The sequence below is a fragment of the Microcoleus sp. AT9b-C3 genome (genome assembly GCF_036705485.1).
Taxonomy (GTDB): Bacteria; Cyanobacteriota; Cyanobacteriia; order Cyanobacteriales; family Microcoleaceae; genus Microcoleus.
In genome coordinates, this window is sequence record NZ_JAUBUR010000005.1 from 192,091 (window position 1) to 249,761 (window position 57,671).

Here is a 57,671-nt window from a genome sequence, read left to right on the forward strand (position 1 = left end):
GGCGTCGGTGTAACAGTTGTTGGCGTCGGAGTCGGCGTCGGCGTCGGTGTAACAGTTGTTGGCGTCGGAGTCGGCGTCGGCGTCGGTGTAACAGTTGTTGGCGTCGGAGTCGGCGTATCAATTGTTGGCGTATCAATTGTTGGCGTCGGAGTCGGCGTCGGCGTATCAATTGTTGGCGTCGGAGTCGGTGTCGGCGTATCAATTGTTGGCGTCGGAGTTGGTGTCGGCGTCGGCGTATCAATTGTTGGCGTCGGAGTCGGCGTCGGCGTCGGTGTAACAGTTGTTGGCGTCGGAGTTGGTGTCGGCGTCGGCGGCGGTGGTGGCGCTACATCGTTATCTGTAATCGCCACTGTCACCCCCGGAATCGGGATCGCACTATACTTAGTATCAGCACTCTGGGCCGTATGAGAAATACTGCCTGTATGATTTCCTTCAACAACCGCATCGTCTGTAGCCGTTACAGTCACTGCTTTCGCGACATTCCAGTTAGTATAGTCGAAGGTAACATCAGCGATCGCATTAATTTCATCGCCATTGGCGAAACTAATGGTAACAGGGGCCGTGGGCACAGAAGTTAGTTGAACGCTGTAAGTGCCTGTTGCACCGCCTTCGGTAGCAGTTGTACTCGTTGGTGAAATACTCACACCTGCGGTATCGTTGTCAGCAATCGTGGCAGTCACAGGAGAAATCGTCAGCGCATTATACTTAGTATCTGTGCTGGCAGAAGTGTGAGTAATCGTGCCGCTGCGGGTTCCTTGGGCTATGCTGTCCTCGATCGCACTCACAGTGACAGTCTGATCCACATTCCAGTTAGTGCTGTCAAAAGTAATTGCGGCGATCGCATTTATTTGATCCCCTGTAGCGAAACTAACCGTCACAGGCGCGATCGGCTCGGATTTTAACTTAACGCTGTACGTGCTCGCCAATCCTTCGGTAGCAGTTGTACTCGTAGCTGAAATAGTCACGCCTGCGGTATCGTTGTCAGCAATCGTGGCAGTCACAGGAGAAATCGTCAGCCCATTATACAAAGTATCGTCACTGACAGAAGTGTGAGCAATCGTGCCGCTGTGGGTTCCTTCGGCTATGCTGTTCTCGATCGCACTAACGGTCACATTTTGAGCAACATTCCAATTACTGGGGGTGAAAGTCAGAGGTGCGATCGCACTAATTTGACTGCCCGTCTCAAAATTAATGGTAACGTTGGCAGCAGGTGCGGTAGTCAAAACCACGCCGTAGGTAGCCGTTGCACCGCCTTCACCAATATTTGTACTGCCTGCCGATTGCACGATGGAAACACCGGGACTATCGTTATCAGTAATCGATGCCGTCACATCGGCCATCGCTTTGGCGTTATAACTGGCATCGGTACTGGTAACTGTGTGAGCGATCGTGCCGCTGTGGGTTCCTTGTGCTACATTGTCGTCGATCGCACTAACAGTCACAGTTTGATCGACATTCCAGTTAGTGCTGTCAAAAGTAATCGGTGTGGCGATCGGGCTAATTGCATTGCCAGTATTAAAGCTAATGTTAACCGATGCAGAAGGTTCCGAAGTTAGCTTGACTTTGTAACTGCCAGTTGCGCCACCTTCTGTAGCAGTGATGTTTGTAGGTGCAATGCTGAAACCGGCAGCGTCCTCATTTGCGATCGTAGTTGTAGCAGTTGCCGTCGGAATTGTCGGCGCGCCACCCGGTGAAACAGGATTAGATAGCGTAATTGCGATCGTTTCGTCAGGTTCAATTAATCCGTCTGCCAACACATCCAAAGTAATAGTTTTGGATGTTTCGCCCTCGGCAAAACTAATTTTGCCAGTAGCAGCAGTTGCCCCAGAAGTACCGCCGATATTGTTGTAATCAGTGCCGTTGGCAGCAGTTCCGGCGATCGTATAATCTACCGTGCTCCAAAGTTCCGTGCTGCCATTACGAGTAATAGTAAATGTGGCCGGAGTAGCGCCAGAATTCCCTTCGGTAACGGTGGGATTGTCGGCGACAATAGTATAAGAACTATTTCTGTCCAATATTGCCACTTTTCCTTGACTCGTATCGGCAACACCGCCTGTAATTGTGCCAAAATTGAGAACTAATTGTTCGTTACTGTCAACGATATTGTCAGCTTTAATAGTTACTGCAATATTCTGGGTGAGGGTAGTAGTGCCTGCAGAGAAAGTAAGGGATGTAGTTGAAAGAGTGTAGTCTGCACCTTGAGTAGCAGTGCTGCTGGGATCGATAACAATTGGTACAATTACATCACTTAAAGGAGTGCCACCGCTGATAGTAACCGGGACATTAATTACTGTGTCTGTCGTGCCTTCATTAACGTTGTAAGTGTTACCTACATTAGGAGGAACGAAGGATACCGTAGTGGGTGTATTCAGGATGACAGAAACGTTATCTGAACCGTTGTTCGTTACTGCCAAATCCGGGAGAGTATCAGCATTAAAGTTGCCTGCAATAATGGAAGTTGGACTTGTCCCCACAGCAAAGTTAATGGGTGTACTAAAACTGCCATTGCCGTTGCCTACTAAAATTGCAGCGCCGCTGGTTCCTGTTACTGCTAAGTCAAGTTGGCCGTCTCCGCTAAAGTCTTTCGCCACAATGCCGGAAAGCCCTGCCCCCCCGCTAACATTAGTGGCCTCCCCAAAGCCGCCCGTGCCATTTCCCAGTAGAATTGAGACACTGTTAGAGCTGCCATTAGCTGTGGCCAAGTCGAGGTAAGTGTCTCCGTTAAAGTCCCCAGTGGCGATCGAATTTGGAGTTGGCACATCCCCAAAATTAGTAGCTACACCAAATCCGCCCGTACCATTTCCTAACAGAATTGAGACATTATTAGAGAAGCTGTTGCCAACCGCTAAGTCGGGGAAACTGTCAGCGTTAAAGTTGCCTACAACAACGGAACCAGGAATGGCACCAACATTGAAATTAGTGGCAGCCCCAAAGCTGCCAGCACCATTTCCCAACAAAATTGAGACGCTACCAGAAGCACCTTGAGGGTTAGCGTTTACCACTGCTAAATCGAGGAAAGTGTCAGCGTTAAAGTTCCCGACAGCTATTGAAAGGGGAGTATTACCCACATTGAAATCATTACCTAAATAGAAGCCGCCCGTATCATTTGCTAACAGAATTGAGATATTACTACTATTTACTACTGCTAAGTCGGGAAAATTGTCATTGTTAAACAGTCCCGATGTGACATAAAGCGGACTTAAACCTACGGCAAAGTTGGTAGCTGTGCCAAAACCCCCGGTGCCATCCCCTAACACAATTGAAACGTTGTCATCATTCTGGTTTGTTACTACTAAGTCGGGGAAAGTATCAGCGTTGAAATCCCCTACATTAATACCTCTGGGACCTGACCCTGCGCCAAAATTTGTAGCTGCATCAAAACTATTTAAAACGTACTCGTAACCGGCTAACACATCGGCTTCAAATACCAGCGGTGTTTCAATTTTCCCGGTTCTGACTTCCAGTTCCCAGTCGCCGCCTTTGGCTACACTTCCCGTGAGGTTTTGGGAAGCCGCAACATTGGCATTTGTGAGTTGGGCGATGCGGTGGATGAAGGCTACACCATCTATATCTAAATCTACATCTAAATCTCTCGCTTGTTCGCCGATACCGCCGGGGAATGAATTCCCCGTCTCATAGTGCAAGTCCTCTGAAGAGGACTGTTTATTGAGGTTGTTTTCAGTCGGTTTCAACCGACTTTCGCTTTGAGCCAGGGAATTCATTCCCTGGCGGACTTTCGGACAAGCGCGAGTTGCTGATGCGACATTACAACCATAAATCAGAATGTCCGCATCAACAGTTAAAGAACTCCGCCACTCCTGCAATTTCTCGGAATAAGCTTCCACATTATCTGCACTCAAGCAGCCATTACCCAGTTGCAAGCTACCCGGAGCACCGTGAGAAACTATGTGAATGCTGTCAATATTGGTACGAAGAGCTAAAATTTGAGTAATTTGGTTGATCGCATCCCGGTTCTCATCCAAAACGACTACTTCCGTACCCGGTTTTACCCCAGCGATCAAACTTTGATAATTTTCTACTTTAGTGTCGATAAAGGCGATCGAGCTTACTGAAACTGGAATATTTAAATTTGGCATACTGCACCTACTAATAGCTAAAAAAAGACAATAATTCCCCTGTTTCGCGACTTGCATCGGAAACTCTTTCTCAAGGTTGTAGTAACCATAACTGTTTTTTCAGAAAATCTATATAAATTTTTCTTTATAAACCACTATTTAATTAAAGTTTTGATAAAGTTGGGAAATTTTATTAAGTAATATTGCGTATGAGCGATCGCGAAGTCGCTCACATAACACAAAAAAAATTCCATCACAAGTGTAATGAGACTGAAATATTAAGAGCGGGATTTTTGATACATATCTGCGATGCGGTTCCGGCGTTCGTTTCAACCCCACGCGGACTTTCGCGCAAGGGTGGGGGCGGGTTTACGATTAGGCAATTATTTTTGGTAAAACCCGTCCCTATGAGTTATCCGTGACCCTTTTTAAGGGTGATTCCCTACGAGATAGCTTCGCACGCGCGGACTTACTTCAAACCCGAATCTATCTCTGCCAAAATCCCCTCAGCTTCCCTGCAAATAGCCCCGTGACAGCAACCATTACTCGCCAACAATCCCCCCCACTGACTCACATCTCCCCGGTTATATTGCAAAGTAGAACCGTCAAAACGAGTAAATCGGCCGCCCGCTTCCGTCAAAATTAATTCCGGTGCCGCTAAATCCCAATCTTTCGGTGCAGACTTTCCCGAAAGCGCAATATAAACATCAGCCTTTTGTTCGACAATTGTCGCAATTTTACAGCCGATACTGCCGACAGCTACTTGATTTTGACAAGGAAGTTTTTGTAACAATTGATTAAAGCGATCGCCCCGGTGACTGCGGCTGGTTACTATAGATAAATCTGCCACTATATTGCGCGCCGAAACTTGCAATTTTACCGCAGAACCGTCCCGATTTTCCATAAAAGCGCCAGCATTTTGCACCGCGTAATAAATCTTTTGCTGTTCGGGCCAAGCCACAACTGCCAATACTGGTCTTCCCTGGTATGCTAAAGCAATGTGAACGGCAAATTCACCTGTCCTGTCAATAAAATCTCGCGTTCCGTCCAACGGGTCAATAATCCAAACCCAACTTTGAGGTAAGGGAACTTTGCCATAAGTTTCTAAATAAGATTTGTAAGTTTCTTCGCTGAGATAGCCAAATTCTGCATTCCCTAAAGCCGACTGCAATTCGTCGAGAATGTAAGAATTGACTGCGACATCGGCGGCGGTGACGGGGCCATCTTTTTTCTCTTGGATGTCGAGGTTAGGAGTGCTGGAATCCTGGCGATAATAGGATTGTAGGATATCTGATGCACTCCAGGCGATCGATCGCGAAATTGCGCTTAATTCTTCGAGAGTTTTCATTTTTTATTTAACCACATATGAACGCTGATTAACGCAGATTGAGTGGGTAACGAGTGTAGGTATCAGTAAGGTGCGCACTGCGCACCCTACTGATAGAGATTCAAGTGATTCCTGATTACCAATTAGTAAGGTGCGCACTGCGCACCCTACAGATAGAGATTCAAGTGATTCCTGATTACCAATTAATATGAGGATATTTCCATTCATAATAATTAGGAAACACAAAATTAGTAAACGAAACCGAAATACTAACTTCCAATGATTTTACATGATGCCACCAACCGACCGGAATAAAGATAGCTTCTCCCGGTTCCAAAATCACTTCAATAATTTTCGCATCTCTGTAAAGCGGGTATTTGTCATAATCGGGGTTTTCGCCGTCAACTTTGCTGAAAACTCCGACGTGATTGTAAAGCAGAGGTGTTTGTTGGGGAGAAATCAACTTAATTAGTTTGCGACCCGACACTTGAGCTAAAATTAAATTAACTGGGTCATGGTGCAGCGGTGTAATCGTGCCTTTCGGGCCGAACCAAAAGAAAACTCTGCCTTTTGTGTCCGTTGGATTTAGGTATTCTGGGAAAATTTCAATGTCGTTGAATAGCGGTTTAAATTCCTCTCTTTCCAGAGTTTTGTTGTTAGCAACCATGTAGTAGTCGTTGCTAGGCCCGCCCTTGACCACCATCTCTACATATTTGCGGAACAAAACAATTTTTTTGTGATTTTCTATTTTGATTTCGTAATTCGGGTCTGAGTTGCGGTTGGCTTGAATTTGTACCTCTGCATCGCCATATTTTTGCTGCAAATACTCCGGCGTCCACAACTGCAAAGCTTTCCAGTTGTGCATAATATTGGTAATAATTACTGGAGTATTTTTGGCGTAGTAATTTTCGAGAAAATACTCTCTAGAAAGGCTGCTTTTGCGGTCTATTGTGCCAAACTTGGAAGACAAAGCAGCTAATTGATTGCTAATCCTGAGATGCGATTCTAATTTCTGCAATAACTGCACGTACTGACTGCCTGCTTGAAAGTAGGGATGAGATGAAATTTCCCTAACTTCTGCGGTGGCTGTTTCCGCGTCTATGCCGGTATTTATTAAGGCTTGAATTATTTCGGCGTCGGGTTGATTTAATAATTTGTTAGCCGCCACCCACTGTTTCATATTATCGGGGACTTCTGGTTTGCTTGGCGCTGCGAGTAGATTGGGCAAGTTTTGCGTCAGCCATTCTAGATTAACCTGTTGTTGCTCGCTTAGGGTAATCCGTAAAGGGGGAAGGGTGATACTTAGAGGTTGGGTGTCAGGCATGATTCGGATATGTTGTTTTGGGAGTGTTTTGTGTGACTTTAACTTGTCTTACTAATATAGCAATTTTGCTAACGAACCGCGAAGGCGCTAAGGGCGCGAAGGAAGAGAAGAGGGAAGTTCACAAATTTTGTCGAGGTTGCTGTCAGGATTTTAACTCAACAAGTGTTGCCTGTTCAACTTTTCTAGCTTTGAGCGGTTTTAACCGGATAGTTTGGTTAATTTAAATTTTAAATGAACCCTTATTCATCCAGGCGCGGGTTCCGAAGTTTTTGCAGGAATGGGCAGCGATTTTAGCTGCTGCGGTGAGAGTATCGGTAAAGTTAGTTTGCAAAATGTAGTGACAGAAAGCCCCGTGAAAGATGTCGCCAGCGCCTAAAGTATCTGTGGCTTGAATTTGAGGTATTTCTACAGTGCCGTAACTGCCCTTGCTGAAGTATAAAATCGATTTTTCGCCGCGAGTGATGGCAATATGGGAAATTCCGGCTGCTGACAGGTAAGCAAAGACTTGTTCGGAATTTTTGCACTCTGGTGGATGAAAATTTTCGGAACATACCGCCCATTCCACGAAAGGCAATATTTCTTCTAATCCGGGTTTCCAACTGCCGCCGTCGAGGACAATGGGAATGTTTTTTGACTTGGCAAGTTGAGCAATTTCTTTGCTGGCTGCGATTTGATGTCCGTCAACCAGTACAATATTAACGGAGGTTAAAATATCCGGGTTAATTGTTTGACTGTCAACTTGCGATTTCGTAGCATTGATCGAAATTACCGATCGATCGCCCGTTGCTTCAGTTACAATAATCGAGGAAACTGGCGGCGAGTGCGATCGCCCGGGCTCCAAATCAATTATTCTGACATTATACTCCGCTAAGTCTGCACGAATTAATTGGGCGATCGCGTGAGTGCCCAAAACCCCAGCCCATACCGCCGCATTCCCCAAATAGCTAAAAGTGACCGCAGCATTGGCCGCCGGCCCGCCCGCAGCAATGGTACAATCAGAAGCAACAACTTTCTGATTTTCACCCGGCGGCTTCTGGGCCAAATAAACTAAATCTAAAGTCGCCAATCCCAAAAACAATCCCGTTTTCATATCTGCGTTAATCCGCGTTCATCTGCGGTTAAAAAATCCCACTCTTAAAATGCAAGCGAATCCCAATACAGGAACACTTTACATCGTAGGAACCCCGATCGGCAACCTCGAAGACATGACCTTTCGGGCCATCCGAATCTTGCAAACAGCAGACTTCATCGCCGCCGAAGATACCCGCCATACAGGCAAACTTTTGCAACATTTCCAAATAAAAACGCCCCAAATCAGCTATCACGAACACAACCAACACCAGCGACTTCCCGAACTCATCGACAAACTCCATTTAGGCAAAGATATCGCCCTCGTCACGGATGCCGGAATGCCGGGAATTTCTGACCCCGGGTACGAGTTAGTCAAAGCCTGCGCCGATGCTAATATTAACATCATTCCGATTCCCGGCCCGACCGCCTGCATTGTTGGCATAACTGCATCAGGATTACCCACAGAAAGATTTGTATTTGAAGGTTTTTTGCCCGTGAAAGGTCAAGAACGCCAACAAAGTTTAGAAGCTTTGCAAATAGAATCCCGCACTATAATATTATACGAATCTCCCCACCGATTGCGGCAAACTTTACAAGATTTAGCAAATACTTTGGGAAGCGACAGACAGATTGTGCTGGCGAGAGAGCTAACTAAAATGCACGAAGAGTTTGGGCGTGGTAGTATAGAAAGTGCGATCGAGCTTTACACCAATCGCGAACCCCAGGGAGAATTTACCCTCGTAATAGCCGGCATCCAAACAGCAGCCCCAATATTTTCCGAAGACGCCATCAAAGCAGAATTGCAAACATTAATTGCAGAAGGCATAAGTCGTTCCCAAGCCAGCCGCCAGCTAGCGCAACAAACATCCCTCCCCCGCCGCCAAATCTACCAACTCGCCCTCACAATTGGCGACAATGAATCACTAGAACAACCCTTAGATGAATTGTGAATATCTCTCTTCTTCTCTGCGCCCTCTGCGCCCTCTGCGGTTAAATAAAAAAAGCTAGATACTCACACTCATAATTATATGGTACGCGGAAACTACGATCGACAAAAACCATATTTACGCAACCCCCACATCAACAAACCAATCGCCGAAATTTATGCAGACTTAGACGCCTTTACCTGGGAGATATTTGAAGACCAACCCCACCGCTTCGATACCGTCAGTTTCTACGTCTTGCTTCCCCCACTGTTTTACGAAGGGCGTTTCATCAAAGGAATTTACTTCAGCGAAGGAGTCGAACTCATAAACAAACTATTTCCCCAACTTTCCTCAGTATTTTTATCCTTCGCCTATTCCCCCGGAATCTCCTACTCCTGGGCCCCCATAGCTGACGCCTACTCTAGTTTATACAAAAACCCGCAGCGAGAAAAGTGGTTTCGCGAAACTTATGTCGATCGCGCCCACAAACCAATCATACCACTGCAAGACACCGACTTCATCAACGAATACTTAATTTCGCCGCGCAACGTCCCCGCCAAAGACATCGACCTCCTCGCCGTCGCCCGACTCTCGGAAGAAAAAAATTTGCCAATCATAGCCAAAGCCTTAAAAGTTTACCGCCAAAAATATCCGCAAAAACCGATTAAATTAACAGTAGTCACCGGCCACGAATTTAATGCAAGCGACCTGAAAACTCTCGACCAGTACGCCTTAAAAGAATGGCAACAAGTCGAGGAAATTTTAACCCATCCCTCCGACTACATAAACTTAGTGCCGAGAGTAGACTACTACAGCAAAATCCCCACATATTATTCGCGGGCGCAAGCATTCGTCCTTGGTTCCCTCCTCGAAGGAAAAAACCGGGGCATTACCGAAGCCATGAGTTGCAACGTACCAGTAATTTGTTTTGAAGAATTCAACCAATACGCCAGAGGAAACTCGCCAGTTTTCCCCGAAGGTGCGGGTCTTTACGCCAAATTCGACCCAGAATCTCTCGCAGATACTATATATACAGTATTGGAAAATCAAACAGAATTCAAACCGCGATATCAGTATTTAAAGCATTGCGGCCGCAAGAACTTTTTCAATACTTGTATAGACAGTTTTCCTTACTATCAGCACAACATTCCAGACTACAAGCCCGGAGATGCGATTAACAATTTGTGGCTGGACTTAGCAGTTCAACAAAATTATCAAGTTAGTTTGAATAGCTTTTTGTACGGAGGTTCCCCGCTGTCTCATATTCGCGGAATAAATGCGATTCAGCAAAACCTTGGCGAGTTAACCAAGTTTCAATGACAGATAATTCGGAATGATGAAACCACAGAGGACACAGAGGAAGAGTAGAGAGAGATGAATAATTCTGATGTCAACGGGATTTGAGATTAGTCCTCATAGCGAAAACTTTCGCAAGCCCCGTGGAATTCATTCCCTGGCGGACTGGCAAGTGGTCGGCTTAAGTTGACACCAATGACTATGCCCTATGCCCTAAGACAATATCCTCAAAAATCTTACTTGCCAAAACTCTTGCTAAATTTACAGGAACAGCATTGCCGACCATTTTGTATCCATCAGCAATATACTTGTACTTAAAAATAAACTCATCCGGGAAAGTCTGAACTCTCGCGCACTCTCGCACAGAAAGCCGACGGTAAGGCTGAGGCGAATTGGGGTCAAAAATGCGTTTATCTTTGCCAACCAGAATCATTTTACTAGCTTGAGGATGGAGAGGCGCGTGTCTGCCGCTTGCCTGAATAGTAAACGAAGGTTCCGACCAACTTCGCACTCGATTGCGCGACATATAAAGGCTGGAAAACCCCAAATCCGCACATTCGTGATTTGGGACAGAATCGTGATAATTATCTAATTTAGCCTTAACTGACATTGGCGCGATCGCCTGCAAATCAAAAATCGCATCTTTCAGCGTCAAAACCTCGGTTTCCGGTTCGGGAAACTCAAAACCAAAACCCAGAGTTTCCCGATAGCCAACAACAATCACCCTTTGCCTATCTTGGGGAACACCAAAATTTCTAGCATTCACCAACTTGTACGAAACCCGATATCCGATCGCCTCAAACTGCGATAATATATAAGTGAAAGCTTCTTTGTTTCTGGGAGCCAAAATACCGCTAACATTCTCAGCTAAAAAAAACAAAGGCTGCTTGTCTCGCACAATTCTGATATACTCCCAGAAAAGTTGACCCCGACTGTCATCAATCCCCCGTTTAGCCCCCGCTTCACTCCAACTTTGACAAGGCGGGCCGCCGATAATCCCAATACAGTGGGGAATTTCATCAGAATTAATTTTTCTGATATCTCTGCGATCTAAAATAGTTTCAGGATGATTGAAATTATATGTATCCCAAATAGACTTATCATATTCATTCGCCCAAACCGGATTAAACCCAGCTAAGCGAAAACCCAAATCCAACCCGCCACAACCAGAAAACAGAGAAATAATATCCAAAGCCACCTTTTTTTACCCGCAATAAATACAATGAATCAATTATAAACCTCTCTTTTCTTAGATATCTCTCTCTTTCTTCTCTCACTCTGCGCCCTCTGCGCCCTCTGCGGTTAATAAAAAAAATCTAATTCACACACAAACAGAATTTATCATCCTCAATGAATGCAGAATCCCTCCTCCAATCCTACCAACACTTCGGCGTCCACCTCGGCCTAGAAAGAATCAAACAACTTCTAGAAAAACTAGACAACCCCCACCAAAAAGTACCCATTATCCACATTGCAGGCACCAATGGCAAAGGTTCCGTTTGCGCTTATCTCTCTTCCGTACTAACAGAAGCAGGCTATCGAGTTGGACGCTACACATCCCCGCACCTAATCGATTGGACAGAAAGAATTTGCATCAACCAAAAACCGATTTCCCCAACAGAATTGCAAGAGTGTCTAGAACGAGTTGTCGCCGCCACCGAAAACAACACCGAAACTCCCACTCAATTTGAAATAATCACCGCCGCAGCTTGGCTGTATTTCGCCGAACAAAAAGCAGATATTGCAGTCATAGAAACTGGATTAGGCGGTAGATTAGACGCGACCAACGTTTGCGAAACACCTCTCGCTAGCGTCATTACTTCTATCAGTCTCGAACACTGGCAAATACTCGGCCCCACCGTCGCTGATATTGCTGGGGAAAAAGCGGGAATTCTTAAATCCAAATGTCCGGCAGTTATCGGAGAATTGCCAGAATGTGCTAGAATAATAGTAGAAAAACGTATTCAAGAATTAGATTGTCCGGCAACTTGGGTAAAACCAGCAATAGATTTAGGACAAGGATTCGCAGAATATCAGTTAAATCAAGATGCGCTTAAAATAAAATATCAATTGCCGCTGCTGGGAAAAATTCAACTAATGAATTCAGCAATTGCGATCGCAACTTTGCAAACTCTCCAAAACCAAGGATGGCAAATTTCCCCAACAGCCATCGAAAACGGTATCGCCAAAACCCAATGGCCCGGAAGACTCCAGCAGACAACTTGGAAAAGTCGCAATATATTAATTGACGGCGCGCACAACCCCGCCGCAGCGATCGCCCTGCGTGAATATGTCGATCGCCCGAACGATCGCCCGTCACCGATTAACTGGGTAATCGGCATTCTGGCGACTAAAGACTGCGAAGATATTTTGAAAGCATTACTCAAAAAGGGCGATCGGCTTTACTTAGTACCCGTACCCGATCAAAACTCATCATCCCCTGCAGAATTAGCCGCCCTAGCTCAAATTATCTGTCCCGAATTAACTCTCTGTCAAGCCTTCCCCGACTTAACAACAGCTTTAGATGCTGCTGTTACAGGCGACAACCTAACAATCCTTTGCGGTTCGCTTTATCTCGTCGGCTATTTTCTGCAACAACAACAATCCCAAGCTTAAACGCATCAGAATTGTGTTTCTTCCTCAGTAAAGATAGGAGGCCACAATTCCGAAACGGGCAATTCCCAACCGGGAAAAAGTTCTGCTACTGTTAAGATATCGCCATTTCCTAAAACAGTAGGTTCACCTGTAGAGCGATAAATAGTCACTGTTTCTTCATCAGGATCGATCAGAATTCCGACAATCGCACCCAGTTCTATAAACTTCAAAACCTTGGTTTCTATAAGCTTAATGCGATCGCTCTGAGATTTAATCTCAACCACCAAATCGGGGACAAGTTCTCCAAAATAACGCGGACTTTGGCGCAAGCGGGCGGCGCGCACAAAAGAAACATCCGGTGCTTTGACATTCGTATCCGGCATGATGAAACCGCCTGCGGAGTCAAAGACTCTCCCCAAGCGGCGGGGATAAACCCAGTTACCCAGCAAGCGAATCAAAATACTGCTGATTTCACTGGATACGATGTCTGATGGCCCCACAATTGAAAGTCTCCCGTCTTCTAGTTCAATTTTGTAATCTAAACCCGCTTCGGAAAAAAGGGTTTGAACTTGGTTTAAATCTTTGAGTGTCATCGCTGGCATAAGAATTTTCTCCTATTCCGATCTGAGCTTTGATTTTAACACGAGTCAAATTTCTGAATAGTTGATGAATTCAGGCTATCTTCCTACAAATCATCAATCAATCTGCATTGACAAAGGCGATCGCACGGGATAAATAAACTCGGTTTCTGGGATGAGCGATCATTCTGATAGACAAACATTTACCTCTAAAATAGTCGAGATTGACTTATCCAGAGTTCTCCTCCAACTCCGCGTTGTGAAGAGGCGGTAATTTCATCATTCGATAATAACTTAAAAGCTTATATAGCAATCCTCAATCATTTGTGAATTTCTTACTCCCTCCCCTTGATAAGGGGAGGGTTGGGGTGGGGTAAAAAAATTACGAATCCTGCAAGGATTGCTATATATGCTTATATATATGGCGGCCCAGATTCCCATTATTTAATAATACGTCAAGTGGCAAAAAAAAGCAAGGGGCGAACTCAAAAAAGATTAATGTCTAATGCCCAATGCCCAATCCCAACTTTTGTTACAATACAAGTGAGTTTAGAAAAATTTAGAGATAGAAGTTTATGAGCAGCCTTATATCGGTGCAAACGCTAATTGAATATATAGAAGCTTTGCCAGCCCCAGAGCAAACTTTACTATTTGACGAGCTTTTAAAGCGAAACATAATCAAGCAGCGTCAGGAAAACATCGATTCTACAGTCAAGCTAGATGTTGTCTCGGCGAACTGGCAAGCACTAGAAAACTTCCTCCAGCAAGGCAACGAGATACTAAACAGGGCCGAATCTATTAACGCGGTTCGCAAAGCAGACCCGCTTATGATTGGAGAAAGAGAAAAGCCGCGCCAGGAAAACACCAAGCAGACAGCCAAGACAAAAACACTCTTAACCGGTAACGCTACCTGCGACATTCGCGCAGCCGATCGCACTAACTTTGGGGGCGACTTCGACAGCTCAACTTATCACATAATCATTAAAAACGAATCAGACAGAACAGTCAGTGCAGCGTTGCTGGGATGGCCCGAATGTAAAGCTTTTGGCGAGACGCGATCGCAAGCACTGCAAAACCTTCACGATTTAGTAAATGCCCAGCTAGCCGAAGCAGAAATCGTCTCTGTCAAACTCACGAATAGTCGATCGAACAATCCTTGGGTGAGGTTAGCTGGTAAGGATGAAAACGATCCGCAATACGATGAGGTATTGGCACACATAGAAGAATATCGCCGCGAACTCGATGCAGAAACCGAAGCTTATTACAGTCAAATTGACGCTGCAGTTGAGACAAAATGAGCCAATACATACTTGATACGGATTGTTTCTCCCTTTGGCGAAAGAATCATCCAATGATGGTGCAGCGGACCGAGGTTAACGCAGAAAACCTTGCTGTAACTATCGTAACAGTAGAGGAAGTAATTCGCGGCAGGTTCAAGGTTATCAGACAGGCTTCTGAACCTTCGCAAGCGGACAAATTAGTATTGGCTTACACCAGGTTATGGGATACATTAGATGTTTTCAAAAATCTCAACATTCTGAAATTTGACCAGAATGCTTCCACTATTTACACTGAGTTCTTTCGTCAAAGAATACGCATCGGCACGCAAGATTTGCGGATTGCTGCTATTGTACTTGCTAATAATGCTATCCTCGTTACGCGCAACTACCGAGATTTTTCGCAAGTGCCTGATTTAGTGCAGGAAGACTGGACAATTCAACCTTAAAAGTAAGGGGCGAGATCAAAAAAAATCCCGCCCCAGCTTCAATTAAAAACTACCTTTGATCCCAAGCCTTAGCCGCATCAGCCACAGCTTGATCTACCGATTTCTCCCCCAACATTGCCGCCTGTAAATTGTCATAAATCGCCTTTTGCAACTTCTTAACATCTTTCAAAGGCGGAATCAATAGCTCGGCGGAACTCAACCCAGAAGCACTAACAATCCGAGCTCGATCGGCAGCAGGAGCATCAGCCGGAACATTCTTAAAATAATCGTCCTTTAAAGCCTCAACCGTAGAAGGCAAAACATTAGCAGCCTTAGCAAAAGCCAACTGATTTTGAGAATTAGTCACGTACAAAGCAAACTTGACAGCATCATCAGGGCGCTTGCTGTCGCGGGGCACAACCAAATTCATCACCGCCACAGTCTTCTTGCCTGTTTCCCCCGTAATTTGAGGCGCAGCAGCCGAAACAGCACCAATACTCGGAGCATTCTCAGCAATCGCCTTCAAAAACTGAGGCCCGGAAGCTAACAAAGAAGTCTCCCCAGCTTGATAAAGCTCGATCGCTCTGCGATGTCCCTGCACCAAAACATCCTGCGGCAAAAGTCCGTCTTTGTACAAATCTACCCAATACTGAAAAACAGCTTTGCCCTTAGCAGTATTAAAAGCCGCCTTGCCTTTAGCGTCAACCAAAGGCACACCCATCTGCACGAAAGATTGCAAAACTTCTGCCGAATCTTCCGGCACAAAAGTCACAAAAAAAGCAAACTTACCAGTCTTTTCCTTCACCTGCTTCGCCACCTGTGCCAACTCGGCATAAGTAGCAGGAGGCTTAGCAATTCCAGCCTTCTTCAACAACTCCGTATTGTAAATTGTCACCCCAGTCGTGAGATACCAAGGAATGCCAAAACTCTTGCCGTCGAGTACGCCAGCTTTCCAGATATTTGGCAGATAGGTCGATCGAACTTGCTGCGGAATCCGAGAGTCCAAATCCAGCCAAGCATTGCGTCCAGCCAACAGCGAAGCAAAATCGGGATTGAGGTTAACCACATCCGGCGCAGTTTTCGCCGAAACAGCCCCCAAAATCTTGCTTTCCATCGCCGACCAAGGAACGTCTACCCAGCGCACCTTCACCCCCGGATTTTGGGCTTCAAAACCGGCGATCGTCTTGTTGAAATACTCAGTAAACTGAGGTTGAAGCTGCATAGTCCAGAACTCGATTTCCTGCGTATTATTTGCCTGGGAATTAACAGCAGGCTTGCCACAACTCACCACCGCAGCCAGCAGCAGCCCCACTAGCCCAAAAACAGCAAACAGTTGCCAAGATTTACGTTTCATAGAATAAAATTTGAGAGTTATGGGAACCGTTAGACAAAAAAGCGCTCGCCCGAATCAAGCGCGATGAGTCAGTAACAGAGTTTGTACCTGGGCCTAGGAGCGAGATACTCTGTTTTTGTCCAGAATCGGCAGGTTTTCGGTCGATCGAGCTGGAATTTATTGACATTGGCAGCAGAATAGCTATTGTCAAGTAAATTGGATAGCATAAAATCGGAACTAGCGATCGCGCAACACAGACAAAGCTGCGTAGCTACGGCGGGATACCGAGATTACAGCACTCTCTCGGCCGTTGGAAACCAACCCTCCAACACCGGACTCGCTGAATCAGGCTGGCCAACAACAAAAGAAAAAAATAGTAATTACCGGCGACCGAATCACATGGTTAACTTTTTCAAAGGTCTACTTTCCCAACGCCAGCCAGGAATCGGGATCGAAATAGCCCCAGACCGCATCAACATCATTCAGCTCGAAAAGAAAGCTCAGGCATTAAAATTAGGCATCCTAGCCTCCATAGAAGTTCCAGAAGACTATGTACAAGAAGGACAAATAGTCGATACGCCGGGAATGGCAGAACTAATACGCACCGTCCTTGCCGACAACAAAATCAAAGCCAAGCGAGTAGCCACAGCCATTCCCGGCCGCGAAGCCGTCATCCGCCTCATCCCAGTTCCCGCAGAGCTCAACGAAGAAGAACTGCGGGATTACATGAACGCAGAAGCAGGACTGTACTTGCCGTTTCCCAGAGAAGACGCCGACGTAGACTATCAAAAAATAGGCCTTTTTGTAGATGACGACGGCGTAGAAAAAGTGCAAGTAGTGTTAGTAGCAACCCGCAGAGAAGTTACCGACACATACATCGAAACCTTCAAAGAAGCCGGACTGATTATAGACGTACTAGAAGTAACCAGTTTTGCCCTAATCCGCACCCTCAAAGACCAACTGCAACAATTTTCGTCCCAAGAAGCCGCAGTTCTCACCGCCATAGAATTTGACAGCACCGAGTTAGCTATAGTAGTGGACGGCATACCTCAGTTCAACCGTACCATCCCGATCGGCACCTACCAAATCCAGACCGCCCTCAACCAAGCCATGAACCTGCCGCCAACCAGAGACACCAGCGAACTGCAAGGCATGACCCTGCCAGTCACAGATACAATGGGGGCATCGGGAGACGCCAATCCGGGAACCAATGCGATGATAAAAGTATTGGGAGAACTAGCAGACGAACTGCGCCGCTCAGTAGACTTTTACCTCAACCAGAGCGAAGAACTCGAAGTAGCGCAACTGCTGCTAGCAGGCCCGGGAGCTGCGATCGGCAAACTAGACGAATTTTTTATGCAAAGATTAAGCTTGCCCGCATCTCAAGTCGATCCCATCGAAACCCTAGGACTCGAAATCAGCCAAGAAATTACCCCAGAACAGCGAGCAGGTTTAGGAGTCGCCCTAGGTTTAGGACTAAGGGAGGTTATGTGACCTAACAGTTTTAGATGAGAGAAAAACCCATTTGAGAATTTTAGGTAAAAACCCCTTCCAAAAGAAGAAGGCAAAAAGCAGAAGGTAGAATATGGGAGGTAGAAGGTAGAAGGTAAAAGGTAGAATATATCTGAGGTAGAAGCAGCCCCTTCCTTCAGTAGAAGGCAAAAAGTTGTTTCTTTCTTCCCTAAATAAATCCTTCACTTGTACCAGCAATCTTGGGTTCTGTCTAAAATCTCAAATTTCAAATTTAAATCTATAGCAACAGCCAAGACTGTTAGGACATTCTTAATTGCTCAAACATAAGCGGTAGAGCACTTTTTCCTTCTACCTTCTGCCTTCTTCCTTCTTCCTTTTATCTTGTGCCTTCTGCCTTCTTCCTTCTTCCTTGTGCCTTCTTCCTTCTGCTATAAAAACGAGTGAAGCCATGTACAGCCTAGATATTAATTTTCTCAACGACCGTCCGGACTACAAACCCGTTGCAGCAGCCAAAAGCTCAACTAAAAAAAGTTCCGGTGGAGCCAAAGACCAACTGCCCATATATGGGGCGACGCTGTTTGCCTTTGGCATCATCGCCGCAGTCATGGGAGCCTGGTGGTGGGCGACTAACGAAAATACCAACTTAGCCACACAACAAGCAGCCATCGACCAAGAACTGGCAACGTTAAATACTCAAGCCAACACCATCAAAGCCATCAACGCCGAAACACAACAAGTTACCGCCGAATACCAAGCATTAGCCGGAGTATTCGACCAAATTAAACCTTGGTCGGCGATGCTGCAAGACCTCAGTGCTCGTACTCCCGCCGGAGTGCAAATTGGCAAAATCGAGCAAATCGATCCGAGTCCCTCCCCCGTTGCAGCAGCACCCCCACCCCCTGCAGCAACTCCCGCCGCCTCCCCAGGGGCGAGTCCGTCTCCAGCCAGCCCCGCCCCGGCTGCTGCTCCCGTCCCCGTCGTCCCGCAGCAGCCAGCAAAAGTACAAATTTCAGGGATAGCCAGTACCTTTGCTCAAGTTAACGACTTTATGTTGCTAGTCCAGCGCTCTCCTTTCTTCCTGAACACCGATACCAAACTGATAGCGGCCACATTAAAAAACAACCCCGCACAATTACAAGTGCGTAACCAAAACGCAGCACCCACAGAACTTCCCAAACTGCGACCGGTGGTGGAATATAAAATTGAAACGACGCTCAGCCCGACGGGGGCCTCCGAGTTGCTCCCCGAGCTCCGCAGCAAGCAGGCAGACGGGCTAGCAATACGGATAGAAACACTTCAAGAAAAAGGAGTGCTAGAACCACAAAAACCAGAGGTGAAAAAACAATGACAGCAGCAAATGAGTTTATTCCCAGCGGCGGAAAAGCAGAAGATACAGGGACTCAGGAAATATTCGGCATTAAGCTGACACCCCAAGTCCAAGCAATCGGCATCGCCGTTCTCGGCCTCGTCATTGCCGGCGGCCTTGGCTACCAGTTCGTACTTCCCGAATTCCAAAAAAAGGACGCATTAAACCAAAAACGTGCCGAAAGCGAGCAAACAAAAGTGCAATTGCAAACTCAAATTCAAAAAAAGGCAGAAGCAGAAGCCAAGCAAGAAGAAGCAAAACAGCGCCGGGCCAACGTGACGGCAATGTTTGCCAGCGACGCCAGCGCCAACACGATTTTGCTTGACATGACCCAACTGGTTAATAGAATCAACGCCGGCGTGCAAGGAGATGACCTCAAGGCTAAAATTACCAAATTTGAGCCGGATATGCCCCCAGCGGCAGCCACCGCCGCGCCAGGAGCTCCAGACCCTGATATTCTGGCCGATACCTCCTTCGGGCCGGCCTTGGCTGGCAAGCTCAGACGCAAAAAATTTAAGGTAGAGTTTGAAGGCACTTTCGCTCAAACCCGCAATTTTATGCGGAACTTGGAGTTGATGCAGTCGCTGTTGGTAGTTAGGAATTTGAAATCTGAATTGCTAGCATCAAATCAGCCAATTGAAGTTGACTTTGTGAAAGGGAAAATAGTTCCTGTGGAGCAGCCGCCAACTAAAATTAAAACTGCTTTTGACTTGCACGCCCTGCTGCCTTTAAAGCAAGAAGAAAAACCGCCAACTCCGGCTCCAAGTCCTGCTGCTAAGTAGCGGTAGTTGGGCGGATAGATATTAGCTATTGTTCCCAACTCGCTATTTCACAAGAAGGCAGAAGGCAGAAGGTTGAAATTGGATGATTGAAGGTAGAAGTCAAAAAATATGAAGGCCATCCAATTATTTTTTATATGGCAATCAACAATTGGCTCTAAAACCTAATTTTTTCTAATGCCAGTTTCAAAAAGTAATGGAACTGTATAGCAATCCTTGCAGGAGTCGTAATTTTTTTACCCCACCCCAACCCTCCCCTTATAAAGGGGAGGGAGTAAGAAATACACAAATGATGCGAGGATTGCTGTAGGATAGCTTCTAACCCCTATGTCATCTGTTATTCCCCATCGAAAATCGAAAATCGAAAAGGGCATAACTTCTTCGTTTAAAAAGGCTCGAATCGAGAATATTTTAGTCAGTTTAGCAGCTAGCGACAAAAGACTGCGAACAACAAATAACAAAGTGTAGTGGAGGAGAGAACGTGAAACAGCATCTACGGTTAAGTGGAGGACTCTTATGCAGCGTTGCAGGAGTTGTGATAGCCCAAGCCCCCGTCTTGGCAGTGCCGACTCAAGTCACAGGAGTGCAAGTAAGTCAAGGCAATAATGGCGTAAATATTGTGCTGGCGACAGAAAAGGGCGATCGCCCGCAAGTTTTCGCCATCAATAACGGCAATACTTACCAAGCCACAATTATCAATACCCAGCTTCGCTTGCCACAAGGCAACAGCTTCCGTCAAGATAACCCCGCTCCGGGAATTTCTTCAGTAGAAATCAGCCAAGTAGAAGCTAACAGCATCCGCGTTGTAGTAGCCGGCACCAACGGAGTTCCCAACGGACAAATTGTGCCGGGACAAGGCCAAAGCATCGTCCTCAGCGTTGCCGGACAGGGTGGTACAGCACAGTCTGCCCCAACTGTACCCCCGCCGCCTCCAGGTCTGCCGCTGAGCCAAACAGCTCCCCCGCCGGCTCCCCAAGTCCGCACCTCGCAAAACCCAGGCGTGCTGCTGCCCAATCCCGAAGTTACTGTTACCAGGAACGATCGCCCGCCCCTCCCCAGCGAAATACAATCCCAGAGCAATCAGGCAGCGCCTTTCCAACCGCGGGCAGTTGCTCCGCCCTTGGGAGATATCGCAGTGTCTAACATCGCCCCTGGCGCGGGAAATATTGAACTGAGTTCGGGAGAACGCATCCCTCGCTTGGTGCTGCGGGATGCCCCAGTCCGGGACGTTTTGGCTCTGCTGGCTCGCGCTGCGGGCTTGAACATTGCTTTTACAGGTGGCGGTGCCCCTGCTCAACCGGGCCAGCCCGCAGTGCCTGGTCAGCCAGGAGCCATCGGTTCAGATGAAGGGCCAAAGATTTCTTTGGACATCGAAAATGAGTCGGTGCAAGATGTCTTTAATTACGTGCTGCGGCTCAGCGGGCTGCAAGCTAACCGCCAGGGGCGGACGATTTTTGTAGGGACTAGCTTGCCGATTGACTCACGCAATATTATCATTCGGACTCTGCGGCTCAATCAAGTTCGGTCTACCGATGCAGCTAACTTTTTGAGCGCTCAAGGCGCGGAAACTCAACTGCCGATTACTCGGGTGACGATTCAAAGCGTCGGCCAGGGAAATGCGGCGCGGGATGTAGAAATTAGGGAACCGGACATTAAGGCGATCGGCGCTAGGGAAGGCACCGGGCCGCTCTTGCTGAGGGGGCTGTCGGTGCTAGCGGATTCTCGGCTCAATTCCATCACTTTGGTGGGCGACCCGCGCAAAGTTGACATGGCTGTGGCTTTCTTGACACAGCTAGATTTGCGCCGCCGTCAAGTGGCTGTCAACGTTAAGGTGATCGATATCAACTTGTTGGGAGACAACAGAACCAACAGCAGTTTTTCTTTTGGAATTAATAACAATTTCTTTGTCAATGACAATGGGGCCGCAAGTCTCAATTTTGGTGGCATCAATCCGCCCAGTGGGACTGCCCTTGAGGGGATCAACGCTCGACCGATCGTCCCCAATCCCCTAGGAACCCCCGATGTTTTCTACGATGCGAACGGCCGGCGTATCGTGCCGCTTACAGGTCAAGGTCGCGATACCGCCGCCAAAGGTGTGTTCCTCCAGCCGACAGCCCCAATTACTAATGACCCCACGCGAGTTGGAATTACGGATTACGAGCCTGGATCGGCAACCGCTTCGGGAAGTGCAGAGTTCGGCTTGTTCCCGCTGTTCCAGTATCCGAGGAGGTTCCTGTCGGCTTTGCAGGCAACTATTCAGAGCCAGAATGCGAAAATCCTGACAGATCCGACTCTAGTGGTTCAAGAAGGAGAAACGGCGAATGTGAATATTACTGATGAGGTGATCAGTAACATCACGTCCGACACCCAGACTACCGGAAATACAAGTACCACAACGGTGACGGCAGTCAAAGACAGGGCTGGTTTGCAGTTGGGGGTGGCGATCGATCGGATTGACGACAACGGCTTTGTGTCTCTGCGGGTGAACCCGATTATCAGGACACCGGGCACCCCCCAAAACCTGAGCACGGGCCCGAACACCAATACTATCAGGCTGCTGGGCGAGCGATCGTTGCAATCGGGCCTAATTCGCCTGCGGGACGGTCAGACTTTGATTGTTTCGGGGATTATCCGCGATGAAGAACGGGTTACAGCGAACAAGATTCCGATTTTGGGAGATTTGCCGATTATCGGTTCGCTGTTCAGGAGTACCAGTAAGGCCAACCAGCGGGCAGAGTTGATTGTATTGCTGACTCCGCAGATTTTGGACGACAGCGATCGATCGAACTTTGGGTATCAAAACAACATCAGTCCCGACGCCCGCCAACTGTTGCAGCGCAGTCAGCCAGTCCAGCCGAGACAGTAGGAACGAAGGCAAAATGCCTTGCTGTCAACTTTCCACGCTCTTTCCCTTGAGTCCGACAGTCCGACAGTCCGACAGTCCGACAGGGGTTGAAACCCCTGCCTCAGTTCTTTAGTCCTCTGTAACAGGACTAAAGAACTGATTAGTCCTCTGTAACAGGAGTATAAATCACTCTTTCAGTCGTCTTGAGACGACTTCAGCTATGAGACAGGGACTTCAGTCCCTGGCGGGTTTCGGGAGAAGGAAACAGCCCCGCCCCACAGGGAAAAGAAACGGGAAAGAAACAAGGAATAAGGAAAAAACTTTTCCTTTAGCCCTTGACAAATTACATTTTATTCCTTCTACTTCTCCTTTTTTTATGCTTTCAAATCCACCGAGGCGAGAAATCTTCTCTCCAAGGTGGTATTTTTTTACCTAAATTTTGGGAATAATTAAAAAAATTGTCCAAATCCATATAAATTAAAGGTTCCACCGATCCATAACGGTCGGCAAGACTTTAGAATAATGCAGTGAAAATTAGATGCTGTGGGGTTTTCAGCAGTTAGAAACAAAAATTCCTTTTCTGACCAATTACCCTAGGGTAATTGGTATTCAGCAGGAGTTGTGATTTGGGGAAGCGGACGGGAGCAATCGGGAACCACCCAAACCTCCCAATCCACACCTCAATCCAGTTGATAACTCACAGCTAATAGTTGAACTAACTCTGTTTAACGTAATTTTGCAAATCCAGAAGGAGTTCGCAATGAACAAAGGTGAATTGGTTGATGCAGTCGCGGAAAAGGCTAGCGTGACGAAAAAACAGGCAGATGCTGTTTTGAGTGCCGCCCTCGAAGCAATCATGGAAGCTGTCTCCGATGGCGACAAGGTGACGCTGGTCGGTTTTGGCTCGTTTGAGTCGCGGGAACGCAAGGCCCGCGAGGGTCGCAATCCCAAAACTGGTGACAAGATGGAAATCCCGGCAACCCGAGTTCCTGCATTTTCCGCAGGGAAGTTGTTTAAGGACAGAGTTGCACCCCCGAAAAACGCGGAATAACTGGCGAACTGAGTCTTGATTAGACCTGTACACGGTGGGAATTTAGCTTGGGCAGCCGCACTGGCAGGCTGCCCTGCCTCTGCTATTGTCGATTTTTCTGCGAGTATCAGTCCTTTGGGCCCTCCTGAGTCGGCCCTGGCTGCGATTCAATCACACTTGAGCAGTCTGACGGCTTACCCCGATCCGGATTATGGAGAGCTCAGGACTGCTTTAGGTGAGGCTTTGAATGTTGACCCGGATTGGATTTTGCCGGGGAATGGTTCGGCGGAATTGTTGACTTGGGCGGCTTGGGATTTGTCGAAGCTGGAGGCGACTTATTTGGTGACTCCGGCTTTTGGCGATTACTGGCGAGCTCTTTCGGCTTTCGGCGCGCAGGTGCTGAAATGTCCTTTGGAACTCCCATCTTGCACCATTGTCAAAAACGGGCAAGATGCCCATTCCACAAGAGATGAATTTTCTTGTGGAACAGGCATCTTGCCTGTCCCTAAACAATTAATTGAGCATGGTGCAACATCTCAGTTGGAGAAATCGTTGGACGCTGCTGCAGGAAACGAGTTAGTAACCGATGATGTGTCAGTTTCTAACCGTTCCCTTGTCTCCCCTTCTCTCCGTCTCCCGGTGCCTCTTGCTCTCGATGCCGATTATCGACGAGGTTTGCTCCTGAACAACCCGCACAATCCTACGGGTTTACTGTTCGCTAGGGAGGCGATTTTGCCTTATGTGAAGCAGTTCGGTATGGTGGTGGTGGATGAGGCCTTTATGGACTTTCTACCGCCTTCTGAGCAGGAAACTTTGATCGGTGCTGTTGAGGAGTTTCCGAATTTGGTGATTTTACGATCGCTCACTAAATTCTATTCTCTGCCGGGACTGCGCTTGGGCTGTGCGATCGCCCATCCCGATATTCTGCGCCGCTGGCAGTTACTGCGCGATCCTTGGCCTGTGAATGCTTTGGCTGCTGCTGCTGCTGCTGCTGTGGTGCGAGATACTGTTTTTGAGCGGCAAACCTGGGATTGGCTGCCTGTGGCTCGCCGAGAGTTATTTGAAGGTTTGGCTAATTTACCGGGTTTGCAACCAATTGCCGGGGCGGCTAACTTCTTGTTGGTTGAGTCATCCATGTCGGTTTCTTCGATTCAAAAAAGTCTCTTGGAACGACACCGCATTTTGATTCGGGATTGTTTGAGTTTTCCTGAGTTGGGCGATCGGTTTTTTCGGGTAGCTGTGCGCTCCAGGGCGGACAATCTGCGGCTAATTGCTGGACTTACGGATGTTATTCGTTAGTTGACGGTTGACGGTTGACTGTTAACAGTTAACAGTTAACTGTTAACAACCAATAAAAGTTGACAAACCGATTTTATTGGTCGTTTGAGCGGACATCCCCAAGAAACCGGTTTCTATGATAAGTCTTGGGTTTTGCAGCGAAATATCTAGGAAGAAACCGGGTTTCTGACCCAGCGCGCGGATCGTCCTAAACTACTAACTAATGACTCATGACTCATGACTCATGACTACTGACAATCGAGCATCCAGGATACAAGCCCCCGGATTCATTCCGAAAGCAGACTCAGGACCCAGAAATAAAAAACCTGTATCCCATGAAACTTGCCCCCCGAATTTATCCGTGGTCAATGCTTCAATTCTTTAATCTAAAATCTAAAATCTAAAATCTCAAATCGATTGACTTCTTTATTTATGCTTGACTATGATTTAGTGATTATTGGTGGGACTCCTGCCGGACGTTATGCTGCTTTGACTGCCACTAATTTCCCGGCTCGCGTTGCTTTGGTGGAACCGCTAAGTAATTCCCAAGATTTGCCGACAGGGGGGAAAGAGTCGATCGACCTTGGTTTGAGATACAGCCAAACTTTGAGGGAGGCTGCTCGTTTTGCTCAGCAGATCAGCCGCCAGCAGTTGGGGGTTCGCTGGGAAGTCGCGAATTCCTCTATGCCGCTCAAATTAGGGTTTGACGGGGTTCTAAAGTGGGCAGATGATGTTGTTTCTAATTTGTCAGAAATTGATTCTCTCGGTCTTTTGGCTACTCGCGGTGTCGATGTTATTTTTGGCAACGGCGAGTTTGTTGCGAAACCGGATTTGGCTTTTGTTGTCGGCGGGCGAAAATTGCGATCGCTCTGTTATTTGCTAGCTTGTCCAACTCTGCCGGCGATTCCCAATATTGAAGGACTTTCGTCTGCTGGCTTTTTTACTTCGGAAACTGTCGGAAAATTAGCAAAACTTCCAGAGTTGCCTAAAAGTTTGGCTGTAATCGGTGCAGATCCCAGCGGTGTCGAAGTGGCTCAGACTTTGGCTCGGCTGGGGGTTGCTGTTACTTTGGTAGTGAAAAGTTCGCACATTTTGGCTAAAGAAGACCGAGAGGCTGCTGGGTTAGTTCAAGCTGCAATGGAAGCTGAAGGAGTGCGGATTCTGACTGCTACTGAGGTGACTCAAGCGAGGGTGATTGATGGTAAAAAGTGGATTCAAGCTGGGCCAAGGGCGATCGAAGCTGAGGAGATTTTTCTGGCCTCCGGTAGAGGGCACAATTTTTCATCGTTAAATCTCGAAGCGGCTAAGGTTAAATTCAGCGATCGGGGGGTGATTTTAAATGAAAAGCTGCAAACAACTAATCACCGCATTTACGCGATCGGCGATGTGGCTGGGGGTTATCCGTTCCTTCATATCGCTAATTACGAAGCTGCAGTTGCTGTGAAAAATGCTTTGTTTTTGCCAATGTTTCAAATAGATTATCGCGGGATTCCTTGGGCGATTTTTTCTGACCCGCAATTGGCGAGGGTTGGCTTGACTGAAGCGCAAGCAAGGCGTCGTTTTGGAGATGATATAATTGTTTGTCGCGAATATTTCAAGAATGTTGAAAGAGCTCAAATGTCCGGGGATACAACTGGTTTTTGTAAGATAGTCGGGCGTCGCAACGGGGAGATGTTGGGAGCGAGTATTGTGGGGCCACAAGCTGCTGAGTTGATTCACGCGATCGCCTTGGCTGTGCGTCACGGGATGAAAGTTGAGGCGATCGCCCAACTTCCTTATATTTGGTCGAGTTTTTCGGCAATTAACGGTCAAACTGCTGCTGTTTGGGAGTCACAGCGCTTTCGCAGCAATACTTTTATCCAGAATTTGTGGGAGAATTTGTTTCACTGGCGCAGGTATTGGAACTAAAAAAATCAAAGGGGTAATTGGTAATTCGTAATTGTAAGTATGTGAGTGGCAAAATATAATTGACTTGGGCTAGTTCCATAGTCTACTTCTGAACTTTGGCATTAAATGCCTGATTCACTTATTAGACTGGGGCAGCTTTTTGTGGCCTCTCGACAAATAATTCGGCTGGCAATTCCCTGAATCTCAATTTATATCAAATCTGACACACAAACTCAATTTGCCCTGCTTAGCGCTTTAAATTACACTCCGCCCGAATTGTATTAATGACATTAAATTATAACCTAAACTAGACTTTAATTTTAATAGGCGATCGCATACAAGCATCGGTGTAAAAAAAATACTCTTAAGTACCTGATGAGCCTCTTAAATTCCTCTTCTATCAACTGCTGCCCTTCACTCAGCCTTAGCCTCCTTCATTTTCTACTTAGTCTTAACTAAAGTATCAACATCTCTTCCATTAAAAATTCAAGTATTGTTTTAAACTCGTGTTTTCATAATTTGAGCCACAAAGTATATTAAGAAAAATGTAATTCACTGAATACCAGAGTAGAGCGAGCGAAAATAGTAGATAGTAACTCTCAGAAGCTTCGGGCTTGACAAAAGCAGTAGGAATACCTAGATATGGCTACCATAACAAATCTTGTTCTAAGATATGAGATTAACGAGCAAATATACGCAGGTAATCGAACTCTAGTTTATCGTGGCATTCGCTCTTAAAATGGGCAGCCAGTCGCGATCAAACTGCTGCGCAATGACTTTCCCCACTTCAAAGAACTGGTTCATTTCCGCAACCAGTACATCATTGCTAAAAACTTAGAGATCCCTGGCAGTGTCAAGGCATACAGCCTGGAGACTTACCATAACCATTATGCTCTGGTGATGGAAGACTTTGGCGGAATTTCCTTAAGTAACTACCTTGCTAGTGTCGCATCCGATAGCAACGAATCTCTAGAAGGGTTGCCCGTTAACGAGTTTCTTCCCATTGCCATTCAAATTGCCAACGCCCTTGACGGACTTTATCGCCACCACGTCATCCATAAAGACCTCAAACCAGCCAATATTCTAATTAACCCCACCAGCAAAGAAGTGAAGCTGATTGACTTCAGCATCGCTTCCCTGCTGCCTCGCGAAACCCAAGAAATACAAAATCCCAACGTCCTCGAAGGCACTTTACCCTACATATCTCCCGAACAAACTGGCCGGATGAACAGGGGTATTGACTACCGGACAGATTTCTACTCTTTAGGAGTAACATTCTACGAATTACTAACAGGAAAGTTACCATTTCAAACGGATGACCCAATGGATTTGGTACACTGCCACCTCGCCAAACAACCTATCCCAGCCTCAAGTGTAAACCAGAGCGTTCCATTGGTGCTGTCTGAGATTGTCAGCAAACTGATGGCGAAGAATGCTGAAGCTCGCTATCAAAGCGCCCTAGGACTCAAGTACGACTTAGAAACTTGTTTATTCCAGTGGAAAGAGACAGGGACGTTGACTAACTTTAAAATAGCGGAGCGAGATTTGTGCGATCGCTTCCTCATCCCAGAAAAATTATACGGTAGAGAAAGGGAAGTATCCTCCTTACTGGCCACCTTGGAGCGCGTGAGTGCAGGTAGCACTGAAATGATCCTCGTTTCTGGTTTTTCTGCTATTGGTAAAACCGCTGTCGTCAACGAAGTTCACAAACCAATTGTGAGACAGCGAGGCTACTTTATTAAAGGAAAATTTGACCAATTTCAACACACCCTTCCCTTTACAGTATTTGTCCAAGCTTTTCGCGATTTAATGGGACAACTGTTATCGGAGACAGATGCGAAAGTTGAACCATGGAAGTTGGAAATTTTGGCCGCCTTGGGCGAGAATGCTCAGGTAATCGTTGAAGTCATTGCTGAACTCGAACGTATTATTGGACAGCAAGCGCCTGTGCCCGAACTTTCTGGAAGTGCTGGTCAAAATCGCTTCAATTTGTTGTTTGAAAAATTTATTCAAGTCTTCACAACAAAAGACCATCCTTTAGTGATTTTCTTGGACGATTTGCAATGGGCAGACTCAGCATCGTTAAAATTAATTCAACTGCTGATGAGCGACGTTGATAACTGCTATCTCTTTTTAATTGGAGCTTATCGGGATAACGAAGTTTTTCCAGCACATCCATTGATGCTGACGTTAGCAGAGATTCAAAAAACTGAAGCAAAGGTGAATAATATTACCTTAGCACCACTTGATAGAGCCGACGTAAATTGTTTAGTTGCCGATACTCTAGCTTGTTCTACAGCGTTGGCTCAGCCTTTGACAGAACTCGTTTATCAGAAAACCCAAGGCAATCCATTTTTCAGCACACAATTCCTCAAATCTTTGCATGAAGATGGGCTAATTGAATTTAATTTTGAGCTTCGTTATTGGCAGTGCGATATTGCCCGAGTGCGAGCCTTGGCACTAACAGATGATGTTGTAGAATTTATGGCACTTCAGTTGCGGAAGTTGCCAGCCCAGACACAGGAAGTTTTAAAGTTAGCTGCTTGTATTGGCAATCAGTTTGATTTGGCGACGTTAGCAATTGTTGATGAAAATTAGCCCGAAGAAACCGCATCCGCTTTATGAAAGGCACTACAAGACGGGCTAATTTTACCCATTAGCGAAGTTTATAAGTTTTATCAAGCAGAGGGAAATAGCGAATCGGTAATCGGTAATGGAAAGAAATCTGACCAATTACTAATTACCCAGGAGCAATTACCCAAATATAATTTTTTACACGAGCGCGTCCAACAAGCTGCTTATTCTCTGATTCCAGAAGACCAAAAGCGATCGACTCATTTAAAAATCGGTCAACTGTTATTACAGAATACACCAGAAGCCGAGCGAGAAGAAAGAATTTTTGATATTGTCAACCACTTGAATGTGGGAGTTGAGCTAATTACTCAGAAACCAGAACAAGAGCAATTAGCACAATTGAATCTGGTTGCTGGAAAGAAAGCGAAAGCTGCTACAGCCTATTCTGCTGCGGTTGAATATTTGAACGCGGGAAGGGAATTACTGACAGCAAATAGCTGGGAAAGTCAGTATAAACTAACTTTGACCCTGCATGAGGAAGCAGCAGAAGCTGCTTATCTGAACGGCGATTTTGAAGAAATGGAGATATTAGCTATAAGAGTGTTGCAAAAAGCTATATCGCTGCTGGACAAAGTGAGGGTGTACGAAGTGCAAATGCAATCTTATATGGGGCAGAATAAGCTACAAGAAGCGCTAGGTATGGGGCTACAAGTGTTAAAGCTGCTCGGAATAGAGTTTCCCAACTCGCCAAACCAATCTGATATCGGACACGCGCTGATCCAAACCACTTCAATTTTGAGCGGAAAGGAAATTGAGAATTTAATCGATCTCCCTCAAATGACAGATCCGCATCAGCTAGCAACTATTAGAATTCTGTCAACTCTATTTTCCTCTGCCTACATAGCGCTGCCCTCCCTAGTGCCTTTAGTAATTTGCAAACAGTTAGCCAAACCTTATCCATTCGAGCGATGACATGAAGATTATGGACAACAGCGACTCGGCGTAGAGAGAAGAGATTTTTCCGCTGTCCAATATAGCGAGCACGGTTCCTCTGCCAATGCCCAATATGAGCCAGAGAGTGTTCAACTGTAGTACGTTTTCTTAATTTTTTTTGACCTGCTTAGTCTAAACTCCAATTTTTTCATAATTCTAATAATCTCCCTCCTGTATTATCTTTGTCAATACCCCCTGACCTGAATCCTTACAGTTCACTCACCATTTCTCTAAAATAATCGTTTTTGGTTTTCCCCTCCTTTTTATCATAAATTCTGTAATTTATTGGGACTGAGTAACCATTAATATCCCTGTAAGATAGGGGGATTAAATTTAAGCAAATTATGGTTTTATGAGCCTTAACGGATCAAAAGTAACTCATTAATTCGGCTTTTTGGGGTCGCTATAAATCTTTTCTATGACTGTATCGTCTACACTCAGTAGCCCTCCTTCCAGATTTAGGATTTTCTCTATTGTCTTGAATAAATCTTTGGGTTCGTATCTCTCTCCACAAAAATCTATTGATGCTGTCATGCGAAACATCTCCCAATATTTCTGATAACCTGCTACACCCTCCCAACTTTGGCTCTGACAGCAAAAATAACCTGTAGATGTCTATATTGCATTGTGATGTCGAGGGTTTAGTTATTTTTCTCATTGTCCTATACCTCGAAAGTAGACGACCCATATTTATCAATACACTACTTTGTTATTTTGTCAATGCGTAAGCCCTAGAAAATTATCCGAAGATACCTGCACATAACGGCACAACCGAAAAAACAGACTCAGACTTCAATTGAACCTTTTCTGTTCCCGATCGGTCTAAATTCTAGGCAGACCCATCAGGTCTAATTTATATGTACTTCGTAAAGCACTTTCAGATAAAAAAAGAGCTGACTCCGTGGCTTAGCGGACTCCTCGCCGCTTCCCTGCTGGCAGGAGTAGGCTACACAGCTTACAGCCAGCTAACCGTCAAATCCAGCCGCGAAACCAGACGCAGGGAAAAAACCGTTGCTGTCGAAAGGGTGAACCTGCCGATTACAATTTCGGCAAACGGCACAATAGTGCCCGAACGTTCCGTTAACGTCAGCCCCAAAACTTCAGGAATGCTCAAAAGTTTGCTTGTCAAGGAAGGAGATAAGGTTGAACAAGGGCAGATTCTCGCCTACATGGACGACTCCAACCTCCAAGGGCAACTTACCCAAACTCGCGGACAACTCGCAGCCGCCGAAGCAAACCTGCAAAAATTGCTCAACGGCAATCGCACCCAGGATATTGCTGTAGCTGAGGCAGCGTTAGCAGAACAACAGGCAAGTCTGGAAAAATTGCTCAACGGCAATCGCACCCAGGATATTGCTGTAGCTGAGGCAGCGTTAGCTGAACAACAGGCAACGTTGCAAAAATTGCTCAACGGCAATCGCACCCAAGATATCGCCGTAGCTGAGGCACAATTAGCTGAACAACAGGCAAATTTACAAAAATTGCTCAAGGGCAATCGACCTGAAGACATCGCCCAAGCAACCGCCAAACTCAGAGATGCCGAATACGCCAAAAACCAAGCTGAGGAAGACTTTCAGAGAAATCAGGAACTCTATAATGCCGGGGCGATTGCTTTGCAAGTTGTCAACAACTCCCGCACTGCGCGCGATCGAGCTCAAACGCAAGTCAGACAAGCCGAACAAGCTGTAGCTTTGCTGCAAGCGGGTACTCGCCCTGAAGAAATCGCTGCGGCGCGGGCTGCTGTGGAGCAAAAACGGCAAGCTTTGACCCTGGCGCGATCGGGCGCACGCCCCGAAGACATCGCAGCAGGGCGGGCCGCCGTCGAGCAAAAACGGCAAGCTTTGGCCCTGGCGCGATCGGGCGCACGCCCCGAAGAAATCGCAGCAGCCCAGGCCGCCGTCGAGCAAAAACAGCAAGCTTTGGCGCTGCTAGAAGCCGGTTCCCGCCCGGAAGACATCGCCCAAGCCCGCGCTCAAGTTCTCGCCGCTAGAGGCAGCCTGCAAAGCGTTCAAGCGCTGATCGACGACACTGTGCTGCGGGCTCCTTTCACCGGCACTGTCACCCGCAAGTACGCCGATCCGGGCGCTTTTGTGACTCCCACTACGGCAGGTAGTGCGGTTTCTTCGGCGACTTCTTCTTCGATTTTGTCCTTAGCTTCAAAAAATCAATTAGTAGCAAACGTAGCAGAAACTAATATTTCTCAGATTCAGATCGGCCAGGCTGCGTCTATTCAAGCCGATGCTTTTGCGGGAAAGACTTTTGCAGGTAAAATCACTCAAATTTCGCCTCAGTCGATCGTCCTGCAAAATGTGACAAGTTTTGAGGTAAAAGCGGCAATTATTAATGACGATAAACAAATGCTGCGATCGGGCATGAATGTGAATGTTGAGTTTAAGGCTGGTGAACTTAAAAATGTTTTGGTAGTCCCGACTGCGGCAATTGTCCGCCAACAAAGGGAAACGGGGGTTTATGTTCCGGGTGGAGAAGATGGCAAACCTGCTTTTATGCCGATTAAGACTGGTATGACGGTGGATGACAAGACGGAAGTGCGATCGGGTTTGAAAGGAAATGAAAAAGTGCTGCTTAGTTTACCCCCCGGATTGCGGCCTAGATCCCAAAATCCATCGTCGGGGGGGATTCCGGGTTTGCAACCGGGTGGTAGAACGCGCTTGCGTTAATAGTTAGTCCGCGCAGTCGGGGGTAGTTGGTTCGTCGCAGAGTCCGCCAGGGATTGAAATCCCTGTCTCATAGCGAAAGTCCTCTGAAAGAGGACTGAAGAGTTAGTGGATCTACATCGGTTTTAGACGAATTTTTAGTCTGTTTCAACCGACTTTAGCTATGAGACGGAGGTTTCAACCCCCGGCGGATCGTGCCACAAATCATATCGTTTCCGGCTGCATCATTAGACGAATTTTCAGTCGGTTTCAACCGACTTTAGCTATGAGACGGGGGTTTCAACCCCCGGCGGATCGTGCCACAAATCATATCGTTTCCGGTTGCACCGTCAGGTGATAAATTACGGGCCAATTTAGGCATAATTCTTAGAAGTGGCCACCAAATAACAAATAACAAATAATATGAAATTACAGACTCGGCCCCGTACCAACAAAATCTCTAATGTTCAAATCGCGTTCATGGCGACAGAGGCGCTGTGGAATAATAAGTTGCGTACCAGTTTAACTATGCTGGGCGTAATTATTGGGATATCTTCGGTAATTGCCATTACTTCGGTGGGACAGGGTGTACAAAAATCAACTGAAGAACAGTTAAAGGCTTTGGGTACAAATGTGCTGTTGGTTTTATCCGGCGCTTCTCGATCCGGCGGTGTCAGTCAGGGAAGCGGTTCTGCTACTACCCTTACTTGGGATGACGCTAAGGCGATCGGCAAACAAGCTCCTGCAGTTAAGGCAATTTCGGCTTATTTGCAGCGCCAAGTGCAAGTCGTTTATGGCGGACAAAATTCATTTACTTCGATTTTGGGAACGGATTTAAACTATCCCGATGTCAAGAACATTCAACCCCAAGAAGGACGGTTTTTTAACGAGGATGAATTGAATGCTGCTGAGCCAGTAGTTGTCCTGGGTTCTAAGGTGCGAGACGAACTTTTTGGAGCCGGAGTTAATGCGCTATCCTCGGATATTCGCATTCAGGGAAACCGCTACAAGGTCATTGGAGTGATGGAAAGCAAGGGGTCTGTAGGGGGCACCGATCAGGACGATCGAGTGTATATTCCCCTCAAAAATATGTCTTCGCGGATTGTGGGGAGAAATTCTTTAGCGGGGATTGCGATCTCGGGTTTTTGGTTGGAAACTGCGGGCGAAGCGGATTTAGCGGATGCTCAATTTCAAGTGGAAAATATCATGCGCTTGCGCCACAATATTTATCCGCCACAACCGGATGATTTTCGAGTTGTCAATCAAGCTGAAATCGTTAATACTTTCAGCAATGTGATAGGTTTATTTACGGTGATGGTGGGTTCGATCGCCGGAATTTCTTTGGTGGTTGGCGGTATCGGTATTGCTAATATTATGTTGGTGTCTGTTGTGGAACGCACTAAGGAAATCGGGATTCGCAAAGCGGTAGGCGCTACTAATGCAGCAATTCTCATTCAATTTATGGCGGAATCTATTTTAGTTTCCACTGTGGGGGGTACGGCGGGTATTGGGCTGGGAGTTGCGATCGCCTTTGGGGCCTCGACAGCGTTCAAATTTCCGTTTGTGGTTTCTGTATGGTCGATCGCGGCAGGTTTTGGGCTATCCTTTACTGTAGGCTTATTGGCTGGAGTGCTACCGGCTCGGAATGCGGCTCGCTTAGATCCGATCGCAGCTTTGCGGAATGATTGAAGTTAGTGACTTCGCCCCAGTTAAATTGAACAGTCATGGACGCAAGTGTCACAATTATAGTCCTGGACGCACAAGTGGTCATAAACTGGGTTTGGTGGACGATCGGACTTCGTTGTCGGCCACAGATTCGCTAACGGGACTTCGACCAAAATCATGTCAAAAATGGCTGCAAACTCCAATAGGTAAACAGTTTGAGATTGAATTGGCTTGGGTCTCCAATTGACAAGGGTTTCAGCTAGTTTAAGGGCCTCAAACTCTTTCCCTTACCTAGAGTGGGTTTCAGCTAGTTTAGGGGCTAGAAATTTCTAAGTTCAATTAGAAATAATATACGCTAATTCAAATATAATAACAAAAACCCCTTATCCAACACGCAATTTCCATGTTAGAAGCATTGGTATTGGCAACAGTATTTTGCGGATTTTTTGGTATTATCTTTAAAAAGAACCTGCTCATGAAAATCGTCTGTATGGATGTCATGAGTACAGGGGTTATCGCCTATTACGTGGTGGTGGCATCGCGAGAAGGCTTGCTGACACCCATTATTTCAAAGGGGGAAAATGTCGCTTACGCCGATCCGGTTCCCCAGGCGGTGATCTTAACGGCGATCGTGATCGGCTTTTCAGTTCAGGCTTTAATGCTGGTCAGTGTGATGAAGCTGGCACGAGATAATCCGACATTAGAAAGTAACGAAATCGAGATGAATAATACCCCATGAATATCCTGACGCTAGCCTGGATTGGACTCCCGTTTTTTGTCGGGTTTACTATTTATTTGATTCCGAAGTTTGACAAGCATCTCGCAATATTCGGAGCGATCGTATCTGCTGCTTTTGCATGCGAACTTTTTACGATACCGTCAGCGGTGACGCTGAAGTTACTGGATAATTTCAGCGTGACTTTGCTAGTCGATAGCTTGAGTGGCTACTTTATCTTAACCAATGCCTTAGTCACGGCAGCGGTGATTATCTACTGTTGGCCCACAGATAAGACGGCATTTTTTTATGCACAGATTCTCATGGTGCATGGCAGCCTGAATGCGGCTTTTGCCTCTACTGACTTTATTAGTTTATATGTGGGGTTAGAGGTCAGCGGCATTGCGGCGTTTCTCTTGATTGCCTATCCTCGCACCGATCGCTCGATTTGGGTAGCCTTACGCTATCTATTTATTAGCAACACGGCAATGCTGTTTTATCTAGTCGGTGCCGTGCTGGTTTATAAGGCAAGTAATTCGTTTAGTTTTGCCGGCTTGGGCGCAGCGCCCCCAGAGGCGATCGCTCTGATCTTTATGGCACTCCTGGTTAAGGGAGGTGTGTTTGTATCGGGGTTATGGCTACCGTTAACTCACTCGGAATCAGAAACGCCAGTGTCGGCTTTGCTGTCAGGAATTGTCGTTAAAGCGGGGGTATATCCCCTCGTGCGGTGCGCGCTGATGGTGGAGGAGGTGGCACCCATCGTCCAGATTTTCGGAGTCGGGGCGGCGTTTATGGGCGTGTTCTATGGCATCTTTGAAAAGGATACCAAGCGGATGCTGGCGTTCAGCACGGTTTCGCAGTTAGGGTGGATTCTCGTAGCCCCGGAAGTGGCAGGCTTTTATGCCCTCGCCCACGGCTTGGTCAAATCGGCGCTATTCCTGATTGCGGGTTCTTTACCCAGCCGCGACTTTAAGGAATTGCGACAAAAGCAGATCAATACTAAGCTCTGGATTGCCTTAGTCGTGGCTAGCCTTTCGATCTCAGGCTTTCCTTTTTTGGTTGGCTTTGGGGCAAAGATGTTGACTTTGAAGAATTTGACACCGGCTTATGCGATCGCCATGAATGTGGCAGCAGTAGGAACGGCTATCCTATTTGCTAAATTCATCTTTCTGCCCCGTGGTGGAGAAGCAAAATCAAAACCCGGTTTTTGGCCTGCGGTGTTGCTGTTGCTAGGTGGGCTGATTGCAGCCTCCTTTTATGTTGAGGCTTATACGCTGGAAAATATGCTTAAGGCGATCGCCATCATCGGCGTTGGTTGGTTAGCCTATTTTCTAATTTTTCAACGCACGGCAATCAAACTGCCACGTATGCTTGAACAATTCGATCATTTGGTCGGTTTTATGAGCTTGATTTCGATCCTACTATTCTGGATGGCATTACCAAAATGATTGGACAGCTAATATTAAGACTGACGATCTGGTTTCTACTGACAGCCGATTTTAGTTTTGCAAATATTGCGATCGGCATCATCATTGCTGCCCTGTTGCCGCGCAGCTACGCACCCCCGGAACCTTTGAGGGAATGGTTGGGGGCGTTTGGTCAAATAGTCAGGGCGATTCCGATAGCTTATATAGAAGCTTTTGAACTCATCCTCCGCCCCCATAGGCACGAAGATGTGATCATGCAAAAAGTGCCAAACCATCGCTCGCCCTTGCTGATATTCCTAGATGTCTTCGTGATCACTTTTACTCCCAAGACGATTGTCGTGAAATATCACGAAGAGGGTTTTTACGAAGTACACCAAGTGCGACGGACATCAAACACCTAGCTCAAGTTTCTTTCTGAATGATTTAACCGCTCTTGACGCCGATTCAGAGAAGAGAAGAGAAGAGAAGAGAGAAATGAATAATTCCGATTTAGCTCAGTAAGAAAAATCAGGAGTCCACACAATTGAACAACTTGAACAACTTGATTCTAATTGCGATGATTCTGGCTCTGCTCATACCCATGTACGAGGTATGGAAAGATCATGATATCTGGCAGACAATGTTGGCCTTTGCCAGTATTTCGAGCAAGGCGGCAATCATCGCTCTCGTCATATCCGTCTGGCGCGATGATTGGATGATCGGTGTGGTGGCGGCGATTATCCTCAGTGTGGGTAATGCTGGCTTGATGTTGTTGGCACATATAATCAAACGTATCACTGAAGCATGATCGTAATAGATGTATTGAGCTATACCTGCATCGGTATAGGGATTTTTTTCTGGTTTTGGGGTACTTCTTTCCTACTTGGGAAGCGATCGGTTCTATATAAACTGCACAGTCTTTCGGTATCAGATACGCTGGGTTCGATCGCGATCGTCGTCGGATTGCTGCTGAAAATACCCAGTAAATGGCCCCTGCTGATTCTGGCGATCATTTGCTTAGCAACCTGGAACACAATGCTGGGATATGTGTTGGCCTATTGTTCCAAAACAGGGAGTAACTATGAACGATAATAGCTACATTTATGTCCTCGTCGCTCTGCTACCCTTAGCTGCTGGTATGGTGGTATTTCAGGTCAATCCATACCACGCCTTGCTACTGCGGGGGGTATTGGGAGCGATCGCCGCCTTGGTGTATACAATTTTAGGCGCGGGGGATGTGGGCTTGACCGAAGCCTTGATGGGTACTCTACTCGCGATTACACTTTATGCAGTGACGGTGCGTTCATCCTTCGTGCTGCGTCTGGGTGTAATCGAAGAGGGGACAGAGGGCGATGCTATACCAAACGACAAAACCGCAGGTGATTTTAAGCAACTGATAGATGACATCCGCACGGTTTTTCAGAAACGCCACATGCGCCTGGAACTCGTTCCCTATGCGAGTGCACAGGCTTTGCAGCGGGCGCTGAGGGAAAAAGAAGTTCATGCAGCTTGTGCGCCACAAAGCCAATTGGAACACAGCGGCGAAGCGCAACTTTATAACACCGCAACCAGAGTTCGGCGTGTCTACGAGATCATGCAAAGCGAACTTTCATCACCGGGTACAACCCTAACCTATCTAAGTACACCAGACGCAGAGGACAAGCATTGATGAAGTGGGTTTACTTTTTATCAGGGATAGCGCTGTTTATCAAAATGCTGCTAATCGCCAATCCCACAATGGAGTTATCGCAGCAAAGTTCGATCGTCGAATTGGTTGTTCAAGATAGTGGAGTATCCAATGCGGTTTCCGGTATCATTTTGCGAAATCGGCTGTACGACACGATCTTTGAAGTCATAGTATTTACGATCGCCATCTTGGGTGCAAGTTTTATGCTAGCCAATGAAAGTCCGTCCTGCGCCATATATCAGTTTACCGATCAACCATCGATTATTTTGGCGCGATTGGGAGCGACGATTGCGGCCTTGGTGGGTATCGAACTAGCAATTCGCGGGCATTTAAGTCCAGGCGGTGGTTTTGCGGCGGGTGTAGCGGGGGGAACTGCGATCGGCTTGGTGGCGATTACCTCATCACCGCAGTGGATGCAAGAAATCTACCAGCGCTGGCACGCCGCGACTTTGGAGAAGGTTTCGGTACTTGTTTTCATTGTATTGTCCGTTATCACTCTGTCAGGATATGAGTTACCGCACGGAGAGTTAGGCACGCTTTTCAGCGGTGGCATTCTCCCCTTGCTCAATATCCTGGTTGCAGTCAAAGTCGCATTAGGATCGTGGGCGGTGTTGTTGGTGTTTATTCGCTATCGCGGATTGCTATAACAAATGTTCCGAACTCAAATCCATTGACATCGAAATTATTAATCTCTCTCTTCCTCTGCATCCTCAGCGTCAAGAGTGGTTAAATCATTCAGAAACAACCGTAAACGATATGACCCCTGACTCCTGATTCCTGGTATACAAGCGTCTCGCCTGTCAATTTCAACGGAAAAAACCTGGATGAGCAACCAACCTAAATTAGAAAAATACAAGCAAGAGATCGCAGATTTGTACACCCGCAGAAGCCAAAATTATGACAATAGCGATTGGCATTTGCAGATTGCTCAGCGTCTCGTTGAATACGGGCGAGTTAGTCGCGGACAGCAGGTTTTAGACATTGCAACTGGAACCGGCCATGTGGCGATCGCAGCCGCTCAAATTGTGGGCGCTGAAGGTCGGGTTATTGGCGTAGATATTTCGGCGGGAATGCTCGATGTAGCCAGAAACAAAGCTCTAGAATTAAATCTCAACAACACAGAATTTTTGCTGGCGGATGCCGAAAATCTCGACTTTCCCCGTAATATTTGCGATCGCATTTTTTGCTCTTCAGCCTTCATTTGGATGTCGGATCTGCACGCAGCACTCACTCACTGGCACACATTTCTCAAACCAGGGGGAATCATCGGCATTCATGCCTTCGCCGACACGGCTTTTGTCGGCGGAGTTGTGACGCAGAAAGTAGCCGAAAAATACGGCATTTCATTCAATATGAGCAAACCCACAGGCACGGTTGAAAAATGCCACAGACTGCTCGAACAAGCAGGATTTGAGGATGTAGATGTTAAAATTGAGCAAGATGGTAGCTATATCAGTTTAGAAAAAGCCAAGGCAATGTGGCCGGGAAATGCTCATCCGGCTCCCGGACAGTACCCGCCTCCTTTGTCAACACTTTCAACCAAGCAATTACGGCAAGTTAAGGCTGAGTTTGAGGTTGAATTAGAAGCATTAGAAACTGAACAAGGAATTTGGAACGATATCACCACTTTTTACCTATTCGGTCAGAAATAACAAGCAAGAAGAAGGAATAAGACTTATATAGCGAGCTTTTTAGTCATCCGTATTTTACGTTTATAAGGCTTACGCACGGGTAGTCAGAAACCGGTTTTTTTTGCTGAAAAGACGCCTTACACCTGCAGAAACGGTCAAAAACCTGGTTTCTTTGCTTTTGGTAAGTAATTCCGGTTTTACTGAATCAAGGTATGATAAACTTATAATGCGATCGCGGACACAGAGAATGATTTCTTTGATTTTGATACGGAATGGGAACATCTCCAAATTTTAAATAGTGAATTAGTAATTGAATTGAATACCTTAGCATTTGTTCAGATTTAAAATAACAAATAGTTTTTCATTTTATGCGCCCTAAAGAGTGCATTAATCTTGTATTTTCACCCTCACTATTATATTATTATTGCTAATAATCAGACATCCATCGGGAATAAACTGCGGGTAAACTTTCCACCATCTGTCATCTAAAAATTGCCTTTCTATGTATTAACAATCCACCATAGTAGTTCAAAGGTTTTTGCACGCTCGGTCGCCGAAAACCCATCCTAGAATACCTGGTTCAAAATGAGCTACTGATGTCCATAACCAGGTGCAAGTTTTTTTTGAGCCAACAAATGTTTCTAATTCATCTAATTCTCCCACTTCGGGAGTTGCTTGTGCGTCATAAAAATATGGCAAGAGTTTTTCTACTTGTTTGACCAAATTAATGATGGTCGTATGATGCACATTTTTGACTCTCTCAATTGCTCGAAAGCCCATATCGTTGACCTACATTTTGAGACATTCAAGTTTTGCCTCTGAAGAGTAACCTTTAGGAGGTTGATAGCAATCTATAAATAGTCTGCCACAACCGACACAAATATAATTCTGTTTATCTTTTTTCTGACCATTTTTAAGCTGTTGCGGCATTTAAATTATCTGTTAAAAAACAATCAAACATTGAGTGCGTAGGCATCCCGCCCGCCCATAATATGCAATTTAAATACGCGACAGCTTAAATGAAATTTTAATAAAATTGAAAAAAGTCAACAGTAAAAAAGCTTTCAGTAAAAACAAGTTTTTTTACTGAAAGCTTTTGACTTTTGACTTTTAGCACATCGAGTATTCAACTCAAAACTCAAAACTCAAAACTCTTAAGGCGCTGCCGCCGCCCTGCGGTTGGCAACAATCAGATTAGCCTGATACTCTGCCGCTTTTTGCTGAGCCTTTTGATAGTTCGGGCTGGTTGACGGTACGGCTCTCATGAGCTTAACCGCTTGCTGCCACTCGCTTGCTACTGCAATCCACTCATCTTGAGACTGAGCCTTCTGGGCAGAAATTGCTGCCTTCTGAGCTGTGTTAACGGCTTCCCTCCAAGAGTCAGGCTTAGGCGCGGCGGCTTTTGGTGCAGGAGAAGCTGGACCGGGGCTTGCTGGCGCAGCAGCAGTGGGAGCGGGTTTTGGTGCAGGGGAGGCTGCCTGTGGGGTGCCTGGAGATGCGGCGGTCGAGGATGCAGCGGCTTTAGAAGGGGGAGATGAGGGTTGGGGGGAGGGGGAAGCAGCTTCGGGGGCGATGGGTTCTGGGTTAGAGTCGCCGAAGGGGAAAGTTTTAGTAAAGAAAAGCCCTGCGATCGCCGCCAGAGGTACTAAGATACCCACAGGTATTACCCATTTGGGAAATTGTTTTTTCGGAGGCGGGGCTTGATCTTCGTCTTCGTCTTCGTCTTCCTCGTCGTCATCTCGATCGAATTCTCCTTCTTGATAATAGTCTTCGCCTTCGGGCTCGACATCATCTAAACCTACAGAGTCGTCAGGCATTCCACTATCCAAGGGGTAAGGCATTGAATCCGCAGGCATCAGATCGATTTCATCTTCCCACGCAGGCGATCCCTCACCTGTTCGACGCCCGTAAACCTTTACAGTGTGAATTGATTCGAGTCCCAGCTTCGTCATGCCGGTGCGGATGAAATCGACCAATACCATTTGATCCGGTACTTTGTCTGCCTCCAGAATTATGTGGAGGCAGCCGTTGTCCCGCGTCACATCGGCGTTGATGCCTTTGGGTTTGAGTGTACGGTTGATGCTAGATGCGATCGCGTTTGGATCGCCTTGCTTGAGCAGTTCCCGCGGGTTCTGTTGTGTCATGGGTAGCGCTCTTTTTTTGGGGGGGGTGGAGAGCCGGCAAATAATATTAACCGATCGGCATTCGGCGGACAATATTTATTTACCACATTAACTTCTACTTTGGCATTCTGAAAATATTTCTAGTATCTAGTCAACTACCCACCATCAAGCGGAGTACCGCCGGAGATGTGGGCTTGCATCTGAACTCCACCGCAATTCCGAGAACCTAGATAGGATTTCGGCTTTAGTTTCACAGTTCGACACATTAGGGGATGCTGACAAAATCCCCGTGCTAATCCAGTCTTGCCGGACTAACAGCGTTCTCATTGCAATGTTTCTTGCACCCACCAAATCAGCGTGTAACTCGTGACCGCAACACTCACAGCGAAACAGCAGCCCTTTATTCGGTCTGTTTGCATCTGAAGTATGACCGCATTTAGGGCAACTCTTCGACGTGTAATGCGCTGGAACTTTAGTTGCTAGCGAACCATTTAGATTGGCTTTGTAGTCGATATACCCGTGTAACTCGGCATAAGACCATTTAGCCTTATTTCTGTTGGCTCGGCGCTGTTTTTTACTAGCCTTTTTTTCAGACTTAGATTTAGTTCTCTTCCGCATCCCGGTCAAGTTCTCTAAGCCAATTAAGCTGTTGGGTTTGGCGATTTCCTTGCTGATTTGGTGGTTCACATCAGCGATAAACCGTCTTTCTCTTCCAGACAAGGAGATTAATCTTCGCTTTGCCGAACGAGTGCCTTTACGCTGAAGAGTCTGTCTAGCTTTGTGATAGCGGTTAGCTTTGTGTCTGGCTTCTTTGCCCGAGTAGAATGTAGACTTGTTTTGCAAGTCGGTTTCTACCGCTAAGTAGCGCATACCCACATCCACGCCAGCAATTCTGGTCGTTTTTACCGGCTCGATTTCAGGCACTTCCACTTCAATGCTTACCATTAAGTAGTAAACCTTGGAAGAGCGCTGATAGACAATTTTAGCGGCTCCAATTTTAGCACCGCTGGTAATTAAATCTAGATGCTTGCTGTATCCAGCATACGGAACTACTATTCTGCCTTGCAGTGTGATAATGCTCACTTGCTGCTCGGTTTTAAAAGAGTAGTCCCGCTGGTAGTTTAGGGTACAAGTTCGAGAAATATACTTGGGAGGTTGATCCAGTCCTTTGTACCGTTTCTTCCTGTACCCTTTGGCAATAGCATCATTAGATTGTTTTACTTTCGACCACAAAGTCTTGTAAGTCGCAGAAACTTGTCTGGGTACATTGCAAGCCATTTGCGCTCCCAGTCCAAATCGCACTCGCAATTCGTTGTAGACAGCTTTCTGCAACTTAGCGCCGTTACTGGTTTTGCCCGCTTCAAAAGCGACTCGCGAAGTGTAGTTCAAGGCATCCCGGTAAGCTAAGGCCGTCCTCGCCACCAAGCTTTTTTGCTCGGTGTTCAGGTTTAGCTTCAGTTTGGCGGTGATTACTTGGGACATTATCTTCACAAACTCTGAAATTATTTTAACTCGTGAAAGTCGTAATAGTAATCGGCAGAGCCAGATTTGTTCGTTTCTCGACCGCCCCCTCGCAGAACCGATATCTAAAGATTGTCGGTTCTGCGAGGGGGCGGATCTCTTCACTCACGCGCATTCCTCCCGTCACTCACCTGGGTACAGGTAGAGTGCGGGACTCCTGCTGTTTTAGTTGACCTTTTGCCCCGCGATCGGGCATCAAGCACATAGCCGAAGAAAGAAATTTGTTGTAAAAATTTACAGTAAGGAGCCGATCCTGTGCTCTGTCGCGCATCAGCGAAACAAGCTAGAAAGTTCTATAACTTTGGTTTGCAGGGTTGAGTTTTCTTCCCGCCCCCGCTTTAAAGAAGCTTCTAAGTCTAGCAGCAAAGGCAAACTTTTTTGTAGTTTTTCTAAGCTGGCGTTCTTGACTTCTTGCCGAAAATAGTATACTCGTTTCGGATTGCCTAGATCTAGAGCTTGAGCAATTTTATCATCGCGATCGCCCGCTTGGATCATCGCCTTTACCCACAGCCAAATCCGAAACTTACCAGTCAAGCCAGCCACAATCCTCAAACCAGGCTCGCTGCGGGCCGTTAAGCCTGCCAATAAATCCAAAGCGACGGAGGTATTTCCCTCGCGAATCGCATCGGCTAGCTGGAAGGTATTTTGGGCGTGACAGTGCACTAATGCTGCCACTTCCTCCGGGTTAAGAGGTTGGCTGCGGTTGCCCGCAAACAGTCGCAATTTTTCGAGTTCGCTGTATAGCCCGCGGGTATCGCTGCCAATGGATTCGGCCAAAAGTTCGATCGCTGTGGCGGTCAATTTTACGTTCATTTCGCCGGCGACTTGGCGCACCCGCTGGACTAATTCTTTGTCATTCCAAGGCGGAATCGGTGAAAATTCTCGAAATTCGCCGGACTCTTTCAGTAACTTGGTAGATTTGAGCCGACTGTCGGGTTTTTTGACCGATGTCAGCAGCAAAACGGTGGTAGGGGGAATCACCGGCAGCGTTCGTTCCAATTGGGCTAACAGTTCTGGAGAGCACTGCTGGGTTACAGTCGTATTTGCCAGCCAGACAAAACGGCTGCCGGTACCGAAGGGCGGCGTTAAGGCTCGATCGAGCCCTTCGACCACAGCGTCGGGTCGATCGGCAATAATCTTGTCATAGTTAAAACTAGCCCAGTTGGGGTCGAGGACTGTTTGGCGCAAACTTGTCACAGCCTGCGCCATCGCAAAGTCGTCTTCTCCCCAAAACAGGTAAATTTGCATAAACGCTCACTAGCCAAAAAAATTACAGTTGCACGCGAGGCTTGTCCAACATATCCTGAATAGGGCTGTTGGAAGCCCGCGCCATAATATAAAATTTGGTGTGGGAGTATGTCACCGCGAGGAAATCAAGATTGGATGATACTTATCAAGCTTACGTAAATCGGGTGGCGCGAATGACGCTGCTGGACTCCTACAAGTCCCAGGTGGAACACATTCAGGAATCTCCAAAATTTAAGCCGGACGAAGCTGGTCACAGAGATCCTGTACCTTTTCCGGGTTATTCGGTGATTACGCCGCCTGCTGGGGAAGATGCAGAAAATGCTGCACTTTATAGTAATTTGCATTCGATCCAACAACGGCTATTGCAGGAAATAGCGGACGGTGCGATCGTGGCACTGCCTCCTGATACCTTCCATTTAACCGTAGCTGATTTGATTTGGAGCAGCGCTTTTCGAGATGCCTCTGATAAAAATCCCGAATTTGAGGAGCAACTGCGCTCGCGCATGGCCGATCGTTTTGCCGCCTGCAAACCCTTGGCGGGCGGCGCCCCCATTCGCTGGACAGTGCTGGGGTTGATGGTGATGACTAGAGCTGTGGGTGTTTGTTTAGCACCGACGGACGAAAACTCTTACAAGCAAATTCTGGAGTTTCGCCGATCGATCTATCAAAATCCCGATTTAATGGCTTTGGGAATCGAACAGCAATATCATTTTACGGCACACATTACTCTGGCTTATTTTGGGGACGTAGGGCCGAACCTTGACCGCGATCGCCTGTGCGCTTTGCTGTCAGAGTTAAACGAGCAATGGCTGGACACGCCGCAAGAACTGTCTGTACACCGAGTGGAACTGCGGAAGTTTGACGACATGACCACCTACCTCCGGCAACCGGACTGGCCTGTGTTTGAGTTTTAACGAAGGAAGAGGGAAGAAGGAAGAAGGAAGAAGGAAGAGGGAAGAAGGAAGAAGGAAGAGGATCGATGTGAAGATTTTTTCCATCTCCCACTCTCCCACTCTCCCACTCTCCCACTCTCTCGCCCCCTCTCCCCCTCTCCGCTGTGGCAATAGTCAGGATATTGCCTATTAAATGCTTTAATTATTTTTGTTTGACAGTAAAGTCAAGGAAAAAATTTATGAAAAACCAGGAAAAATCAGTAATTCTGGTTTTTTACTTTTTGCTTAAAAAGTGACAGTACACGTTGTTGGTATAGGTTTAGATGGAGCTGCTGGGCTGAGCGAATCGGCGCGGCAGGTTGTAGAAATGGCTGCTCTGCTAATAGGGAACGAGCGCCATTTGAGCTATTTTCCCCAGCACGATGGAGAGCGCTGGGCGTTGGAAGATTTGACCGAAGCAATTCTGGAAATTCGGCGCTGGTGGGCGACCCAAGCCGAATTAGAGCCCTCTGCAGGGACGGTGGAACACCGCGATCGACCGATCGTAATTTTAGTGGCCGGCGACCCGCTGTTCTACGGCTGGGGAAAGTTGTTAATTGCCCAATTGCCGGCAGAAGAATTGACTTTTCACCCCCACGTCAGTTCTGTGCAGTTGGCTTTTAATCGCTTGAGAATCCCTTGGCAAGATGCTCATTGTGTAGGCTCTCAAGGACGCTATTTTGAGGAGCTGACGGCGAAGCTGAAGCTCGGTGTGGAGAAGATTGCGGTGCTGGCGGACGAAGCTCACACTCCGGCTGTACTCGCAAGTTTGGTGAAAGCTCTAGATTTGCCGACACGCTACGAGTTTTGGGTTTGCGAAAATTTGGGGGCGGCCCAGGAACGGGTAAGCCACAAGTCTCTGGAAGCTTTGCTGAGAGAGTCTTTTGCACCGCTGAGCGTGGTTGTGATGCTGCGGGATTCCCCGCCGAGGGCAGAACCTTTGGATTTGGAAAAGTTGCCTTTGTTGGGAATACCGGATGCAGCTTTTATCGGTTGTGGCGACAAGCCGGGTTTGACGGTTGAACGGGAAGTGCGGGTGTTGGTGCTGGGACAATTGGCTTTGCAACCGGGACAAGTTGTCTGGGATGTGGGTGCTGGTAATGGTTCTGTGTCGATCGAAATTGCTCGTTTATTCCCGCAATCTGAGGTTTACGCGATCGAACAAACGGTTTCTGGTACTTCTGCGATCGAGTTCAACTATGGCCGTTTTGGGCTGCAAAATGTGTTCTCGATTTACGGAACCGCCCCGGAAATCTTGCACCGCTTGCGTCCTCCGCACCGGATTTTTATTGGCGGTAGTGGCGGAGGGTTGACTAAAATTTTGGGCGTTTGCGCGCTGCGGCTGCTCCCTGGAGGCTCGATCGTGCTTGCGTTGGATGCTTTTGAGGATATTGCTACTGTTTTGAGCTGGATGGGCGATCGGATGCGCCGGGAACCGCACTGGAGTTACCGAATCGTGCAAGTGCAGTTATCGCGTTCTGTGGCTGGGGGGAATTCAACTCGTTTTGATGCGTTGCGGCCGGTTTCGATTGTGACGATCGATCGACACTTGAATTAATGTCTGATTTTTAACCGCAGATTAACGCAGATTAATGCCTGTGTTATCTGTGTTTTTTGTGGTTTTAGTTCTCGCTTGATTGAATCTAATCTTTTTTTACTGCCGAGGAAGAGAGGAAGAGAGGAAGAGAGGAAGAGAGGAAGAGAGGAAGAGAAGAGGTAATTTTAAAGGGGTTTGGGGTATTAGGTTTTAATTTTTAATTAAGAACAGTACGGCTGCTGTTGCTAGCAGTAGCAGAATTCCGGCGGCACCGGCTAGGGGTTTTGCTGCTATTCCTGTAATCCATTCTGGTACGCTAGAAGTAGGTTTAATGGCGCCTTCTGTATCTACGGTAGTTATACCCCAAATCCAAGCTGCGTGAATGCCGATCGCCAATCCCAAACTGCCATTGTCGGCGATGCGGGCTAATGTTAAAACCATCCCCATCAGCCACAATCCGGGCAGTTGCGGTAGAGTTTCTTTGGCGGCCCAAATTAGGTGGGCGATCGCAAAAATGAAACTGGCGATCGCTGCTGCGATTAGCAATGAGTAATCTTGCTGGAGGATTGTTTGCAAGCAGCCGCGAAAGATTAACTCTTCTGTGGCGCTAATCCACAGTGCTAATAACAGAGTCAGCAAACTAGCTGGGGTAAAAATTAAAGTCCAAAAATTAAATTTTTTTTCGCCTGTTTCGGTGGAAATTTCCCCGATTTGTAGCTCGACCCAGCCTGCGGTTAATTGCAGACCGAATAAAATTACTAAGCTGATTATTCCTAATCCTAATCCCCGCATTAATGACATCAAAACTACGGGTTGCCAATCCCAACCCCAGTTAATAAAAGATGTGTTTTCGATCCAACTTGTCGCCCATAAAATGAAGGGGACAATCACGTAGAGGGAAGCGAGTAAAGGTAGTTTTTTGTTTCCCAGGGGTTGGGGTGGATGCCATTTGAGGGCGAGCGCCAGCACAATCGCTGCGGGAAGCCACACAACAATCCAAGTTGAGAAAAACAAGATTATTTTGACAATTGCTGGTATTGACGGCGACAGCAGTCGCAGGTTGTTTATGCTATTCACATTTAAGGGGTTGCAACTATAATACTGTTGACTGTTGGCTGTTGACTGTTAACTGTTAACTAATGACTAATGACTAATGACTACTGACTACTGCCAACTGCCAACTGACTACTGATCGAGCTTGCGCTGAATTTGCCTCAGAGACTGGTACATTTCGGGCAAGCGGTTGTACACGGCTGCGGCTTTGAGAAATAGTTTGTGGGGAATTGCTGGAACGCCCGTCACGATCGCGCCTGCGGGCACGTCGCTGTGAATTCCGGCTTTAGCAGTGGCGATCGCCCCATCTCCGATTTTGGCTTGATTAGCAATTCCCACTTGACCAGCCAAAATTACATTGTTGCCAATTTTTACCCCGCCGGCCATGCCAACGTGAGCAGCAAAAGCGCAATTTTTTCCTACTTGACAGCCATGACCTACCTGTACTAAATTGTCGATTTTTGTATTCTGGCCGATGCGGGTTTCTCCGACAGCGGGCCTGTCGATCGTGCTGTTGCACCCAACCTCAACGCCCTCTTCTAATACCGTGCAGCCAGACTGCTCCATTTTCACCCATCCTGTAGCTGTCGGCACGAACCCAAAACCTTCGGAACCGATCGCCGCACCGCTGTGAATCACGCAATTTGCCCCGATGCGAGTACGTTCGTGAATGACACAATTAGCGTGTAAAACTGTGCCGGGGCCTATTTCCGCATCTGGGTAAATTACGACATTTGGATGAATGCAAACGTTGCTGCCAATTTTGACTTTTGCTTGAATAACGACGTTGGGGCCGATATAGACATTTTCACCAATTTCTGCTGAGGGGTGAACGACGGCTGAGGGATGAATTTCGGATGCTGGGCGAAACGGTTGATAGAAAATGGTGATCGTTTCAGCAAACAGCAATCGCGGATCTGCTGCGGCAATCCAAGCAATGTTGCGATCGTCACATTGAGCTTGGAGGCTTTCATCTAAGGGTAAAATTAAAGCCGAAGCATTTGTAGTGGCTGTATGAGCGGCAAATTTAGCACCTTCTATGTAACTGATTGTGCCCGATGCAGCTTCATCAACAGGGGCCGCGCCTGTAATTTCTGGATCGGTAGCAACCGACGCTGTGAGGGTGCGACTGGTAGCTAAGTTAAGTTTTTGTACTATTTCGCTAAACTTCATCTATAAAAAAATTTGTTGTTAACACAGATTGACCATAGTTAAAATTACCAGCTTTGGAGCACGATCTGAGCAGTTGGCATTTAAAAAACAAAAACCCCGATTTCTTGAAGAAGTCGGGGTTGTAGCGCTCGATTATTTTTGGCAATTATTTTACAGAAACTGCATCTACGTCAACGGTGCTGCCTTGGGCTTCAGAATAATGGGCACCGGTGGCTTCGGATGCTGAGGCTGTCTCTGTTTGGCGGGATTTAAAGTAGTCGATCGCCATTTGGGAAACTTCGGAAATCAGCAAGACTGCGATCGCCACATCGTCAATTTGTCCGATGACGGGGAGAAAGTCTGGGGCAATGTCGATCGGGCTTACCAGATATGCCAGGGTTCCCAGAATAATCCACCAGCGGTATTTGGGGTTGCGGAGGGTGTCGCGGTACCAGTTGTAAACAGATTGTATAGAAAAGTTCATGGGGTTGTCCTCTACTTATATTTTCAATCTTGACAAATTGTCGCTCGAAATGCTTGTGGAGATATCCCCCCTAGGGTTGGCAAGAGACTTCTACCTGGGAGTATAGGGAATTGGGGAGGGAGAAGTTGTCAATCGATTGCGCGATTTTCGATTTTCGATTTTAGAGGCGAGCCCACGGATAAATGCTCTTTCTTGAGGATTTTCGATTTTCGATTTTGGATTAATTCCACGGATAAATCACGTGGCGGGTACCACCTTTGAAATTCGTGGTCAAGCTGTGTTGAAAGGGCGGGGACTCTTGGCAACGCCCCTACGGAAACCTGACAGATGAAAGCCGATAGAATTAATCTGTGTTTATCTGTGTTTATCTGCGGTTTAAAAAAACATTCATATTGTTAACGGTAGATTCGGAATCTATTACTTGTATATCGTGATTAAAGCAAGTTACTTAGATGGGGATTTTTCAACCGCAGATGTCAGCAGATAAACACAGATGAACGCCGATGGGATTTATCTGTGTTTATCTGCTGTTTAAACAAATCTTCATCTCTCTCTCTCACGAATTTTGAAATATCCATTTTTGGTCGCCGATCGCAATTTCGCAGCCATTTGGTAGCCAAAAAGGCTCGTTAGCAGCCAGCCTCTGCCCACCCACAAAAGTGCCGTTGGAACTCCCGCTATCGACAAGCTGATACCGCTGTTTGCCAAGTTCGTCAGTGGCGCGGCGGATTTGAGCGTGGTAGCGCGAACTTTGCGGATCTTGTAATACTAAAGTGTTGGTTGGTTCGCGTCCAATTGTAAAAGGATTGGCTGTTAGGGCGATCGCTTCTCCAGAAAGTTTGTAAATTAAATATCCGGTTGTTTGGCGATCGCTGCTTGCGAGTACCGTGGGTGCAAGTTGGGGAGGATTTCTCCCCAGTGGGAGGCTGTTTTGAGCAAGTTGTTCTGTTAGTTGTTGTAAATCTCGATCGAACGCTGCTGCTGTGTCTGAAGCTGGAAGACTCGCAGGAGAATTACCTGAAATTAAGTTTAACTGCTGTACGGGAGATTGAGGAACAATCGGACGGCCTGCTTCGGCAATTCTCATTTGCAGGGCGGCGGCATTTTCTGCTTCCTGTCGGGCACTCATTCCTTCAACTTGGCGAATAACTCCGTTGGTTTCGGGAAAGCTGACATCGCCAATTCGCACGTCTTCTAAGTTAAAACCTAGGGTATAAAAATCTTGGACGCGATCGAGCAAATTTTGGCGCAGCAACAGCCGTCCTTGACTGATAAGCTGTTGTAGGGGTATTTGCCCGATCGCTAATCCCATACAATCCTTAACTGCACTTGCTAAAACAGCTAGAGGATCGGACAATTCCAAAGCTACCCGTTTCGGATCTATAACTTGATAAATAACAGTCAGAGTGGCATCAATTAAAAACCGATCCTTAGACAAAAAATCTCCGTGCGACTGTACCTCCAAATTGCGGAGTTTGGTGTCTACGATGACAATTTGACACTGTTCCAGCAGGGGAAGGGCGAAGCTGAAATGCCGCCCGGATTTCAGGGTACGTACAGCGCGGCCGTTTTTGACCAACAAACCCGTGTAACCCGCCCCTATAAAGTCCATGCTAAAGCCGGCCCAGCGTTCGGGTGTGACGGTTTGAATCAGGGGAGAAGCGTTGTTCATGGGAAGGAGTTGAGAGAGCGAAGATTCTATTTTTAGGGTAACAAATTGCTGGGGACGAGCGATCGGGCGGTGTGCCGGTTCCGCAACCTCTATTCTATACTTCTGGACTCCCCCCGATTCAGGCCGGACTGGAGCGAGTTTGCACCCCAGCAATCCACCTTCTGTTTCTACTGCATTCCCACTTTTGCCATCACCCGCCGCCCAGCAATATTTTTACTCACAGAAAGTTCAATATTGCGATTCAGTTTGAGAGATCAAATGTATATAGGAATCCTAAATCCTAATCAAGATTAGGATACAATTATATGCAATATTTGATTTGGAAAAAAAATTAATAACTTACAACTGCCACAAAAAGACATGGAAAAAGAAATACCCCAATTAGAATCTTTCATTAAAAGCAATATCGATGCAAGAGAACTAAAACGAGCAAGAGCTGTCAAAATGGCGCTTGAAGGTAACTGTATCATGAAATTAGCAAAATGTTAGGTGTAAGTTAATTCTTTGTTGGTTATTGGAAAAAAGAATTAAAACCCAAGGAGTCCAAGGAATAAAACTAGGATATAAAGGCTCGCAAGGGTATTTGACCGGGCGACAAACGGATGTAGTAGTCGAGCAGTTAAAGAATAAAGAATATTGCAAGTTAGAGGAGTTAGTGACTTATGTAGAACAAGAGTTTGGTGTGAGCTATTCCAAACAGAGCCCTGCATGAACTTTTCGCTGCTGCCAATATTAGTTGGAAAAAAACTCAAAAAATCCATCCTAAATCCGATGACTAACTGGTAAAAAAAAAGCGGGAATAAATTAACGATATTTTATCGAAAAACACGGCAGCCATAGAATATGGGGAAAGAATAGTATTGTTTTTAGATGAATGTCATCTACTTCATGGCGATCTGACAGGCTACGTTTGGGGTCGATCAGATAGGAGAATTGAAATTCCAATTACTCATGAAAGAGAGTGACAAACTTATTTTGGTGATCTCAATTATCAAAGCCAACAATTTCACATTCTTTCGTCATCCATCGGGATCTGGAAAATCAACGGTCAAATTTATTAAATTTTTACCAGATAAATATAAAGCTCGGAGAATTATCTTAATTTGGGATGGAGCTAGTTATGATAAATATGGAGAGTTTAGAGATTTCTTATCAACAGTAAATAGTGACAAGGAACCTGATAATTTGTCAATTACTTGTATTTTATTTGCTCCCAATGCTCCCCAACAGAATCCAGTTGAAGATATTTGGTTACAAGCTAAAAAAATTTTAAGAAAGTATTGGTATTTATGTAGGTCTTTTAAGACGATCAAATTTTTGTTTGAGTTCTTCACTAAGGCACATAAATTTGATTTTCCCAAAATTAATCAATATTGTACCTAGAAAATTATTTGGAATCGCTATATGCGTGCTTCTTGACTAAACCGATCGAACTTTTCAAAAGTTCGATCGCCAATTTCCTACTCAACAAACAGCAGCTACACCCAACTCTGTAATCGCCGCCTCCGGGCCCACCAAAGAAATATACGGTTCTACAAAATATTTCTTAGCAGCATCCCGCGCTTGTGAAGCTGTCACCTGTGCAATTTCTTCTTGAAACTGCTGGTCAAATTTAATTCCCAATCCCAAAATTTCGTACCAGCCTAAAACTTGGGCAATTTGCGAATTAGTTTGTTTTCCTAAAGCATATTGACCGAGCATTTTATTCTTGCAAGCTTGCAATTCTTCCTCGCTTAGTTCGGTGTTGGCGAGTCTATCGACTTCTGCGCGCAATCCTTCAAAAGCAGTCGCCGTATTTTCCGGCGCCGTACCCATGTACACGACAAACTGAGCCGTGTCCAAGCGCGTCGCGTAGACCGCAGAAACATCGTAAGCCAAGCCCCGCTTTTCCCGCAATTCCACAAACAATCGGCTCGACAAACCGTTACCCAAATAAGTATTCAGCAACTTAATGGCTGCGTAGTCGGGATTTTTAACAGAGGGTGCGAGGTAGCCCAGCATAATCACTGATTGCTGCGTATCTTGCGCCGTAACGACCGATTGAGGGGAGGGGTACAGGGGGGGGACGTTTAAAGTTGGTAAGGGTGTTAAAGGCGCTTTCCAGGAGCCAAAAGTTCGATCGATCAGGGCGATCGCATCTTCGGTCGATATTCGGCCGGCTACAGAAATAACTACATTATCGGGACGGAAATAGGTTTTGTGGAACTGTTCGAGCTCGTTTCTGGTGAGCTTTGACATAGTAGCTTCCGTGCCCAAGGGAGAGAAAGCATAGGGATGTTCCTGGTACATCGAGTGTCGCAATTGCTCGAAGGCGATCGCAAATGGCTGTTCTTGTTGCGATCGAATTGCCGATATGGCAATGCGGCGTTCGAGTTCGACTTCAGCTTCCGGGAAATTGGGCGATATCGTCAATTGCGCCGCCAACTCCAAAATCTCCTCAAAATCTGCAGAAACCGTCTTCAAACTCACTAAAAAATAGTCTGTAGTAGAGTCGGCACTCAACCTCGCTCCCACCGATTCTACACGCTCGGCAATTTCCAGCGAAGACAGCCGATCGGTTCCCTTAGTCATTACCGCCGACAGCAAGTGACACAATCCTGCTTGTTCCGGCTGCACGTAGCGACTGCCGGCCCGCAGGAATATCCTAGCTGCAATAATATCTGCTGCTGGATTTTCTGCTGCTAAGACAACAATACCGTTGTCTAAAACCGTGCGCTGGATTTCATTTTTCATTGAATTCTTTGTTAACTGTTGACTGTTGGCTGTTGACTGTTGGCTGTTGACTGTTGGCTGTTGACTGTTGGCTGTTAGTCATGATTATTCGTAGGATTGGTAGAGCGTGAGCGTTACCGATCATCCGATTGGAGATTGGCGATTTGAGATTGTAGATTGAGGGACAAATCTCAAATTTCCAATTAATAGACTTGGGTTTCATGTCTCAACCCAACCTAGTTGCTGTTAACAGTAAACAGTCAACAGTCAACAGTCAACAGTGAACTATTATTAGATTGGTTTGAGTACCACGGCTGTATAGCGGCGGGGAGAGAGATATTGTTGAGCTAGGCGCTGGAGGTCTAAGGGCCCAAATGCTTTAATCCTGGTGGGATAGCTGAGCGCTAATTCGGCAGTGGCGATCGTATTGTAATATCCGTAAAGACCGGCTAGCTGTCCCGGCGTTTCGAGCGAGAAAGCAAAATCGTTGCACAGCAAACGCTTGCAGCGGAGCAATTCTACCTCGGAAACTGGCTCAGACTGCAATTGCCAAAGTCGATCGCAAATCCGAGATTCCACCTCTTCGACATCCTTCGCCTCCAAGACTGCACTGATAGTAAATAAACTCGATTCCCGTTGCAGCGAGAAAGTGCTGTCGATCGCCTCTACCAATTGTAATTCTTCCCGCAGTTCCCTGACTAAACGCGAAGTCCGCCCGTGTGCGAGCAACACCGACAGCAAATCCAAGCCGCAAGCACTTTGCAAGTGTTCAACTCCCGGGCCAGTCCAGGCCATCATCAGCCGCGCTTGTTCCAATCGGGGGAGACAGAGTTCCTGACGGCGAATTTCTATCAGTGGCGGTTCGGCCTCTGCGGTTAATTTGGGACAATCCCACCGATCGGAAAACTGCTCGAAAGCTTTCTCCGTAATATCTCTAGCCTGTTGTTCCTCAATTCCCCCGACTACCACCACAGTCATATTTTCCGGCTGATAGTGCGATCGGTGGAAACAGCGCATTTCGTAGGGAGTTCGGGACATCAGCAGTTCTTCCGTTCCCAATACCGATCGCCTGTAGGGATGCCGCTGGTAAACTGTTTCCATCATGGCTTGGAAACCCAGCCAATCGGGATTGTCTTGAGCTTGACGGATTTCTTCGAGCACCACATCTCGCTCGCGATCGAATTCCAGATCCGGAATCGAAGCCCGCAGCAGCAATTCTGCCAGTGGCTGGGCTGTTTCTGCTAAATAATCGGCCGCAGCGTTGACGAAAAAATGCGCGTAGTCGTGACTTGTAGCTGCGTTGGCGACACCGCCGCGATTTTCGATTACCTGGTCAAATTCTCCAGGGGCGATCGAATCCGTCCCTTTAAATATCATGTGTTCTAGAAAATGAGCCATTCCCGACCAAGAATCCGGCTCCAGCGTAGCGCCAGCCCTCACCCACACGTCTAGCGCGACCACCGGTGTGGCCGAAATCCGCTGGTGAATGACCGTTAACCCATTATTCAGCTTCCAGACATTGGCTGGGAACTCTAAAGCAGTGAGCAGTTGAGACAAGCTAGTTATTCTTAAACTTTAGTTAACTTCGGCTGCAACTATGGTAGCGCCTTCGAGCTATGCGATCGGGATTAATTGATACAGAAATCATCACTCAGTCGATTTTAGATTTTAGATTTTAGATTTTAGATTTACTGCACAGATGAATCTGGGGGCTTGAACAAGAGTCTAAAATTTTGAGCCGATCGCGACAGGAGTACGTGGCACGGTATCCGTTTTTGGGCGGAGTCTTCTGCCATTAATCCTTACTCATCAGTTGTTTTTTGCTTTTTGCTTTTTTTCAAGCAGTCTCAAATACTTACCCTTTTTTGGCTCAAAAGTCAATAGGTTGCGCGGGATATTAATGAATCAGTCGCGAGAAAGAGGATGTTATCAGAATATATCAATAAATTAAGAGATGTAAGAACACTAAAGACATTGAGAGGAGAAACGACAGATGGTAGCTACCCTAGAAGATACCAAGCGCCAAGCGATCGCAACTAAATTAGCAGACATGAAAGCGCTGCAAAACTTGTTGATCGCCAACGAGCAATTGTTCATCAATTCCTGCAACGACTCCGAACTAGCCCAGCGCTTCCGGGATATGCTCGAAGACGATCGCAAAAACTTGGGCGTATTAGAAACTACGATCGTGCAATACGGCATTCAAGCCGAACCCAAAGAAACCAGCACAAAAATGATTGAAGAAGTTCAGAAACTCATGCAAGGTTCTGAACTGACCATGTTTGAAAAAGTCGCTCAGCACGAACTGCTCAAACACAAACAAACAATGGCTGGCTTATTAATTCATAAAGCCGCCCAAGTAGTTGGGGCCGACATCGAAGCTGCCATTACCCCGCTCAATACAGTTAACTTTGAAAACCGCGCTCACCAAGAACAACTCAAAGGAGTTCTGGAAATTTTAGGCGTGCGCGAACTGACCGGCAAAGACCCCGACCAAGGCGTTTGGGCTCGCGTACAAGATGCAATGGCAGCAATGACCGGCATCATCGGCGGTGCTGTTACCCGCAGCAAAGATGAGATGAACATCACCGAAATCATCTCAATGGATCACCGCAAAACCGATACCCTCTTTATGGAAATCGCAAGCACCGACGATCCTCAAAAACTACAAGAATTCTTCGGTCAACTTTACAAAGACCTCAGCGTTCACGCCGAAGCCGAAGAACAAGTTGTTTACCCAGCAATTCGCAGCTACTACAGCAACACTCAAGAACTGTACGACGAGCAAGCAGAAATGAAGCAAATGCTCGCCAAGATTAAGTCAATGAGCCCCAGTTCTCCTGAGTTCAAAGCCCAAATCAAACAGCTCCAAACAGCGGTTAAGGATCACGTAAAAGAAGAAGAAAACGATATGTTCCCTCAAATTCGCCGCAACTTGAGCGAAGCACAAATGGAACAAATGGCTACTCAATTCAAAGCAGCCAAAAGCACCATCCAGCAAGAAATGGCTAACCTGAGCTAAT

Annotated in this window: 42 protein-coding genes and 4 pseudogenes; 27 read left to right on the forward strand and 19 right to left on the reverse strand. The window is 46.7% G+C overall.

Annotated elements, in window-relative coordinates:
* From QUB77_RS07150 to QUB77_RS07165, 4 genes are all read right to left on the reverse strand, one after another.
* A partial coding sequence (locus QUB77_RS07150; RefSeq protein WP_333322884.1) for a DUF4347 domain-containing protein occupies positions 1 to 4,097 on the reverse strand: 4,097 nt, incomplete at its 3' end.
* Between the two features lie 448 nt (positions 4,098 to 4,545).
* Positions 4,546 to 5,424 (reverse strand): 3'(2'),5'-bisphosphate nucleotidase CysQ, encoded by an 879-nt coding sequence (locus QUB77_RS07155; RefSeq protein ID WP_333172351.1) that lies wholly within the window; start codon positions 5,422 to 5,424, stop codon positions 4,546 to 4,548.
* A gap of 175 nt (positions 5,425 to 5,599) precedes the next feature.
* Positions 5,600 to 6,727: a cupin-like domain-containing protein gene (locus QUB77_RS07160; protein ID WP_333172349.1), complete on the reverse strand. Its 1,128-nt coding sequence runs from the start codon at positions 6,725 to 6,727 to the stop codon at positions 5,600 to 5,602.
* Between the two features lie 220 nt (positions 6,728 to 6,947).
* A complete protein-coding gene (locus QUB77_RS07165; RefSeq protein WP_333172347.1) occupies positions 6,948 to 7,817 on the reverse strand; it encodes a sugar kinase in 870 nt (289 codons plus the stop codon).
* 49 nt (positions 7,818 to 7,866) lie between these two features.
* On the opposite strand from QUB77_RS07165, the gene rsmI reads away from it, so the two are divergent.
* Positions 7,867 to 8,748, forward strand: a complete 882-nt coding sequence (rsmI, locus tag QUB77_RS07170; protein ID WP_333172345.1) for a 16S rRNA (cytidine(1402)-2'-O)-methyltransferase — start codon at positions 7,867 to 7,869, stop codon at positions 8,746 to 8,748.
* Between the two features lie 78 nt (positions 8,749 to 8,826).
* Positions 8,827 to 10,044 (forward strand): glycosyltransferase, encoded by a 1,218-nt coding sequence (locus tag QUB77_RS07175; RefSeq protein WP_333172343.1) that lies wholly within the window; start codon positions 8,827 to 8,829, stop codon positions 10,042 to 10,044.
* A gap of 175 nt (positions 10,045 to 10,219) precedes the next feature.
* Here QUB77_RS07175 and QUB77_RS07180 read toward each other — a convergent pair whose 3' ends face one another.
* A complete protein-coding gene (locus tag QUB77_RS07180; protein WP_333172341.1) occupies positions 10,220 to 11,218 on the reverse strand; it encodes a DNA cytosine methyltransferase in 999 nt (332 codons plus the stop codon).
* A gap of 152 nt (positions 11,219 to 11,370) precedes the next feature.
* Here QUB77_RS07180 and QUB77_RS07185 point away from each other — a divergent pair, with 152 nt between their 5' ends.
* Complete coding sequence (locus QUB77_RS07185) at positions 11,371 to 12,636, forward strand: folylpolyglutamate synthase/dihydrofolate synthase family protein (protein WP_333172339.1); 1,266 nt, start codon at positions 11,371 to 11,373, stop codon at positions 12,634 to 12,636.
* 5 nt (positions 12,637 to 12,641) lie between these two features.
* Here QUB77_RS07185 and QUB77_RS07190 read toward each other — a convergent pair whose 3' ends face one another.
* Positions 12,642 to 13,217: a Uma2 family endonuclease gene (locus QUB77_RS07190; protein WP_333041257.1), complete on the reverse strand. Its 576-nt coding sequence runs from the start codon at positions 13,215 to 13,217 to the stop codon at positions 12,642 to 12,644.
* A gap of 551 nt (positions 13,218 to 13,768) precedes the next feature.
* On the opposite strand from QUB77_RS07190, the gene QUB77_RS07195 reads away from it, so the two are divergent.
* Both QUB77_RS07195 and QUB77_RS07200 read left to right on the forward strand, forming a co-directional pair.
* On the forward strand, positions 13,769 to 14,491 hold the full coding sequence (locus QUB77_RS07195) for a hypothetical protein (RefSeq protein ID WP_333172337.1): 723 nt from the start codon (positions 13,769 to 13,771) through the stop codon (positions 14,489 to 14,491).
* On the forward strand, positions 14,488 to 14,919 hold the full coding sequence (locus tag QUB77_RS07200) for a type II toxin-antitoxin system VapC family toxin (RefSeq protein ID WP_333172335.1): 432 nt from the start codon (positions 14,488 to 14,490) through the stop codon (positions 14,917 to 14,919). Before QUB77_RS07195 ends, QUB77_RS07200 begins: the two co-directional genes overlap by 4 nt.
* Positions 14,920 to 14,968: 49 nt before the next feature.
* On the opposite strand, the gene QUB77_RS07205 is transcribed toward QUB77_RS07200, so the two are convergent.
* Complete coding sequence (locus tag QUB77_RS07205; RefSeq protein ID WP_333322887.1) at positions 14,969 to 16,252, reverse strand: sugar ABC transporter substrate-binding protein; 1,284 nt, start codon at positions 16,250 to 16,252, stop codon at positions 14,969 to 14,971.
* Positions 16,253 to 16,630: 378 nt separating this feature from the next.
* On the opposite strand from QUB77_RS07205, the gene pilM reads away from it, so the two are divergent.
* The 8 genes and pseudogenes from pilM to QUB77_RS07245 form a co-directional block, all read left to right on the forward strand.
* Positions 16,631 to 17,725, forward strand: coding sequence for a type IV pilus assembly protein PilM (pilM, locus tag QUB77_RS07210; protein ID WP_333322892.1), 1,095 nt, complete (start codon positions 16,631 to 16,633; stop codon positions 17,723 to 17,725).
* A 427-nt stretch (positions 17,726 to 18,152) separates the two neighbouring features.
* Positions 18,153 to 19,052, forward strand: a complete 900-nt coding sequence (locus QUB77_RS07215; RefSeq protein ID WP_333172331.1) for a PilN domain-containing protein — start codon at positions 18,153 to 18,155, stop codon at positions 19,050 to 19,052.
* Positions 19,049 to 19,852, forward strand: coding sequence for a pilus assembly protein PilO (locus QUB77_RS07220; protein ID WP_333172329.1), 804 nt, complete (start codon positions 19,049 to 19,051; stop codon positions 19,850 to 19,852). The genes QUB77_RS07215 and QUB77_RS07220 overlap by 4 nt, the downstream gene beginning before the upstream one ends.
* Before the next feature lie 478 nt (positions 19,853 to 20,330).
* Complete coding sequence (locus tag QUB77_RS07225) at positions 20,331 to 22,715, forward strand: AMIN domain-containing protein (protein ID WP_333172327.1); 2,385 nt, start codon at positions 20,331 to 20,333, stop codon at positions 22,713 to 22,715.
* Between the two features lie 721 nt (positions 22,716 to 23,436).
* Positions 23,437 to 23,745, forward strand: a complete 309-nt coding sequence (locus QUB77_RS07230) for an HU family DNA-binding protein (protein WP_278187376.1) — start codon at positions 23,437 to 23,439, stop codon at positions 23,743 to 23,745.
* Between the two features lie 15 nt (positions 23,746 to 23,760).
* Entirely contained in the window at positions 23,761 to 25,023 is a 1,263-nt protein-coding gene (locus tag QUB77_RS07235; protein ID WP_333172325.1) for a threonine-phosphate decarboxylase, read from the forward strand.
* A gap of 411 nt (positions 25,024 to 25,434) precedes the next feature.
* Positions 25,435 to 26,910 (forward strand): NAD(P)/FAD-dependent oxidoreductase, encoded by a 1,476-nt coding sequence (locus QUB77_RS07240; protein ID WP_333172323.1) that lies wholly within the window; start codon positions 25,435 to 25,437, stop codon positions 26,908 to 26,910.
* A 621-nt stretch (positions 26,911 to 27,531) separates the two neighbouring features.
* Positions 27,532 to 30,408, forward strand: a pseudogene (locus QUB77_RS07245) (ATP-binding protein); the annotation flags it as partial.
* Positions 30,409 to 30,418: 10 nt separating this feature from the next.
* On the opposite strand, the pseudogene QUB77_RS07250 reads toward QUB77_RS07245, so the two are convergent.
* Both QUB77_RS07250 and QUB77_RS07255 read right to left on the reverse strand, forming a co-directional pair.
* Positions 30,419 to 30,580, reverse strand: a pseudogene (locus tag QUB77_RS07250) (IS5/IS1182 family transposase); the annotation flags it as partial.
* A gap of 87 nt (positions 30,581 to 30,667) precedes the next feature.
* Positions 30,668 to 31,114 (reverse strand): annotated as a pseudogene (locus QUB77_RS07255) (hypothetical protein); the annotation flags it as partial.
* Between the two features lie 199 nt (positions 31,115 to 31,313).
* On the opposite strand from QUB77_RS07255, the gene QUB77_RS07260 reads away from it, so the two are divergent.
* The 10 genes from QUB77_RS07260 to QUB77_RS07305 all read left to right on the forward strand — a co-directional run bounded on the left by QUB77_RS07260 (position 31,314) and on the right by QUB77_RS07305 (position 40,235).
* Entirely contained in the window at positions 31,314 to 33,134 is a 1,821-nt protein-coding gene (locus QUB77_RS07260; protein WP_333172321.1) for an efflux RND transporter periplasmic adaptor subunit, read from the forward strand.
* A 456-nt stretch (positions 33,135 to 33,590) separates the two neighbouring features.
* Positions 33,591 to 34,799 (forward strand): ABC transporter permease, encoded by a 1,209-nt coding sequence (locus tag QUB77_RS07265; RefSeq protein WP_333172319.1) that lies wholly within the window; start codon positions 33,591 to 33,593, stop codon positions 34,797 to 34,799.
* 379 nt (positions 34,800 to 35,178) lie between these two features.
* Complete coding sequence (locus QUB77_RS07270; RefSeq protein ID WP_333172317.1) at positions 35,179 to 35,514, forward strand: cation:proton antiporter subunit C; 336 nt, start codon at positions 35,179 to 35,181, stop codon at positions 35,512 to 35,514.
* Positions 35,511 to 36,938, forward strand: a complete 1,428-nt coding sequence (locus QUB77_RS07275) for a cation:proton antiporter (RefSeq protein WP_333172315.1) — start codon at positions 35,511 to 35,513, stop codon at positions 36,936 to 36,938. The genes QUB77_RS07270 and QUB77_RS07275 overlap by 4 nt, the downstream gene beginning before the upstream one ends.
* Positions 36,935 to 37,318 carry a Na+/H+ antiporter subunit E gene (locus tag QUB77_RS07280; RefSeq protein ID WP_333172313.1) on the forward strand — a complete coding sequence of 128 codons (384 nt, stop codon included), beginning with the start codon at positions 36,935 to 36,937 and terminating at the stop codon, positions 37,316 to 37,318. The genes QUB77_RS07275 and QUB77_RS07280 overlap by 4 nt, the downstream gene beginning before the upstream one ends.
* A 155-nt stretch (positions 37,319 to 37,473) precedes the next feature.
* Positions 37,474 to 37,704 (forward strand): hypothetical protein, encoded by a 231-nt coding sequence (locus QUB77_RS07285; RefSeq protein ID WP_333172412.1) that lies wholly within the window; start codon positions 37,474 to 37,476, stop codon positions 37,702 to 37,704.
* Complete coding sequence (locus QUB77_RS07290; RefSeq protein ID WP_333172311.1) at positions 37,701 to 37,988, forward strand: monovalent cation/H(+) antiporter subunit G; 288 nt, start codon at positions 37,701 to 37,703, stop codon at positions 37,986 to 37,988. The genes QUB77_RS07285 and QUB77_RS07290 overlap by 4 nt, the downstream gene beginning before the upstream one ends.
* Positions 37,978 to 38,565: a DUF4040 domain-containing protein gene (locus QUB77_RS07295; RefSeq protein ID WP_333172309.1), complete on the forward strand. Its 588-nt coding sequence runs from the start codon at positions 37,978 to 37,980 to the stop codon at positions 38,563 to 38,565. The genes QUB77_RS07290 and QUB77_RS07295 overlap by 11 nt, the downstream gene beginning before the upstream one ends.
* Positions 38,565 to 39,230, forward strand: a complete 666-nt coding sequence (locus tag QUB77_RS07300; RefSeq protein ID WP_333172307.1) for a Na(+)/H(+) antiporter subunit B — start codon at positions 38,565 to 38,567, stop codon at positions 39,228 to 39,230. Before QUB77_RS07295 ends, QUB77_RS07300 begins: the two co-directional genes overlap by 1 nt.
* Before the next feature lie 177 nt (positions 39,231 to 39,407).
* Positions 39,408 to 40,235 carry a methyltransferase domain-containing protein gene (locus QUB77_RS07305; RefSeq protein WP_333172305.1) on the forward strand — a complete coding sequence of 276 codons (828 nt, stop codon included), beginning with the start codon at positions 39,408 to 39,410 and terminating at the stop codon, positions 40,233 to 40,235.
* A gap of 184 nt (positions 40,236 to 40,419) precedes the next feature.
* Here QUB77_RS07305 and QUB77_RS07310 read toward each other — a convergent pair.
* From QUB77_RS07310 to holA, 4 genes and pseudogenes are all read right to left on the reverse strand, one after another.
* A pseudogene (locus QUB77_RS07310) lies at positions 40,420 to 41,144 on the reverse strand (IS1 family transposase).
* Positions 41,145 to 41,368: 224 nt separating this feature from the next.
* On the reverse strand, positions 41,369 to 42,358 hold the full coding sequence (locus QUB77_RS07315; protein WP_333172303.1) for a hypothetical protein: 990 nt from the start codon (positions 42,356 to 42,358) through the stop codon (positions 41,369 to 41,371).
* A gap of 144 nt (positions 42,359 to 42,502) precedes the next feature.
* Positions 42,503 to 43,819 carry a transposase gene (locus tag QUB77_RS07320; protein WP_333172301.1) on the reverse strand — a complete coding sequence of 439 codons (1,317 nt, stop codon included), beginning with the start codon at positions 43,817 to 43,819 and terminating at the stop codon, positions 42,503 to 42,505.
* 309 nt (positions 43,820 to 44,128) lie between these two features.
* Positions 44,129 to 45,106, reverse strand: a complete 978-nt coding sequence (holA, locus tag QUB77_RS07325) for a DNA polymerase III subunit delta (RefSeq protein ID WP_333172299.1) — start codon at positions 45,104 to 45,106, stop codon at positions 44,129 to 44,131.
* 173 nt (positions 45,107 to 45,279) lie between these two features.
* On the opposite strand from holA, the gene QUB77_RS07330 reads away from it, so the two are divergent.
* Positions 45,280 to 46,020 carry a DUF1868 domain-containing protein gene (locus tag QUB77_RS07330; protein ID WP_333172410.1) on the forward strand — a complete coding sequence of 247 codons (741 nt, stop codon included), beginning with the start codon at positions 45,280 to 45,282 and terminating at the stop codon, positions 46,018 to 46,020.
* Between the two features lie 271 nt (positions 46,021 to 46,291).
* Positions 46,292 to 47,596 carry a precorrin-6y C5,15-methyltransferase (decarboxylating) subunit CbiE gene (cbiE, locus tag QUB77_RS07335; RefSeq protein ID WP_333172296.1) on the forward strand — a complete coding sequence of 435 codons (1,305 nt, stop codon included), beginning with the start codon at positions 46,292 to 46,294 and terminating at the stop codon, positions 47,594 to 47,596.
* 189 nt (positions 47,597 to 47,785) lie between these two features.
* Here the strand turns inward: cbiE and QUB77_RS07340 are convergent, their stop codons facing one another.
* The 4 genes from QUB77_RS07340 to QUB77_RS07355 all read right to left on the reverse strand — a co-directional run bounded on the left by QUB77_RS07340 (position 47,786) and on the right by QUB77_RS07355 (position 52,089).
* The gene (locus QUB77_RS07340) at positions 47,786 to 48,652 is read right to left on the reverse strand and encodes a CPBP family glutamic-type intramembrane protease (protein ID WP_333172294.1); all 867 of its coding nucleotides are present in this window, start codon (positions 48,650 to 48,652) and stop codon (positions 47,786 to 47,788) included.
* A 108-nt stretch (positions 48,653 to 48,760) separates the two neighbouring features.
* The gene (lpxD, locus tag QUB77_RS07345; RefSeq protein ID WP_333172291.1) at positions 48,761 to 49,801 is read right to left on the reverse strand and encodes a UDP-3-O-(3-hydroxymyristoyl)glucosamine N-acyltransferase; all 1,041 of its coding nucleotides are present in this window, start codon (positions 49,799 to 49,801) and stop codon (positions 48,761 to 48,763) included.
* A gap of 145 nt (positions 49,802 to 49,946) precedes the next feature.
* Positions 49,947 to 50,264, reverse strand: a complete 318-nt coding sequence (locus QUB77_RS07350; RefSeq protein ID WP_333063952.1) for a YkvA family protein — start codon at positions 50,262 to 50,264, stop codon at positions 49,947 to 49,949.
* Positions 50,265 to 50,820: 556 nt separating this feature from the next.
* Positions 50,821 to 52,089: an SPFH domain-containing protein gene (locus QUB77_RS07355; protein ID WP_333172289.1), complete on the reverse strand. Its 1,269-nt coding sequence runs from the start codon at positions 52,087 to 52,089 to the stop codon at positions 50,821 to 50,823.
* 798 nt (positions 52,090 to 52,887) lie between these two features.
* On the opposite strand from QUB77_RS07355, the gene QUB77_RS07360 reads away from it, so the two are divergent.
* On the forward strand, positions 52,888 to 53,319 hold the full coding sequence (locus tag QUB77_RS07360) for a transposase (RefSeq protein ID WP_333172287.1): 432 nt from the start codon (positions 52,888 to 52,890) through the stop codon (positions 53,317 to 53,319).
* Between the two features lie 81 nt (positions 53,320 to 53,400).
* Here the strand turns inward: QUB77_RS07360 and QUB77_RS07365 are convergent, their stop codons facing one another.
* Complete coding sequence (locus tag QUB77_RS07365) at positions 53,401 to 54,669, reverse strand: pitrilysin family protein (protein WP_333172285.1); 1,269 nt, start codon at positions 54,667 to 54,669, stop codon at positions 53,401 to 53,403.
* A 270-nt stretch (positions 54,670 to 54,939) separates the two neighbouring features.
* A complete protein-coding gene (locus tag QUB77_RS07370; protein WP_333172283.1) occupies positions 54,940 to 56,205 on the reverse strand; it encodes a pitrilysin family protein in 1,266 nt (421 codons plus the stop codon).
* A 436-nt stretch (positions 56,206 to 56,641) separates the two neighbouring features.
* On the opposite strand from QUB77_RS07370, the gene QUB77_RS07375 reads away from it, so the two are divergent.
* Positions 56,642 to 57,670, forward strand: coding sequence for a hemerythrin domain-containing protein (locus tag QUB77_RS07375; RefSeq protein WP_333172281.1), 1,029 nt, complete (start codon positions 56,642 to 56,644; stop codon positions 57,668 to 57,670).
* The last annotated feature ends 1 nt before the right edge of the window (position 57,671 follow it).

Excerpts from the sequence above, each read along its gene's own strand:
- QUB77_RS07305 (WP_333172305.1), top strand. The coding sequence starts at position 39,408 with ATGAGCAACCAACCTAAATTAGAAAAATACAAGCAAGAGATCGCAGAT.
- QUB77_RS07270 (WP_333172317.1), top strand. The coding sequence starts at position 35,179 with ATGTTAGAAGCATTGGTATTGGCAACAGTATTTTGCGGATTTTTTGGT.
- QUB77_RS07365 (WP_333172285.1), bottom strand. The coding sequence starts at position 54,669 with ATGAAAAATGAAATCCAGCGCACGGTTTTAGACAACGGTATTGTTGTC.
- QUB77_RS07315 (WP_333172303.1), bottom strand. The coding sequence starts at position 42,358 with ATGACACAACAGAACCCGCGGGAACTGCTCAAGCAAGGCGATCCAAAC.
- QUB77_RS07320 (WP_333172301.1), bottom strand. The coding sequence starts at position 43,819 with ATGTCCCAAGTAATCACCGCCAAACTGAAGCTAAACCTGAACACCGAG.
- QUB77_RS07160 (WP_333172349.1), bottom strand. The coding sequence starts at position 6,727 with ATGCCTGACACCCAACCTCTAAGTATCACCCTTCCCCCTTTACGGATT.
- QUB77_RS07200 (WP_333172335.1), top strand. The coding sequence starts at position 14,488 with ATGAGCCAATACATACTTGATACGGATTGTTTCTCCCTTTGGCGAAAG.
- QUB77_RS07195 (WP_333172337.1), top strand. The coding sequence starts at position 13,769 with ATGAGCAGCCTTATATCGGTGCAAACGCTAATTGAATATATAGAAGCT.
- lpxD (WP_333172291.1), bottom strand. The coding sequence starts at position 49,801 with ATGAAGTTTAGCGAAATAGTACAAAAACTTAACTTAGCTACCAGTCGC.
- QUB77_RS07280 (WP_333172313.1), top strand. The coding sequence starts at position 36,935 with ATGATTGGACAGCTAATATTAAGACTGACGATCTGGTTTCTACTGACA.
- rsmI (WP_333172345.1), top strand. The coding sequence starts at position 7,867 with ATGCAAGCGAATCCCAATACAGGAACACTTTACATCGTAGGAACCCCG.
- holA (WP_333172299.1), bottom strand. The coding sequence starts at position 45,106 with ATGCAAATTTACCTGTTTTGGGGAGAAGACGACTTTGCGATGGCGCAG.
- QUB77_RS07275 (WP_333172315.1), top strand. The coding sequence starts at position 35,511 with ATGAATATCCTGACGCTAGCCTGGATTGGACTCCCGTTTTTTGTCGGG.
- QUB77_RS07215 (WP_333172331.1), top strand. The coding sequence starts at position 18,153 with ATGTACAGCCTAGATATTAATTTTCTCAACGACCGTCCGGACTACAAA.
- QUB77_RS07175 (WP_333172343.1), top strand. The coding sequence starts at position 8,827 with ATGGTACGCGGAAACTACGATCGACAAAAACCATATTTACGCAACCCC.
- QUB77_RS07285 (WP_333172412.1), top strand. The coding sequence starts at position 37,474 with ATGATTCTGGCTCTGCTCATACCCATGTACGAGGTATGGAAAGATCAT.
- QUB77_RS07265 (WP_333172319.1), top strand. The coding sequence starts at position 33,591 with ATGGCGACAGAGGCGCTGTGGAATAATAAGTTGCGTACCAGTTTAACT.
- QUB77_RS07350 (WP_333063952.1), bottom strand. The coding sequence starts at position 50,264 with ATGAACTTTTCTATACAATCTGTTTACAACTGGTACCGCGACACCCTC.
- QUB77_RS07220 (WP_333172329.1), top strand. The coding sequence starts at position 19,049 with ATGACAGCAGCAAATGAGTTTATTCCCAGCGGCGGAAAAGCAGAAGAT.
- pilM (WP_333322892.1), top strand. The coding sequence starts at position 16,631 with ATGGTTAACTTTTTCAAAGGTCTACTTTCCCAACGCCAGCCAGGAATC.
- QUB77_RS07375 (WP_333172281.1), top strand. The coding sequence starts at position 56,642 with ATGGTAGCTACCCTAGAAGATACCAAGCGCCAAGCGATCGCAACTAAA.
- QUB77_RS07205 (WP_333322887.1), bottom strand. The coding sequence starts at position 16,252 with ATGAAACGTAAATCTTGGCAACTGTTTGCTGTTTTTGGGCTAGTGGGG.
- QUB77_RS07300 (WP_333172307.1), top strand. The coding sequence starts at position 38,565 with ATGAAGTGGGTTTACTTTTTATCAGGGATAGCGCTGTTTATCAAAATG.
- QUB77_RS07360 (WP_333172287.1), top strand. The coding sequence starts at position 52,888 with ATGAAAGAGAGTGACAAACTTATTTTGGTGATCTCAATTATCAAAGCC.
- QUB77_RS07330 (WP_333172410.1), top strand. The coding sequence starts at position 45,280 with ATGACGCTGCTGGACTCCTACAAGTCCCAGGTGGAACACATTCAGGAA.
- QUB77_RS07295 (WP_333172309.1), top strand. The coding sequence starts at position 37,978 with ATGAACGATAATAGCTACATTTATGTCCTCGTCGCTCTGCTACCCTTA.
- QUB77_RS07190 (WP_333041257.1), bottom strand. The coding sequence starts at position 13,217 with ATGCCAGCGATGACACTCAAAGATTTAAACCAAGTTCAAACCCTTTTT.
- QUB77_RS07260 (WP_333172321.1), top strand. The coding sequence starts at position 31,314 with ATGTACTTCGTAAAGCACTTTCAGATAAAAAAAGAGCTGACTCCGTGG.
- QUB77_RS07290 (WP_333172311.1), top strand. The coding sequence starts at position 37,701 with ATGATCGTAATAGATGTATTGAGCTATACCTGCATCGGTATAGGGATT.
- QUB77_RS07185 (WP_333172339.1), top strand. The coding sequence starts at position 11,371 with ATGAATGCAGAATCCCTCCTCCAATCCTACCAACACTTCGGCGTCCAC.
- QUB77_RS07240 (WP_333172323.1), top strand. The coding sequence starts at position 25,435 with ATGCTTGACTATGATTTAGTGATTATTGGTGGGACTCCTGCCGGACGT.
- QUB77_RS07165 (WP_333172347.1), bottom strand. The coding sequence starts at position 7,817 with ATGAAAACGGGATTGTTTTTGGGATTGGCGACTTTAGATTTAGTTTAT.
- QUB77_RS07155 (WP_333172351.1), bottom strand. The coding sequence starts at position 5,424 with ATGAAAACTCTCGAAGAATTAAGCGCAATTTCGCGATCGATCGCCTGG.